This is a genomic window from Kitasatospora purpeofusca (genome assembly GCF_000718025.1).
Lineage (GTDB): Bacteria > Actinomycetota > Actinomycetes > Streptomycetales > Streptomycetaceae > Kitasatospora > Kitasatospora purpeofusca.
On sequence record NZ_JODS01000024.1, the window covers coordinates 1 to 56,493 of the forward strand.

48 protein-coding genes and 1 pseudogene are annotated in these 56,493 nt (G+C 75.0%); 22 read left to right on the forward strand and 27 right to left on the reverse strand.

Translation table 11 applies throughout. The features are described from left to right. Positions 1-187 (reverse strand): annotated as a pseudogene (locus tag IF01_RS51600) (hypothetical protein); the annotation flags it as partial. Between the two features lie 97 nt (positions 188-284). Continuing rightward, positions 285-1,040, reverse strand: coding sequence for a dienelactone hydrolase family protein (locus tag IF01_RS0128585; protein ID WP_030396453.1), 756 nt, complete (start codon positions 1,038-1,040; stop codon positions 285-287). 216 nt (positions 1,041-1,256) lie between these two features. Between IF01_RS0128585 and IF01_RS0128590 the strand changes: the two genes are divergently transcribed. Next, positions 1,257-1,649 carry a hypothetical protein gene (locus IF01_RS0128590; RefSeq protein ID WP_030396454.1) on the forward strand — a complete coding sequence of 131 codons (393 nt, stop codon included), beginning with the start codon at positions 1,257-1,259 and terminating at the stop codon, positions 1,647-1,649. A 47-nt stretch (positions 1,650-1,696) separates the two neighbouring features. Here the strand turns inward: IF01_RS0128590 and IF01_RS0128595 are convergent, their stop codons facing one another. The 4 genes from IF01_RS0128595 to IF01_RS0128610 all read right to left on the reverse strand — a co-directional run bounded on the left by IF01_RS0128595 (position 1,697) and on the right by IF01_RS0128610 (position 9,761). Next, the gene (locus IF01_RS0128595; RefSeq protein WP_030396455.1) at positions 1,697-4,774 is read right to left on the reverse strand and encodes a helix-turn-helix transcriptional regulator; all 3,078 of its coding nucleotides are present in this window, start codon (positions 4,772-4,774) and stop codon (positions 1,697-1,699) included. A gap of 293 nt (positions 4,775-5,067) precedes the next feature. Further along, positions 5,068-5,259 carry a hypothetical protein gene (locus IF01_RS0128600; protein ID WP_030396456.1) on the reverse strand — a complete coding sequence of 64 codons (192 nt, stop codon included), beginning with the start codon at positions 5,257-5,259 and terminating at the stop codon, positions 5,068-5,070. A gap of 112 nt (positions 5,260-5,371) precedes the next feature. Then, positions 5,372-8,524, reverse strand: coding sequence for a type 2 lanthipeptide synthetase LanM family protein (locus IF01_RS0128605; RefSeq protein WP_051756419.1), 3,153 nt, complete (start codon positions 8,522-8,524; stop codon positions 5,372-5,374). A gap of 592 nt (positions 8,525-9,116) precedes the next feature. Then, the gene (locus IF01_RS0128610) at positions 9,117-9,761 is read right to left on the reverse strand and encodes a class I SAM-dependent methyltransferase (protein ID WP_030396458.1); all 645 of its coding nucleotides are present in this window, start codon (positions 9,759-9,761) and stop codon (positions 9,117-9,119) included. Between the two features lie 294 nt (positions 9,762-10,055). Here IF01_RS0128610 and IF01_RS0128615 point away from each other — a divergent pair, with 294 nt between their 5' ends. The 7 genes from IF01_RS0128615 to IF01_RS42400 all read left to right on the forward strand — a co-directional run bounded on the left by IF01_RS0128615 (position 10,056) and on the right by IF01_RS42400 (position 16,221). Beyond that, positions 10,056-10,871: a sigma 54 modulation/S30EA ribosomal C-terminal domain-containing protein gene (locus IF01_RS0128615; protein WP_051756422.1), complete on the forward strand. Its 816-nt coding sequence runs from the start codon at positions 10,056-10,058 to the stop codon at positions 10,869-10,871. Positions 10,872-10,933: 62 nt separating this feature from the next. Beyond that, positions 10,934-11,410 carry a pyridoxamine 5'-phosphate oxidase family protein gene (locus IF01_RS0128620; RefSeq protein ID WP_030396460.1) on the forward strand — a complete coding sequence of 159 codons (477 nt, stop codon included), beginning with the start codon at positions 10,934-10,936 and terminating at the stop codon, positions 11,408-11,410. 271 nt (positions 11,411-11,681) lie between these two features. Then, positions 11,682-13,472, forward strand: a complete 1,791-nt coding sequence (gene ctaD, locus IF01_RS0128625) for an aa3-type cytochrome oxidase subunit I (protein ID WP_375341008.1) — start codon at positions 11,682-11,684, stop codon at positions 13,470-13,472. 116 nt (positions 13,473-13,588) lie between these two features. Then, entirely contained in the window at positions 13,589-14,125 is a 537-nt protein-coding gene (locus IF01_RS44375) for a hypothetical protein (RefSeq protein WP_157855377.1), read from the forward strand. 104 nt (positions 14,126-14,229) lie between these two features. After that, positions 14,230-14,673: a nuclear transport factor 2 family protein gene (locus IF01_RS44380; RefSeq protein WP_051740993.1), complete on the forward strand. Its 444-nt coding sequence runs from the start codon at positions 14,230-14,232 to the stop codon at positions 14,671-14,673. A 211-nt stretch (positions 14,674-14,884) separates the two neighbouring features. Beyond that, entirely contained in the window at positions 14,885-15,631 is a 747-nt protein-coding gene (locus tag IF01_RS0128640; RefSeq protein ID WP_051740995.1) for a response regulator, read from the forward strand. Between the two features lie 128 nt (positions 15,632-15,759). After that, complete coding sequence (locus IF01_RS42400; protein ID WP_078880389.1) at positions 15,760-16,221, forward strand: pyridoxamine 5'-phosphate oxidase family protein; 462 nt, start codon at positions 15,760-15,762, stop codon at positions 16,219-16,221. Positions 16,222-16,317: 96 nt separating this feature from the next. Here IF01_RS42400 and IF01_RS0128650 read toward each other — a convergent pair whose 3' ends face one another. Beyond that, positions 16,318-16,986 carry a hypothetical protein gene (locus IF01_RS0128650; protein ID WP_030396466.1) on the reverse strand — a complete coding sequence of 223 codons (669 nt, stop codon included), beginning with the start codon at positions 16,984-16,986 and terminating at the stop codon, positions 16,318-16,320. A 572-nt stretch (positions 16,987-17,558) separates the two neighbouring features. Beyond that, positions 17,559-17,795 carry a hypothetical protein gene (locus tag IF01_RS48550; protein ID WP_149030372.1) on the reverse strand — a complete coding sequence of 79 codons (237 nt, stop codon included), beginning with the start codon at positions 17,793-17,795 and terminating at the stop codon, positions 17,559-17,561. A 470-nt stretch (positions 17,796-18,265) separates the two neighbouring features. On the opposite strand from IF01_RS48550, the gene IF01_RS0128660 reads away from it, so the two are divergent. After that, on the forward strand, positions 18,266-18,631 hold the full coding sequence (locus tag IF01_RS0128660) for a hypothetical protein (RefSeq protein ID WP_030396468.1): 366 nt from the start codon (positions 18,266-18,268) through the stop codon (positions 18,629-18,631). 21 nt (positions 18,632-18,652) lie between these two features. On the opposite strand, the gene IF01_RS0128665 is transcribed toward IF01_RS0128660, so the two are convergent. After that, positions 18,653-20,350 (reverse strand): sensor histidine kinase, encoded by a 1,698-nt coding sequence (locus tag IF01_RS0128665; protein ID WP_030396469.1) that lies wholly within the window; start codon positions 20,348-20,350, stop codon positions 18,653-18,655. A 661-nt stretch (positions 20,351-21,011) separates the two neighbouring features. Here IF01_RS0128665 and IF01_RS0128670 point away from each other — a divergent pair. Beyond that, positions 21,012-21,902, forward strand: a complete 891-nt coding sequence (locus IF01_RS0128670) for a universal stress protein (protein WP_030396470.1) — start codon at positions 21,012-21,014, stop codon at positions 21,900-21,902. Positions 21,903-21,948: 46 nt separating this feature from the next. On the opposite strand, the gene IF01_RS42405 is transcribed toward IF01_RS0128670, so the two are convergent. Beyond that, entirely contained in the window at positions 21,949-22,626 is a 678-nt protein-coding gene (locus IF01_RS42405) for an SMI1/KNR4 family protein (RefSeq protein ID WP_051756428.1), read from the reverse strand. Positions 22,627-22,811: 185 nt separating this feature from the next. On the opposite strand from IF01_RS42405, the gene IF01_RS0128680 reads away from it, so the two are divergent. Further along, a complete protein-coding gene (locus IF01_RS0128680) occupies positions 22,812-23,861 on the forward strand; it encodes an Acg family FMN-binding oxidoreductase (RefSeq protein WP_030396472.1) in 1,050 nt (349 codons plus the stop codon). Between the two features lie 38 nt (positions 23,862-23,899). On the opposite strand, the gene IF01_RS0128685 is transcribed toward IF01_RS0128680, so the two are convergent. From IF01_RS0128685 to IF01_RS0128710, 6 genes are all read right to left on the reverse strand, one after another. Then, entirely contained in the window at positions 23,900-25,117 is a 1,218-nt protein-coding gene (locus tag IF01_RS0128685) for a hypothetical protein (RefSeq protein ID WP_030396473.1), read from the reverse strand. Positions 25,118-25,402: 285 nt separating this feature from the next. Further along, on the reverse strand, positions 25,403-25,915 hold the full coding sequence (locus IF01_RS0128690; protein ID WP_051741006.1) for a copper chaperone PCu(A)C: 513 nt from the start codon (positions 25,913-25,915) through the stop codon (positions 25,403-25,405). Beyond that, positions 25,912-28,173, reverse strand: coding sequence for a heavy metal translocating P-type ATPase (locus IF01_RS0128695; protein ID WP_051756450.1), 2,262 nt, complete (start codon positions 28,171-28,173; stop codon positions 25,912-25,914). The genes IF01_RS0128690 and IF01_RS0128695 overlap by 4 nt, the downstream gene beginning before the upstream one ends. A 53-nt stretch (positions 28,174-28,226) precedes the next feature. After that, positions 28,227-28,385 (reverse strand): hypothetical protein, encoded by a 159-nt coding sequence (locus IF01_RS48555; protein ID WP_233290148.1) that lies wholly within the window; start codon positions 28,383-28,385, stop codon positions 28,227-28,229. 237 nt (positions 28,386-28,622) lie between these two features. Further along, on the reverse strand, positions 28,623-30,986 hold the full coding sequence (locus tag IF01_RS0128705) for a DUF8508 domain-containing protein (RefSeq protein ID WP_030396476.1): 2,364 nt from the start codon (positions 30,984-30,986) through the stop codon (positions 28,623-28,625). A 222-nt stretch (positions 30,987-31,208) separates the two neighbouring features. After that, positions 31,209-31,634: a PPOX class F420-dependent oxidoreductase gene (locus tag IF01_RS0128710; RefSeq protein ID WP_051756452.1), complete on the reverse strand. Its 426-nt coding sequence runs from the start codon at positions 31,632-31,634 to the stop codon at positions 31,209-31,211. 136 nt (positions 31,635-31,770) lie between these two features. Between IF01_RS0128710 and IF01_RS0128715 the strand changes: the two genes are divergently transcribed. Beyond that, complete coding sequence (locus tag IF01_RS0128715) at positions 31,771-32,568, forward strand: cytochrome c biogenesis CcdA family protein (protein WP_030396478.1); 798 nt, start codon at positions 31,771-31,773, stop codon at positions 32,566-32,568. A gap of 84 nt (positions 32,569-32,652) precedes the next feature. On the opposite strand, the gene IF01_RS42415 is transcribed toward IF01_RS0128715, so the two are convergent. Beyond that, positions 32,653-34,176, reverse strand: a complete 1,524-nt coding sequence (locus IF01_RS42415) for a D-alanyl-D-alanine carboxypeptidase family protein (RefSeq protein ID WP_244215660.1) — start codon at positions 34,174-34,176, stop codon at positions 32,653-32,655. Positions 34,177-34,420: 244 nt separating this feature from the next. Here IF01_RS42415 and IF01_RS0128725 point away from each other — a divergent pair, with 244 nt between their 5' ends. From IF01_RS0128725 to IF01_RS0128735, 3 genes are all read left to right on the forward strand, one after another. Next, complete coding sequence (locus IF01_RS0128725) at positions 34,421-35,731, forward strand: MFS transporter (protein WP_063764322.1); 1,311 nt, start codon at positions 34,421-34,423, stop codon at positions 35,729-35,731. A gap of 10 nt (positions 35,732-35,741) precedes the next feature. Next, positions 35,742-35,981, forward strand: a complete 240-nt coding sequence (locus IF01_RS45070; RefSeq protein ID WP_030396481.1) for a hypothetical protein — start codon at positions 35,742-35,744, stop codon at positions 35,979-35,981. 116 nt (positions 35,982-36,097) lie between these two features. After that, on the forward strand, positions 36,098-37,093 hold the full coding sequence (locus IF01_RS0128735) for an alpha/beta fold hydrolase (protein WP_030396482.1): 996 nt from the start codon (positions 36,098-36,100) through the stop codon (positions 37,091-37,093). A gap of 86 nt (positions 37,094-37,179) precedes the next feature. Here IF01_RS0128735 and IF01_RS0128740 read toward each other — a convergent pair whose 3' ends face one another. The 3 genes from IF01_RS0128740 to IF01_RS0128750 all read right to left on the reverse strand — a co-directional run bounded on the left by IF01_RS0128740 (position 37,180) and on the right by IF01_RS0128750 (position 40,466). Further along, on the reverse strand, positions 37,180-38,697 hold the full coding sequence (locus tag IF01_RS0128740) for a vWA domain-containing protein (protein ID WP_030396483.1): 1,518 nt from the start codon (positions 38,695-38,697) through the stop codon (positions 37,180-37,182). Continuing rightward, positions 38,694-39,566, reverse strand: a complete 873-nt coding sequence (locus IF01_RS0128745; protein WP_030396484.1) for an AAA family ATPase — start codon at positions 39,564-39,566, stop codon at positions 38,694-38,696. The genes IF01_RS0128740 and IF01_RS0128745 overlap by 4 nt, the downstream gene beginning before the upstream one ends. 225 nt (positions 39,567-39,791) lie before the next feature. Beyond that, complete coding sequence (locus IF01_RS0128750) at positions 39,792-40,466, reverse strand: hypothetical protein (protein WP_030396485.1); 675 nt, start codon at positions 40,464-40,466, stop codon at positions 39,792-39,794. Between the two features lie 475 nt (positions 40,467-40,941). Between IF01_RS0128750 and IF01_RS0128755 the strand changes: the two genes are divergently transcribed. The 3 genes from IF01_RS0128755 (at position 40,942) to IF01_RS0128765 (ending at position 43,097) form a co-directional block, all read left to right on the forward strand. Then, positions 40,942-41,721, forward strand: coding sequence for a TetR/AcrR family transcriptional regulator (locus tag IF01_RS0128755; RefSeq protein WP_051756430.1), 780 nt, complete (start codon positions 40,942-40,944; stop codon positions 41,719-41,721). Between the two features lie 138 nt (positions 41,722-41,859). Then, the gene (locus tag IF01_RS0128760) at positions 41,860-42,516 is read left to right on the forward strand and encodes a DUF6230 family protein (protein WP_030396487.1); all 657 of its coding nucleotides are present in this window, start codon (positions 41,860-41,862) and stop codon (positions 42,514-42,516) included. A gap of 47 nt (positions 42,517-42,563) precedes the next feature. Then, positions 42,564-43,097, forward strand: coding sequence for a DUF6114 domain-containing protein (locus IF01_RS0128765; protein WP_279617278.1), 534 nt, complete (start codon positions 42,564-42,566; stop codon positions 43,095-43,097). Positions 43,098-43,276: 179 nt separating this feature from the next. Here the strand turns inward: IF01_RS0128765 and IF01_RS0128770 are convergent, their stop codons facing one another. Continuing rightward, entirely contained in the window at positions 43,277-44,440 is a 1,164-nt protein-coding gene (locus IF01_RS0128770; RefSeq protein WP_078880393.1) for an NAD(P)-dependent alcohol dehydrogenase, read from the reverse strand. Positions 44,441-44,567: 127 nt separating this feature from the next. On the opposite strand from IF01_RS0128770, the gene IF01_RS0128775 reads away from it, so the two are divergent. Further along, positions 44,568-45,512: a helix-turn-helix domain-containing protein gene (locus IF01_RS0128775; RefSeq protein WP_051756432.1), complete on the forward strand. Its 945-nt coding sequence runs from the start codon at positions 44,568-44,570 to the stop codon at positions 45,510-45,512. Positions 45,513-45,722: 210 nt separating this feature from the next. Further along, positions 45,723-46,988 (forward strand): globin domain-containing protein, encoded by a 1,266-nt coding sequence (locus IF01_RS0128780; RefSeq protein WP_037781487.1) that lies wholly within the window; start codon positions 45,723-45,725, stop codon positions 46,986-46,988. A gap of 46 nt (positions 46,989-47,034) precedes the next feature. Here IF01_RS0128780 and IF01_RS0128785 read toward each other — a convergent pair whose 3' ends face one another. Both IF01_RS0128785 and IF01_RS0128790 read right to left on the reverse strand, forming a co-directional pair. After that, positions 47,035-48,468 (reverse strand): selenium-binding protein SBP56-related protein, encoded by a 1,434-nt coding sequence (locus tag IF01_RS0128785; protein WP_051742501.1) that lies wholly within the window; start codon positions 48,466-48,468, stop codon positions 47,035-47,037. Between the two features lie 246 nt (positions 48,469-48,714). Then, a complete protein-coding gene (locus tag IF01_RS0128790; RefSeq protein WP_037781490.1) occupies positions 48,715-49,674 on the reverse strand; it encodes an alpha/beta hydrolase in 960 nt (319 codons plus the stop codon). Between the two features lie 139 nt (positions 49,675-49,813). On the opposite strand from IF01_RS0128790, the gene IF01_RS0128795 reads away from it, so the two are divergent. After that, positions 49,814-50,755 carry a spermidine synthase gene (locus tag IF01_RS0128795; protein ID WP_233290393.1) on the forward strand — a complete coding sequence of 314 codons (942 nt, stop codon included), beginning with the start codon at positions 49,814-49,816 and terminating at the stop codon, positions 50,753-50,755. A gap of 149 nt (positions 50,756-50,904) precedes the next feature. Further along, the gene (locus IF01_RS0128800) at positions 50,905-51,732 is read left to right on the forward strand and encodes a class I SAM-dependent methyltransferase (protein ID WP_030396495.1); all 828 of its coding nucleotides are present in this window, start codon (positions 50,905-50,907) and stop codon (positions 51,730-51,732) included. Positions 51,733-51,845: 113 nt separating this feature from the next. Here IF01_RS0128800 and IF01_RS0128805 read toward each other — a convergent pair whose 3' ends face one another. The 4 genes from IF01_RS0128805 to IF01_RS44385 all read right to left on the reverse strand — a co-directional run bounded on the left by IF01_RS0128805 (position 51,846) and on the right by IF01_RS44385 (position 56,414). Then, on the reverse strand, positions 51,846-52,817 hold the full coding sequence (locus IF01_RS0128805) for an AraC-like ligand-binding domain-containing protein (protein WP_030396496.1): 972 nt from the start codon (positions 52,815-52,817) through the stop codon (positions 51,846-51,848). Positions 52,818-52,935: 118 nt separating this feature from the next. Continuing rightward, entirely contained in the window at positions 52,936-54,732 is a 1,797-nt protein-coding gene (locus tag IF01_RS0128810) for a hypothetical protein (RefSeq protein WP_030396497.1), read from the reverse strand. Then, entirely contained in the window at positions 54,729-55,418 is a 690-nt protein-coding gene (locus IF01_RS0128815) for a hypothetical protein (RefSeq protein ID WP_030396498.1), read from the reverse strand. The genes IF01_RS0128810 and IF01_RS0128815 overlap by 4 nt, the downstream gene beginning before the upstream one ends. Continuing rightward, a complete protein-coding gene (locus tag IF01_RS44385) occupies positions 55,419-56,414 on the reverse strand; it encodes a hypothetical protein (protein WP_030396499.1) in 996 nt (331 codons plus the stop codon). It abuts the gene before it with no gap. Positions 56,415-56,493: the final 79 nt, after the last annotated feature.

Below are 56,493 nucleotides of genomic sequence, written 5' to 3' on the forward strand. Positions count from 1 at the left end.
CGTCGCCACCTACAGGGCGGCCGGGTTCGGGGCGGGGCCGGAGGTTCGCGACCGGATCCGCACGGCCTGAGGCGGGTGCTGCTGCCGGCCGGCACGTGGCCGGTGGCGGCACCCGCACCAGGCCCTCGAACTGCCGCATCCGCAGCCCCGTGAACGTCTCCACCCAGACCGGCTCAGCCCGGAGCACCCCACCCGTACCGGAGAAATGCCCAGTCCCGGACCTTCCGGACCAAGCTTCAGGGCCGCATGCCCGGTCAGCATCGGACACTGGCCGCCCCCTCCCCTCAAGTCCGCACAGCAGAACCCCGTTCGGGCGCCTCCGTCACGGGCAGGCACTCGGCGAGCAGGTCGACGACGTCGCGCCAGGCCCGTTGCGCGTGGCGCGGGTGGTGGCCGACGCCGGGGACGGTGGGGTGGTCGACCGTGGGGTGGTGGAAGGCGTGCAGGGCGCCGCCGTAGACCGTGAGGCGCCAGTCGACGCCCGCGGCCTGCATCTCGGCGGTGAACGCGTCGCGTTGCGCGGGCGGCATGATCGGGTCCTCCGACCCGACGCCGGCCCACACCGGGCAGTGGATGTGCGCCGCCTCGCCCGGCCGGCCGGTGGTCAGTGCGTTGACCGTTCCGATCGCGCGCAGGTCGGCGCCGTCGCGTCCGAGTTCCAGTGCGACGGCGCCCCCGGTGCCGTAGCCGACGGCGGCGATCCGCTCGGGGTCGGTCCGCGGTTCGGCGCGCAGCACCCGGAGCGCCGCGCGGCCGATGTCCCGCATCCGGTCGGGATCGGCGAGCAGCGGCAGGCAGCGGGCCAGCATCTCCTCGGGGTCGCCCAGGTAGCGCCCGCCGTGGAGGTCGAAGGCCAGGGCCACGTATCCCAGTTCGGCGAGGGCGTCGGCCCGGCGGCGCTCGACGTCGCTGAGCCCCATGCCCTCCGGTCCGACCAGCACCGCGGGCCGGCGTCCGGTACCGGCCGGGAGCGCGAGGTGCCCGGTCATCGTCAGACCGTCGGCCGGGTACTCGACCGTATGCGTCGTGATCGTCGTCATGGAAGCGACCCTAGTGATCGTCTGGCCCGATTCGGCCGGCGTTCCGCCGCCGGCGGAATCGCGCGGTGTCCCTCCGGAGCAGCGGGGCCGGGCTCGCCTGTTGTGAAAGTGCTGGTCACGGCCGTTCGCCGATGGCCGTGGCCGGAGCTCCCACACCAGGCCGTCAGGCTCGCAGGGCCAGTGACGGCAACGCTTCGGTGCCAGTAGCCTCCTGACATGACGGGACCCTGGTACGTCGTCCTCGAAGAGGAGACGAAGAACTACGCGAGCATCGACGGGCACGGTTACGACCTGTACCGCTGGCACCTGGCGCGGACCACGGAGGGTGAGGGCACCCGGGAGGCGGCCGAGGCGGCCGCGCGGTCGCTCGCGGACAGCCACGTCCCCGACAGCGTCGGCCGGTTCCTGTACCCCGGGGCCCGGCCGGGTCGCCAGGTCTACCGCATGCCGGACGGCACCCTGCTGGTCCGACTGACGCGCAGGTACGACGAGACCCGCTTCCGGGTGAGCGTCGGCGAGTTGATCGCCGTGCAGGAGGAGGTCGAGGGCGAGCGCCTCCCGGAGGCGCCCTCGGGCCTCAAGCGTCTCTTCGGCCGGGGGCGGCCGTAGAGGTTCCGGTCGGCCTCCGGGCCACCGGTGCCCGGTCCCGGTCCCGGTCAGGGGCCGGTGCGGAGTTCGGTGGCGAGGGTGCAGAGGGCGGCGCGGTCCGGGTGGCCGGTCTTGGCGAGGAGGCTGGCCAGGTGCTTCTCCACCGTGCGCGGTGAGATGGAGAGCTTGCGGGCCAGTTCCTGGTTGCCCGGGCGGTCGGCGAGCAGGACGAGCACCTCGTACTCGCGGACCGTCACCCCGCAGGTGCGCAGTCCGGCCGGGACGGCGTCGCGGCCGCCGCGGTGCTGGGCGACGCTGGCGCCGGCCCGGCGCAGCAGGGTGCGGCAGGCGGCGGCCACCGGCTGGACCTCCAACTGGTGGAAGTACTCCTCGGCGGTGCGCAGCCAGGCCACCGGGTCGCCCCAGCCGTCGGTGAGGGCGGCCTCGGCGGCGAGCCGCAGTGCGAGGTGGTGGGCGAGCGGGAAGGACGCGGCGCCGGGGGCCGTCTCGGCGATCGCGCGGGCGGCCTCGGCGGGGTGGCCCTCGCGGCCCAGCAGCACGGCGTCCGCGAACCGCAGGAACTGGCGGTTCCAGGCGAGTTCGGCGGCGGGTACGGCGGCGGCCCGGTCGAGCGCGGCGCGGTCCCAGCGGCCCTCGACCACCTCCAGCAGCGGGTGCAGGCCGTGTCGGCCCGCCAGGTAGAACACGCTGGGGTGCTCCTCCTCCCAGGCCAGTCCGGCGGCGAGTTCGGCGCGGGCGCCGGGGCGGTCCTCGGCCAGCAGGGCGCCGACCGCCCGGCACAGCCCGTAGCGCAGCGGGGTCAGGAAGGACTCCTCGCCGCCGGCCTGCCGGAACCGGGCGAGTTCGCGCTCCATCTCGCGGGTGCGGCCGAGGTGCGCGGCGAGGGTGGCGGAGGAGAGCAGCAGGTAGCGGTGGGCGGCGAGGTTGTGCAGCCGGGCGGTGGCGTCGAGGCAGCGGTCGACGATGGTGCGGGCGGTGTGCCACTCGCCGCGCATCACCGCGTTCATCGCGAGCAGTCCGTCGAGGGTCTGGGTGAGGACGATCGCGCCGAGTCCGGCGGCGGCCTCCCGGGCGCGTTCGAGCCGGGTGCCGTCGCCGGTGCGCATGAAGGCGTTGGCGCCGAGCCGGAGCATGGCCTCGACCCGCCAGACGGGGAGGGCGTTGGCCTCGGCGACGGCCAGCATGCGTTCCAGGCAGGCGTCGGCGGCGTCGAAGCCCTGTTCGCGGGAGAGCAGGGCGAGCAGCTGCCAGGCCTGGCAGGCGACCACCGGGAGGCCGGCGCGTTCGGCCACTTCGGCGGCGCGGCGGGCGCGTCGTTCGGCCTCGGCGAGGCGGGCCGCGGTCGGCGCGGTGGGGGCGGTGGGGGCGGCGGCCTCGCGGTCGCCGTCGCCAAGGTCGCCGCCGTCGCCGCCGTCGGCCGGGGTCGGGGTGTGGTCCGGCAGCAGGGCGAGGTGGCCCTCGACCACGGCCAGCGCGGCGTCCTGCTCGGGGCGCGGCCGACCCGCGGTGAGCGTCCGTGCGGTGGCCACCTGGGCCACCGCGTCGGGGCCGCGCTCGGCCATCACGGCGGCCCAGGCGAGCCGGGTGTGCAGCTCGATCCGGCGCTCGACGGCAGGGGTGGGGAGCGACCCCCGCCCCTCGCCGGAGCCGGAACCGGAACCGGAGCCGGGCGCGCCGGTTGCGCACTGCGGGACCGGAGGCAGGGTGCGGACCAGCTCGAACGCCCGGTCCAGCTGCCCGGATTCGGCCAGCGCCGGGAGCAGCCGCTCGGTGACGTCGGCCCGTTCGGCGTCGGCGGCGAGTTCGTGCGCGCGTTCCAGCAGGACCACGGCGGAGCCGGCCGCCCCGGCCTCCAGCACCCGTCGGCCGGCTTCCGCGAAGTGCACGGCCGCGCCCGCCCGGTCGCCGCTCAACAGGAGCAGGGAGGCGACCAACTGGCGGCGCTCGTCGGCGAGTTCCGGGTCGGCGCGGACGATGGCGCGGGCCGCCCGGCGGGCCAGCGCGGCCCGTTCGGCGGGGGCGAGGGCCGCCGTCACGGCGTCGGCGGTCAGCGCGTGCCGGAAGGCGTAGCGGTCGGGTGCGGAGCCGTCCGGCACGATCACATTGGCCTCGGAGGCCGAGCGGAGGTGGCTGAACAGGGTCCGGTCGTCGTAGCCGGTGATCAGCTGGACGGTGGTCACCGAGAACCGGCTGCCGAGGGTGGCCGCCGTCAGCAGCAGTTCCCGCACCTGGGGGTCGAGTTGGTCGATCCGGTGGCCCCAGCTGCGGACGATGGTGCTCGGCACGCCGGGCCGGGAGCCGTCGGCCAGCTGCCAGCGGCCGTCCTCGGCGCGCCGCAGCGCGCCCCGGTCCAGCAGGTCGGAGAGGAGTTCCTCGACCAGGTACGGGCAGCCGTCGCCGCGTTCGACGAGGTGCTCGACCAGCGGCGGCGGGAGTTCGCCGGTCGCGTCCTCCAGGATGGCGGCGGCCAGCGCGGCCACCTCGGCGGGCGGCAGCGGAGGGAGTTCGGCGACGGTCGCGGCGCGGCGGCGCTCGGCGGCCCGTACCAGTTCCAGCGCCGGGCCCGGTTCGGCCCGCAGGGTCGCGAGCAGCAGGACCGGCAGGCCCGCCAGGTTGTCGACCAGGTACTCCAGGACGGCGACGGTCTCGGCGTCGGTGTCGTGGAGGTCCTCCAGCAGCAGGACGCAGCCCTGGTCGCGGCCGAGCACCGCGAGCAGCCGGAGCAGCGCCTCGGCGAGTTCGACCACCGTCTCGGGGTAGGCACCCGCGCCGGCCGCCGGTGCGGCGTCCCGCCACTCGGGGACGAGCCGGGCGAGCGCGGGGCGGTAGGGGGCGAGTTCGGGGTCGGCGGGGGGACCGGCGGCCCGGAACCGTGAGGACAGCGCCTCGATCAACGGGCGGAACGGCGTCACCGTGCCAGTCGAACTGCCCCGCCCGCGCAGCACCGGCAGGCCCAGTCCGTACGCGTGGTAGGCGCATTCCCCGGCCAGCCGGGACTTGCCGATGCCGGCCTCGCCGAGCAGGAAGACCGCTCCGCCGGCCCGTTGCCGGGCAGCGGCCAGCGCGCCGCCGAGCATCGCGAGCTCCGCGGCGCGGCCGACGGTGATCGACGACGTGGTGCGCACCATGGGCGCAGGCTACTTGACCGGGATTCCGTTCTGAAGTGCGTTGAATCGATCACGAAGCAGACACCGTGTCAGCACCGGGTGGTTGCCGTACGACCACAATCGGTGAACAGGGTCCGCGGATCGCCGGCGGGCCGGGGTGCGCGCGGGGTGGGGCGGGGTCCGCCGCCGAGGGGCTGCCCGGTCCTCGGCGGCGGACGGTCCGGCCGGTTGCGGCCGGGGGTGGTGCTCAGGGTCGGGCTGTTCCCGAACGGATCAGAAGAGCCGGCGGGGGATCAGAAGGGGACGGGGCATCAGAAAGGGGTGGTCATGGTCGGGAACTCGATGATCGGTGGGATCGCCCCGCCCGTTCCGGCGAGCAGGTGGGAACGCAGGCCCAGGCCGCCGCCCGAGCGCAGGCGGATCTCGCCGGCCGGGTGGTCGGCCGTCTCGCCGGGGCGGACGGCGGTTTGCGGCAGGGTGAGCCGCTCGTCGTGGCTGTGCATGGTGGGGAGCTCCGTTCGTGGTGGTGATGGATGGTGCGGGAAGGAGGACGTCGTGCGGGCGGCGCCGGTTCGGTCGGGGGTGGCCGGGCGGCCCGGGGGCCCGCCGGTGCGGTCAGCGGAGCGCGACCGGGCTGCGCGGTTCGCCGACGACGCGGAGGGAAGCGGCGGTGGCCGGGACGGCCGGGGGGTCGGGGAGGGCGGTGTCGAAGGGCCGCGCCGTCCGGTGGGTCGCCGGGGCGGGACCGGTCGCGGGGCCCGGTCCGCCTGCCGCCGGGGCGCGGGGGCGCAGCAGCAGGGCCGACGGTACCTGGTCGGGGAAGCCGAGGCGGAGCAGTCCGTGGCCGATCCCGGCCAGACCGGTGAGCAGTCCGGGGTGCGGGACGTGGTCGGGCGTGCCGGACCGCGCGCCGTCCTGGTCGACGGCGGCCAGCAGGGCGCCGGCCCGCCGGACCCACGGGGTGCGGCCGGCCGCGGGCCCGTACCGGCCGAGCAGTTCCAGGACGCCCAGCTCGCCGTGGCACAGGCTGTGGTCGCCGAGCGGGGTGGCACGGGCGGTGTTCCGGACGGCCCGCTGGGCCCAGTCGGCGAGTTCCCGGTCGGCGAGCGCGAGCGGGCTGTCGAGGACGGCGAGCGCGATCCCGGGACGGCCCCGGCACCAGGAGCCCTCGCGGGAGCGGACGGCGGTGGCCGTGCGCAGGGCGGCCAGGCCGGCTCGGTGGTGCGGGCCCTCGGGGGGCTCGGCGGTGGCCTCGGCGTAGCGCAGCAGCGCCCAGCCGACGCCGGCCGACCCGTGGGCGAAGCCGGCGGTGGCGGGGAGGGGGTGGGCGGCGAGCCGCTCGGCGCAGCGGGCGGTGGCGGCCCGCGCGTCGGCGGCGGCCCGGACCTCGGCGCGGGTGGCCTCGGCGGCCTCGGCTCCGTCGGCACCCTCGGCCCCGGTACGGACCGCCCCGGCGTGGACGGCCCCGCCGTGCACCGCGAGCAGGGCCGCGAGCCCGCCGGCGGTGCCGCTGTGCACGCCCGGGTCGGCCTCGTCCTCGGCCGCGGCCACCGTGAGCGCCACCGCCGCGCCGGCCCACCCGGCGAGCGCCGGGTCGTCCAGGAGCCGGGCGAGTTCGGCGAGTGCGTAGCTGATGCCTCCCAGGCCGGCGAAGGCGCCGGAGCCGACGGCGGCCGGGTGGCCGGGGTGGGAGCCGAGGGCGTCGAGCAGTCCGGGGACGGGCGCGAGGGCCCGGCGGGCGACCTCGGCGTAGCGGTCGGTCCCGGTGAGCGCGGCGAGCTGGGCGAGGAACAGCGCGGTGCCGGTGTACCCGCCGGCGAGGTCCGCGCCGAGCGGCCGGACCCGCCAGTGGCGGTCGGCGAGCAGTTCCAGCCCGAGCCAGTTGGTGCGGGAACGCCCCTGGTAGGCGGCGGCGACGAGCTGGTCGCCGAGCCCCCGGGCGGCGGCCAGCAGCCGTTCGGGCTCGGGCGCGGTGGCCCAGACGTTCTCCGGCACCGGACGCCCGGGCCGGTGCGCGGGGGTGTCGGCGGCGCCGGCCATCGCGGCGCGCACGATCCACTCCTGGTCCTTGCGGTCGACCGCGCCGAGCGCGGCGAGCTTGGCCTCGACCCGGGCCAGCCCCGGTTCGGCCAGCTCCCCGGGCAGCCGCCGGCCGCCGGAGGTCCACAGGTCGCGGGTGCCGGGCCGGGTGGTGAACAGCGGCACGTCGCCGGTCCACAGGTCGGCGATCTCGTGCTCGGCCAGCCCGGGACGGCCGGGGTCGTCGACCGCGTCGGTGCGCAGCAGGTCGAGCACGGCCTGCCGGGCGCCCGCCTCGCGCAGCACGTCGGGGTGGGTGGACTCGTCCAGCAGCCGGGCGTAGACCCGGGTGGCCCGGGGGACCACCCGGACCTCGGCGTCCGCGAAGGTGCGCAGCAGTCCGCGCGGGCCGGTGAGGTCGTCGCGGCCGGCGGCGAGCGCCGCGTACCCGGCGCGGAAGCCGGCCACCAGCGCCTCGGTGTGCTCGGCGGGCTCGACCTGGGCGCCGCCGAGCCGCGGCCGGTTGTGCGCGGCGCCGAACGGGCGCGGGCGCCGCACCAGCCGCATCTCGTCGGTGCCGGCGCCGGCCCAGTCCACGCCGTCGACCGGGGAGAGCCGCCGTCCGGTGCCGCCGCCGCCGATGCCGGAGACGTCCGCGGCGCCGTCGTCGCCGATCAGCAACTGGGGCAGCAGGCCGACGCGGTGGACGGACTCGGCGAGCGCGCGGGCCGCCGGGTCCTCCTCGGGCATGCCGGAGCCGGAGCCGGAGCCGGTGCCAGCTCCAGCACCGGTGCCGGAGCCAGCACCGGTGCCGGAGCCAGCACCGGTGTCGGCGTCGGGGGCGGGGCGGGGCTCGCCCGCCGGCGGATGGAACAGCGTCTCGACGTCCACCAGGACCGGGTGGTCCCCGCAGGCGACCAGGTTCTCGAAGTGGGTGTCGGTGCCGTCCAGGACGTGCAGCAGCGCGAGCAGCGCGCCCTGCCGCCGGTAGAACCGCTCGACGTCGTAGCGGGTCAGGCAGGGGCGGGCCTCGGCGAACTCGGTCCAGCCGTGGCTGCCCCGGTCGAGCAGGCCGAGCGCGCGCAGCCGGGGCACTCCCGGCTGCGCGCCGTACCAGCCGAGCAGGGTGTTGAAGTGCCGGTGCGCGGCGGGCGGCCGGGGGCGGTGGACGACGGCGGTGCCGTTGGCGAAGTGCAGCACGGCGACGGCCCGCCCGCGCCGGTGGCGGTCGCCGGCGTCGGCGGTGACGGCCAGCAGGGTGCCCGGGTCGCGGCCGCGCAGCAGCCCGGCGACCAGCAGTGCCCGGTCGGCGGCGAAGCGGTCCAGCAGTTCGGCGTGGGCGTCGGCGGCGTCCAGGCAGGCGCGGGCGAGCAGCCGGGCCAGGACGGGGTAGTCGCGCAGCAGCGCGGCCAGGCCCTCGCGGCGGGCGGTGAGCGCGAGGAAGGAGCGGAACCGCTCCTGCGGGGTGCCCCCGGCCAGCCGCCCGGCCGTCCGGGCCGTGCTGAGCTCCAGGACGAGGGTGCGGGCGGCGATCCGGGCCAGCCGTTCGGTGAGCCGCGCCGTGAACTCGGCGCGCAGCGCGGTGAGGTCGATCCGGCCCTGCTGGTCGGCCGCCCGCACGGCGGGGGTGAGCGCGGTCAGCAGCCGGACCTGCGCCCGGTCGGCGAAGGGCTGGAGGACGAGCGCGAAGCCGCTCAGGCCCGGGTAGGCGGCGCGCGGCACCACCGGGCGGACGGGCGCGGCGGCCACCGCGGCCTCGGTGAACGCGGCCCAGTCCGGACGGGTGGCGGGCGCGGGCCGACCCGGGGTCAGTCCCCGTTCCCACCACGGCGGGCCGCCGGCACGGGGGGACCGGAGACGAGCGTGGTGGGAACGGGGAGTCTGGGAGGGGTGGGGCTGGTTCGGGTCGGGACGGTTCGGGCGGTGCTGGTTCGGGTCGGACCGGTTCGGGTCGGGCGCCGCCGTCTCCGCCGTCGGGGCGGATGCGGCGGAAACGGCGGGTGGTGCCGGTGGTGCGGGGAAGTCGCCGGGCATCGGAGTGTGCGGGAACGGTATGGCCGAGGGAACCGCCGGTGCGACCGGGCCCTGAACCGGTCCGGCGCCCCCGTCGGGGCGCGTGCTGCGCACGGCGTTCACCTCAGCCACCACCGCACCTCCGATGCCGGGAGAGAGCCGCGCTGCCGTCGAAGGCGCTGCCCTCGTTGCTGATCCTGTCGTTGGGGCGGTTGCCGGGGCATGGGGGACGTGCCCCCATCTTTCTGCCGCTCGGCCCGCACGATCCGCCGGACCCCCGCCGATGGACGGGGGCGTTCCGGATGGCCGGGTCGCGGGCCGGCGTCCACTAGCGGCGGGCCAGGAGGAGCTGGGTGGCCGTGGCGGGGCGGCCGTTCATGGTGTGTACCGGGAGTTCCCGCGCGTCCACCGGGTCGAACCCGGTGAACAGCCCGTCCAGCCAGTCCCGGGTGTGGTGGCGGCAGACCGCCCCGTCGCCGGTCTCGAACACACCGAACCGGCCGTAGCGCGCCTCGAAGCGCCGGTAGCGCTCCTGGTTCCGCTCGTCCGGCTGGAGCAGGTAGTCGCTGATGTGCAGCAGGCCGCCCGGCCGCAGGACCCGGTGCAGCTCGGCGATGAGGGCGCGCTGGGCGTCGTCGTCGGGCACGCAGGTGAGCACGGCGAACAGGAACGCCGCGTCGTAGCCGCCGTCCGGCCGGTCGAGCCGGGGCGGGTCGGTCAGCACGGTGAAGCGGGCGGCGGGCTGTTCGGCGCGGGCCCGGGCGATCAGCTCGGGGGAGACGTCCACACCCTCGATGTCACGGAAACCCAGGCCGAGCAGGTCGCCCGCGAGCCGGCCGTAACCGCAGCCGTAGTCGAGCAGGGCGGCGTCCGGGTCGAGCCGGGCCGCCCAGCCGGGGTCGAGCGGGTGGCCGAAGGTCTTGGTGGTCCCGATGGAGTTCCAGTACGCGGACTGGTCGTCAGGTGCCGACATGGCCCGATGATGGCACGCGCCGGGTGACGGTGGTGCGCCGGGGGTGTGTGGGGCAGGTGTTCGGCGCGGTACGAGGCGCGGCTCCGGGCGCGGTGCGCGGCACGGCGGGCCGGGCGGCGGGCGGGACTCCCGGCCGGGCGGCGGGGCCGGTGGGCGCGGGCCGATGGGGCCGTTCGGCCCTTCCCGCTCCTCCGGCGGCCAGGGATCGTGAGCGCCGCGCCGGTGTGCGGGGCCCGCCGGGGGCGGGTCGGCGCGGGCAGGACGACAGCGCGGCGGAACGGGAAGAGGCCTGAGGTGGGCGAGTTGGTCACGGTGCGGGTGTGCGAGGGGATTTCGCGGGGCTTCGCCGCCGACGCGAGAACCCGGATCGCCGCCGTGGTGAGCGGGGCGGACGCCCTGGTGGAGGCGTTGCGGATCCGGATCGGGACACTCGGCGCGGCGGGCTCCCCGGGCGGCGTGCCCGGGGTCCCGGGCCCGCCGGGGGTGCTGGCCCAGGTGAACGCTGAGGTGGACGGTCGGCGGATCCGCGTCCAGGAGGCCGCGGCCGACCTGGGCGAGGCGCTGGACCGGCTCGCGGACGGGCTGCGCAGCCGGATGACCGCCGTCACCGCCGGGTGGACACCCCGGCCGTGGCCGCGCCGGACGCGCGCCCGGGGGCTGTCGGCGGCCGCCGAACCCTTGGTGCCCGTCAGGTCCGTCGCGCGCCTCGAAGTCCCCTGCCCGCCCGGGCCCCGGCGCATCGTCCGACGCAAGCGGCCGCAACTGGTCTGGTGCTCCCCGGACGCGGCGGCCCGCACCATGGACGCGATGGACTACGACATCCACCTGTTCACCGATCCGGCCACCGAGACCGACGCGGTCGTCTACCGGGTCGGCCCGACCGGCTACCGGCTGGCCCGTACCGTGGCCGCCGGTCCGCCCACCCGGACGGCCGTTCCGCTGACCCTCAGCCCCTGCGGTGCACCGGAGTTGAGCGAGGAACAGGCCGTCGAACGGCTCACCGCCGCCGAACTGCCCCATCTGTTCTTCGCCCAGCCCGGTTCGGGGCGCGGCCGGGTGCTCTACCGGCGCTTCGACGGCGGCCTCGGCCTGATCGCGGCCGCCTCGTGAGCGACGAGTCCGTCCGCCGCCGGCTGCGGGCGCTGCGCCGCTCGGCGGGCCCGCCGCCGTCCCTGCACCGGCCGGGCCCGGCGCCGCGACCCCGGCCGCCGGTCGAGGCGCCGCCGCGCGAACTGGTGCCGCTGGACCGGGCCGAGGCGCTGCGGCTGCTGGGCGGCGCGCCGTTCGGCCGGATCGTCTTCACCGTGCGGGCGCTGCCCGCGATCCGTCCGGTCAACCACCTCCTGGTCGACGACACCGTGGTGATCCGCACCCACGAGGGTGCCGCGCTCACCGCGGCCGCCCTGGGGGACGAGGACATCGGTGTGGTGGTCGCCTACGAGGCGGACGCGATCGACCCGGTGACCAGGCTGGGCTGGAGCGTGGTGGTCACCGGCTTCGCCCGGCCGGTCACCGATCCCGCCCGACTCGCGCGCTACCGGGCGCTGTTGAGTCCCTGGGTGAACGGTTCGATGGACCACATGGTGGCCATCCAGCCCGACCTGGTGGCCGGCTACCGGCTCGCCGCGGGGACCGCCGCGGCGTCCTGAGCCGGTTCCGGTGCGGCGAGTGCGGCCAGTGCGGCGGGTGCGGCCGGTGCGGTCGGGAGAGTGAACTCTCCCGACCGCACCGGCCGTTCGGCGTTCCCGTCCTCCCCGGCGCCGGGGAAGCGGTCCGGCCCGGACGGTGGTCCCGCCCGGCGGCCCGGATCCGAGGCCCACCGGCCCCCGTCCACTGGGTCCAACGGCCCTGGGGCGCAAGGGTGGTGCGTTCCGATCATGGATCGCCACCCATCCGCAGAAGTTTCGAAGGAGTGCGTCCTTGAGCGCCATCGAGGCACAGGGCGACAGCGCGCCGCCGCCGTCGTCCGCCGCCCGACCGGGAGAGGTCCGGGCCGCTCGGCCCGGCTCGGCCCTGGTCCGGCTGCTGACGACCACCGACCACAAGACGATCGGCACCATGTACCTGGTGTCCTCGTTCGGGTTCTTCCTGATCGGCGGCGTCCTCGCCCTGGTCATGCGCGCCGAGCTCGCCCGGCCGGGGACGCAGATCCTCTCCAACGAGCAGTTCAACCAGGCGTTCACCATGCACGGTTCGGTGATGCTGCTGCTCTTCGCGATGCCGCTGTTCACCGGCTTCGCCAACTGGATCATGCCGTTGCAGATCGGCGCCCCCGACGTCGCCTTCCCCCGGTTGAACATGCTGGCCTTCTGGCTGTTCATGTTCGGCTCGCTGATCGCGGCCGCCGGCTTCGCCACCCCGCAGGGCGCCGCCGACTTCGGCTGGTTCCTCTACGCGCCGCTGTCCGACGCGGTCCATTCGCCCAGCATCGGCGCCGATATGTGGATCATGGGCGTGACGCTCTCCGGCTTCGGCTCGATCCTCGGCGCCGTCAACTTCATCACCACGATCATCTGCATGCGGGCCCCCGGCCTGACCATGTTCCGGATGTCCATCTTCTGCTGGAACGTGCTGCTCACCTCGCTCCTGGTGCTGCTGGTCTTCCCGGTGCTGGCCGCCGCGCTGCTGGCGCTGGAGTGCGACCGCAAGTTCGGCTCGCACGTCTTCGACCCGGCCTCGGGCGGTGCGATGCTCTGGCAGCACCTGTTCTGGTTCTTCGGCCATCCCGAGGTCTACATCCTGGCGCTGCCGTTCTTCGGCATCGTCTCGGAGGTGATCCCGGTGTTCAGCCGCAAGCCGATGTTCGGCTACTCCGGCCTCATCGCGGCCACCATCGCGATCGCCGGTCTGTCGGTGACGGTCTGGGCGCACCACATGTACGTCACCGGGCAAGTACTGCTGCCGTTCTTCGCGTTCATGACCTTCCTGATCGCCGTGCCGACCGGGGTGAAGTTCTTCAACTGGGTCGGCACCATGTGGAAGGGCTCGCTGAGCTTCGAGACCCCGATGCTGTGGACGGTCGGCTTCCTGGTCACCTTCCTCTTCGGCGGCCTCACCGGCGTGCTGCTCGCTGCCCCGCCGCTCGACTTCCACGTCTCCGACTCGTACTTCGTGGTCGCGCACTTCCACTACACGCTGTTCGGTACCGTCGTCTTCGCGATGTTCGCCGGCTTCCACTTCTGGTGGCCGAAGATGACCGGCAAGATGCTCGACGAGCGCCTCGGCAAGGTCACCTTCTGGACCCTCACCGTCGGCTTCCACAGCACCTTCCTGGTGCAGCACTGGCTCGGCGCCGAAGGCATGCCCCGCCGCTACGCCGACTACCTCGCCTCGGACGGCTTCACCGCGCTGAACACGGTGTCCACCATCGGCTCGTTCCTGCTCGGCCTGTCGATCCTGCCGTTCCTCTACAACGTGTGGAAGACCGCGAAGTACGGCGAGAAGGTGACCGTCGACGACCCGTGGGGCTGGGGCCGTTCGCTGGAGTGGGCGACCTCCTGCCCGCCGCCGCGGCACAACTTCGCCTCCCTGCCCCGGATCCGCTCCGAATCCCCGGCCTTCGACCTGCACCACCCGGAGATCGCCGCCCGCGACTTCCTGGAGTACCACGGCGAGCCCGCCACGCACCTGGCCGGCGTCGCCCCGGCCGCGTACGACGCCCCGCTGCCGCGCCGCGAGCGCTCCGGCGACCGGGCCGACCGGGCCGACTGACAGCCCCGCCGGTTCCGAACGCCGGCCCCCGAACGCCGCTCCCGCCCGCTTGTCGCCACCCCCGGGCGGGTGGGAGCGGCTCCCTCCCACCGACGCTCAGAGGAGTGGACGGCACCATGTCGCACATCGTCCTGGCCATCGGCACCGCCGCACTCACCGCGTCCGGCTGCGTCTGGTACCTGCCCGCGATCGCCGACCTCCAGGCCGGCGAGGACCGCCCCCGCTCGGCCCGCACCGCCGCGGCCGCCTGCGTGACCTGGTGGGCCTGCCTGGCCCTGGCGGGCGGCCTGCTGCTGGCCGTCCCCGCCTGGCAGCCCGCCGCGCAGATCGCCCTCGCCGGACTGGTGGCCGGCGTCCTGCTCCGGATCCGCTCCCAGCTCCAGCACCACGCCGAACAGCGGGAGGAGGCCGAGCGCTGGGCCCTGCTCGAACCGCTCCCCGCGCCCCGGACGCCCCGCCCGCAGGCCGCGCGGGCCCTGCTCGGCTGGCTGCTCGTCGGCCTGGCGGTCGCCTCGCTCGGCGCCGCCTCGATCCTGCTCGCCGGCGGCGGACCGCTCGCCCCGCGCCTGGCCGCCGCCGCGGGCAGCGCGGTCGCCGTCTGCACCGCCTTCCTGCTCCTCGGCCTCGGCAACGCCCACCGGTACCGACCCTGACGAACCGTCACCGATCCGTCGCCGTAGGCTTGCCGAGGAACTCCGGGCCCGGATGTCCATCAGCCCACCGGGGGCGCCCCCGGCCCTGTCGAGAGGAACGTCCGATGACCGCCACCGCCTCGCCGAGCGAAGTCCTGAACCAGTTCGTCCAGTTGATGGGCAAGGGCCCCGACCTGGCGGTGGTCGACCTGGTCACCACCGACGCCGTCTTCGAACTGCCCTACCTGACACCCGGCGTGCCGCCGCAGCAGCCCGGCCGGGAGGCCTTCCTCACCCACCTCCAGCGGGGCGCCGCGATACAGCGCTTCGACGCCGTCGACCACGTCGAGGTGTACGGCACCTCCGACCCCGAACTCGCCGTCGCCGAGTACCGGCTGCACGGCGAGGTGCTGGCCACGGGCAAGCGCTACACCCTCGACTCGGTGATGTTCGCCCGGGTCCGGGGCGGCCTGATCACCTGGTCCCGCGTCTACACCAACCCCCTGGACGGCGCGGTAGCCTTCGGCGCCGTCGACCGGCTGCTCGGCGCCCTCCGCCCGGCGGAGTAGCACACACCTCTCGGCGGCGGAGCAGCGCGTACCCCTCGGCGGGGGAGCAGCGCGTACCCCTCGGCGGCGGGGCGGTCCGCCGCCGAGCGGGCCCGGCCGCGCGTCTGTCGCACATGGGGTCGTTCGACCCTGGGACCGGCGCGCGCCGCAGGGGATGATGCGGTTGACCCGGCGTGCGGTGTGCCGGACAGAGAGAGGGTGGAGTCGCGACATGGCGAGCGAGACGACCGGTACCGCCGCGGCGGCGCCGGTCAGGGTGTTCCTGCTGGACGACCACGAGGTGGTACGCCGAGGGGTGCACGACCTGCTGGACTGCGAACCGGACCTGGAGGTGGTCGGCGAGGCCGCCACCGCCGAGCAGGCCCTGGTCCGGGTCCCGGCGCTGCGCCCCGACGTCGCTGTGCTGGACGTGCGCCTAGGCGACGGCGACGGTGTCGCGGTCTGCCGCGAACTGCGCTCGAGGATGCCCGATCTGGCCTGTCTGATGCTGACCTCCTTCGACGACGAGGAGGCACTGCTCGACGCCGTGATGGCGGGCGCGGCCGGCTATGTGCTGAAGCAGATCAGCGGCACCGACCTGGTCACCGCCGTCCGCACCGTCGCCTCCGGCCGCTCGATGCTCGACCCGGGCGCCGCGACCCGGCTGCTCAACCGCCTGCGCAGCGAGGCCGAGCCGGAGCGGCCGGCCACGGGCGGACCGGAGCTGACCGCCCGCGAGCAGGAGGTGCTCGCGCTGATCGGCGAGGGGTTGACGAACCGTCAGATCGGCGAGCGGCTCTACCTGGCCGAGAAGACGGTGAAGAACCATGTGTCCCGGCTGCTCGCCAAGCTGGGTGTGGAGCGGCGCGTCCAGGCCGCGCTGATCGCGACCGAGCTGCGCCAGTCGGCCGCCGCCGAGCGGGTCCCGGAGCGGTCGGCCCACCATGCGCGCATCCTCGGCCACGGCGCGCGCGGCTGACGGCTGCCTGTTGCCCGCCGACGGCTGCCCTCCGACTGTGCCGCCCGGGGCGGCGGACGGGGAGAAGGGACTCCCGGCGGGACCATCGGCCCTCGCCCCGCCCCGCCCGAGGGGTGACGATCGCAGGTATGAACGCCGATCGTGAAGCCGCGTCCGTGCAGGTCGAGCCGCCCGTCCGGCGGCCGCCGGGAGGTGTCGCGCCGGGGAGTGTCGCGCCGGGAGGCGCCGCACAGGGGCCCGGCCTCGACGAGGCCCGCGCGCTGGAACTGCTGCGTCGCGCCGGAGTGGGCCGGGTGGTCTACACGGTCGGCGCCCTGCCGGCCGTGCTCCCGGTCCGCTTCCGGCTGGACCCGCTCGGCGGCGTGCTGCTCTCGACGGAGCCCGGCTCCGAACTGGCCCGCGCCGTCGACGGCGCCGTGATCGCCTTCGAGGCCGACGAGGTGGACGGCGCCGACGGCACCGGCTGGTGCGTCACCGTCCTCGGCCGCGCGGAGGTCCGCCGCCCGTCCCCGGCGCCCGGAGCCCGCGCGGAGATCCGCATCGCCCCCGAGTTGGTCGTCGGCCGCCACCTCCTCCCCGGCGCGGCCTGACGGGGCGTTTGTCGTCCAGCCCCGCCGCTGGGCCGCCGAACGGAGCCTCGGCCGACTGCTGAACCACCGGCGGCCGGCCGCGCATCGGGCGGCGGGTCATGTCCCCCAATTCGCGATGGACACCGCCAGGTCGTTCCAGCGGAAGCGGCCGAGATCGGGGGTATTGCATCCCTTGGGTTGGAAGAACTCGTCCCCGTGCCATTCGAGGAGGTCGAAGAGTGATACATCGAATCGGCACCTGCTCAAGGAGGAGATGACAAAAATCCAATCCCCTGTGCCCAGAAAACCTCGGTGCACCTTGCTCAGGTCCGGATATCCCAGCCCCGCGTCCACACACTTCACGTCGCCTTGCTCATCGATGTCCTCGAAGAAGCACACCCGTGTGGGCAAGGCGTCCGGTGGCTGCGTACAGGTCGCCTCGAGGGCCGCCTCCAGCGCCCCTTCCTCGGCGTCTGTGTGCATACGGAGCGCCTCCGACAGCATCGCTTCGCGGTCGGTGAAGGCCCCCAGAGCCAGGGACGAGTTGTGGATCAGACGCGTCATGAACAAGGGCCGCGTCACTTCCGCGTTCATGCGTTCAAGGTCCTCGACCACTTCTCCGTCGAGAACAAGCGGAACGTCCGGGTAGAGCTCGCGCCTGCGGCCGGTATGTTCAGGGCGAGCGGACAACTCACCGGCCAGTCCGTCGGCTATGCGAACGGGGTCCGCGTCCCTCACGTCACGCTCGGCGGACCCCTCGTCCGCACCTGGGAACCGGTGCGACATTCCCACCATCTCCTTGTGGTTGTGCCGGGGCGTGCCACGGCGACGCCTCTCCGATGCACGGATCAGCAGTTGCCGCAGGCAGAGAAATTTCAGGTACTTACGTTCGTCGTTTCCACGCTAGCCCTGACGTTCCCAGGTCGCCCGACGAGGATTTTCGCCGGAAGGATGCCCGTCAGCGGCCGTGGGAAGGTTGGCGCCGCCGGTGCGGTCGAGCACGATGCCGGTGACGAAGGTGGTGGCGGCCAGTACGTGAACGGCCCGGGCCTGAACGGCCCGGGCCACATCCTCGGGGCGGCCGCAGTGAGGCCGCCCACCGCGCCATCCTGGCCCCGGAGTCCGATCCCGGACACCGGGGAACACCTCGCCGACCTGGCCGCCCACGGGCCCGGCGTCGACTCCGGCGCCACCGGACCCCCGGACGTTCGGCGAACCCGCTGGAGCCCCGGACTCGAATTCCCCCGGCACCGGTGCACGCGAGAGTCGAGCCCCCTTCCTCCGACCCCCACTTTCCGGCCCGTCGGCGGGGCGACAACGACATGCACGACCGACAGGCCCGCAGCGCGCCGTCCGGGTCAGTGCCCCTCGCGGACCTCGAAGACGCCGCTGACCCAGTACACGGACGGCTTCTCGGCGTCGCTCGGCCAGTCGCTCTGCAGGTGGCGGCGGCCGTGTCCCAGGGCTCCTGCCCGGTGCGGGCTCAACCGTCCCGCCACCAGGTCGTCCGCCTCGGCGTCCGTGATCGGCAGCACGGTGCGGTACTGCGCGTCCTGCGAGGCGACCCAGTCGATGTACTCGGTGAACACGCTCACGAAGGCCTGCGAGCACAGGCCGCACCGCTGAACGGAGACGATGAAATGCGAGTCGTCCCGAATCGTCCTCTCGAGCCGAACCCCGTCGCGGCTGCGGTGGTGCGCCTGCGCCACCGCAGCGTCCTCGCTGCAGCACGCCACGCATCCGAAACCCGCACGGTCACTACCGTCCTGCGGACCCATGGATCCCCCTCGTCCCAGCCGTTCCTGACCGTCCCCCACCCTAACGACCCGACAGTGAGGCCCGGCCGCTGAACCGACCGGTATGCGCCGCCCGACCTGCGGGCAGGCAAGCCGTCCGGCGAGGCCGGACAAGCTGAGGGCGGCGGGCTCCCGGAAGACGTCTCCGGGCGGTGCCCGGGTGGGGGTGAGAGCGTCGCCGATGTGTACAACCGCGCGTTCGGAGCAGTGGGTCCTGTGGTCCGCTCGCGCGCGGACGGGCCGCGGTGGACGATCGCCGCATGACAGCCATGCGTACACGAAGTGCCTGCCTTGCGGCCGCGTCCGCGCTCTCCGTCCTGGCCCTGGCCCCGGCGGCCTCGGCGGCCGTCCCCGCCGCCGCCTCCGCCGCCGCGCCCGCGTCCCGGTTGGCCGCCTGCAACGAGGTCGGGAGCCGGCAGTCCGGCGACTTCCTGATCCAGACGCGCCTCGAGGCCTCCGGCGGCTTCGTCGGGAGCTACCCCGGATACACGATCACCAAGGTCGAGGGCGCCACCCTCCTCGGCACCCCGCTGTGCATCACCGTCACCGACGGGGGGCCCGGCACGGACCACGTGTCCGTGACCATGGCCGCCGTCGGCCGGATCACGGTCTTCGCCAAGCGCGCGGCCGCCTGAGTCCGGTCCGGGCCGCGCCCGCTACACGCCCAGCGGGGCCTCCCACACCAGGCGGGTGCCCCCGTCCTCGGCGGGACGGAGGTCGAAGGTGCCGCCCGCGCGTTCGGCGCGTTCCGCGAGGTTGCGGAGCCCGCTGCGGCGTCCGGACGGCGGGACGCCGACGCCGTCGTCCGTCACCGTGAGCGTCACCGTGCCGCCGGCCGCGCGCAGGGCCACCTCGACCCGGCTCGCGCGGGCGTGCCGGGCGGCGTTGCTGAGGGCCTCGCCGAGGACGGCCATGACGTGCTCGGCCAGCTCCTGAGGCACATCGGTGTCGAGCAGCCCCTCCATGCTGAGCCGCGGCGCGAAGCCCAGGGTGGCCTGGGCCTCGCCGACCGCGCGGGTGGCGCGGGCGCGCAGGCCCCGGTCGGGCTCGCTGTGGGCGCGCAGGCCGAAGATGGTCGAACGGATGATCTTGATCGTCTCGTCCAGGTCCGCGACCGCCCGGCTCACCCGGTCGGCCGCGCTCTGGCTCTCGATCAGCCGCCCCGCGCTCTGCAGCGTCATGCCGGTCGCGAACAGCCGCTGGATGGCCAGGTCGTGGAGGTCCCTGGCGATCCGGTCGCGGTCCTCCAGGAGGGTCAACTGCTCGGCGTCCCGACGCCGTTCGGCCAGCTCCAGGGCCAGCGCGGCCTGGTCGGCGAACCCCAGCAGCGGGCCGGTCTCCTCGGCCGTGAACGGCGGCTGCCCGTGCGCCCGGGCCAGCAGCAGCACACCGCGCCCGAACCCCCCGCCGGTGCCCAGCGGCACCGCGACGGCCGGACCCAGCCCGGTGAACCGCCCCCGGGGCCCCGCCGGGAACCGCTCGTCGTGCTCCAGTTCGTCGCTGGTCGCCGGGGAGCCCGAGGCGTAGGCGGCGCCGGACAGCGTGCCGTCCACCGGCACCGTCACCCCGAGCCGGGCCTCCGGCCGCCCGCCCAGCGCGACCTCCACCGTCAGTTCCTCCGCCCGCTCGCCCGGATCGGCCAACGCCACCGACACATCGGCCAGTTCGGCGCCCGCGATCTCCCGGGCCCGGCGCGCGATCAGCTCCACGACCTCCAGCCGGGGCGCGCCGGAGAGCAGGCTGCGGGTGATCTCGGCGCTCGCCCGCAGCCACCGCTGCTGGCGCTGCGCCTCCTCGTACAGCCGGGCGTTGTCGATGGCGACCCCCGCCGCGACGGCCAGGGTCGAGATGACCGCCTCGTCGTCGGCGTCGAAGTCCAGTCCGCCCCGCTTGTCGGTCAGGTACAGATTGCCGAACACCTCCCCGCGCACCCGGACCGGTACCCCGAGGAAGGTGTGCATCGGCGGATGGTTCGGCGGGAAGCCCACCGAGGCCGGGTGCTCGGAGAGCGTGGGGCAGCGCAGCGGCTGCGGGTCGCGGATGAGCTCGCCGAGGATGCCCCGGCCGGTCGGCTGCGGGCCGATCTCCTCGATCTCCCGGGGGCTCAGGCCGACCGTCAGGAACTGCGAGAGCGAGTGCCCGTCCGCACTGATCACCCCGAGCGCGGCGTAGCGGGCGTCGACCAGGTCGGCGGCGGCCTCGACGATCCGGTGCAGCGCCTGGGCGAGGTCCAGTTCGCGGCCGACCGCGAGGACCGCCTCCAGCAGGCTGTGCACCCGGTCCCGGGTGCCGCGCGCCGCGTCGATCCGCCACTGGAGCTCCTCCAGCAGCTCGTCCAGGCGCAGCTGCGGGATCCGCGGGCCGGCGCCGGACGACGTGCTGGGCTGCGGTGCCTCTCCCGCGTGAGCTGCCTCTCCCGCCTGCGCTGCCTCTCCCGACGGTGGGGACGGCTGGGGCAGGCCGGACTGCTGCGGCGGCCCCGGGTGGGCGGGGCAGCCGGGCGGCGGGGTGCCGTCCGCCCGTCCGAGCCGGTCTCCGCCGGTGCCCGTCCGCGTGTCCTCCGCGCCGCCCACCGGCGTCCTCCTCGTGTGTTCGTGCTGCTCCGGTCGGACCCGCCCGAGGCAGTCCGACAGCCTGACAGACGTATCGTCCGATCAGGTGGTTTGTCGGATTCACGTTAGTGCCGCAGGCACGTGCGGGGGACGCCGGGGTCGGTCACGAGCAGGCAGGGAAAGGTGCGTACGGCCGTCCGCGCGCCGGTCGGCAACCACCCCCCGCGCCCCCCTGGCCATGATCCAGGCCCTAAGGCCCGTCGGACAGGGCCTTGTGGCCCCTGGCTGCGGCACCGGTCCGCAGACCAGGGTGGGGGAGGGTGCCGACGGTGCGTCAGCGCACGTCGCGGGTGCCGGTCCGACCGGCACCCGCCACCCGGCACCTGCCACCCGGCAGTGCCACCCAGCAGTGCCACCCGACGGTGCGCCCCCGCACCGCGGACCCGCAGCGGAAGGAACGCCCATGACGCCCGCAGTCCTCGCCGGAGTCGACGGCTCGCCCGAGAGCAGCGTCGCCGCCCACTGGGCGGCCGGGGAGGCGCTGCGACGGGGCGCCCCGCTGCGGCTGCTGCACGCCTGGCCGTGGCTCACCGACGGGCGCGCCTCGTTCGCCGACCCGGAGGACCTGCCGGTGGCCGCCCAGCGGATGCTGGCCGCCGTGGCGGAGGAGGTCGGCGCCCGGCACCCGGGCCTCACCGTGCAGACCGATGTGGTGCTCGACGCCGCCGTGGACGGCCTGGTTGCGGCCACCGAGGTCGCCGGCGACGCGGATCTGCTCGTCCTCGGCTCACGCGGGCTGGGCGGCTTCAAGGGGTTGCTGGTCGGCTCGGTGAGCATGGCGGTCGCGGGCCGCGCGGCCGTCCCGGTGGTGGTGGTCCGGCAGCCGGGGCCGGAGACCGGCACGGAGAGCGCCGGGGGGACCGGGGCCGTGCCCGAGGTGGTGGTCGGGGTCGACGCGGCCGCGCCGAGCGACACGGTGCTCGACTTCGCCTTCCGCGAGGCCGAACTGCGAGGCGCCCGGCTGCGCGCCGTGCACGGCTGGAACCTCCCGGCGTCCTTCGCGGTGGTCGGCTTCCTGCCGTCCGGTACAGAGACGGCCCAGCTCCAGGCCGCCGAGGAGAAGGCCCTGGCCGCCGCCCTGGCCGGCCACCGCGCCCGGTACCCGCACATCGAGGTGGTCGAACAGGCCCGCCTGGGAGCGGCCCGCACCCTCGTCGAGGACACCGAGGACGCCGCCCTGCTGGTGGTCGGCCGCCGACGCCGCCCCCACGACCTCGCCCCCCGCCTCGGCCGCACCGCCCACGCCGTCCTCCATCACGCCCACCCCCCGGTCGCCGTCGTCCCCCACGCCTGACGCCGACGCCGGACCTGGACGAAGGTCCGGGTGAGGCCGTCCTCGGTCATCGGGCCGCGCGCTCGCGTCGCTCCAGCCACTCCAGGTACCACGTCCCGAAGGTGTGCCGGTTCCCCCGCGCGTCGACGGACGGTTCGAAGGGCGGGTCGAGCGCGCAGTCCCGGTGGCGGAGCTCGCCCCGGTGGGGGCCGACCATGACGAGCCAGGTGGTCATGCCGCACCCGTCGTCGCTGATGTGGATCGCCCCGCGCCCGCGCTCCAGGTACAAGAGCTCGTCGCCGGCGTCGCCGAAGGCCTCGCGGTAGTCGTCGAGGTAGTGGTCCTCCTCGCCCCGGTCGGTGGGCTCGTGCCCGGCGGCGCGGAGGGTCGCCACCTGCTGGGCGGCCCAGCCCTCGGTCTCGACGAACGGCCCGCCGGGGTCGAGCAGCCAGGGATGGGCCTCGTCGTCGTCCCAGACCCACCCCCAGCTCCCGCCGATGCGGCGCAACGAGGTGAGCTCGAACTCCGGGCCGGGGCCGCCGGCGCCGACCTCGGCCAGGAACGCGCGGTACTCGTCGGGGAGCCCGACGCCGTACTGGGCCTCCACCTCGGCGATCTCGTCGGGAGTGAGGACAGGTTCGAAGACGGGGTACGGGGACGGCCCCCGGTCGTTCACCCCGCGCTTGGCCCCTTCGAGGGCGACGACCCGTTCCCGGACGGCCGACCAGTCGATTCGCGGGTTCATGCTCCTCCTGTCCGACGGTGAGTACGGACAGTAGCGCCCGCCACCGACAGTGCCAGGGCACCGGCGGCGAAGCGGGCCGTTGGACCCTTTGCGACGGGTGCGGGGGCGGGGCACGCTCGGGGGTATCGGGGTGTGCGGCCGGTGCGGCCGGGGCCCCGGGGTGTCGAGGCCAGGAGACGATCACCATGACCCAGTCAGCTCTCACTCCGGCCGACCTGCGGCTGCTCGCCGCCGCGGGTGGCGCGGCGCCTTCGCTGCACAACAGCCAGCCGTGGCGTTTCCGGCCGACCCCGGACGGGCGGGGTGTCGAGGTGTACGCCGATCAGGGCCGGGCCGTCCCGCTCGCCGATGCCAGCGGTGCGGCCCTGCACATCGCGGCGGGCGCGGCGCTGTTCAATCTGCGGGTCGCGGGCGTCCGGCTCGGCCGGGAGGCCGCCGTCCGGCTGCTGCCCGATCCGGCGGACCCGCAGCTGCTCGCCGTCCTGGATCTGTCCGGGCCCGCCGAGACCGCCGGAGCGGGCGGCGCCGGGCCGTTCGGCCGGGACCTCTACCCCGCGGTCGCCGAGCGCCGCTCCAGCCGTCGGCCGTTCACCGAGCAGGGCGTTCCGGAGGCGGTCGCCGCCGAGCTGGTCGCCGCCGCCGGGGAGGAGGGCGTGTCGCTCGCCGTCCTGGGGGAGGCCGGGGTGCGGCGGGTGCTGGCGGTCACCACGGAGGCCGAGGACCGGATCGCCCACGACCCCGCGCGGCAGGCCGAGACCCGCTCCTGGCTCCGGCCGGACGCCGGGGCCGACCCGTCCGCACCCGCCGCCGTCGACGGCCTGCCGTACGCGGTGCTCGGCCCGCAGGACCACGACGCCCGGGTGCCGACGCGCGAGTACGCGGGCCGGCCGCCGCACCACGAGGGGCCGGCGCAGCCGTCCGAACGCTTCGAGGCGCTGCCCCGGCTCTGCACGCTGAGCACCTCGGGGGACGGCCCGGCGGACTGGCTGCGGGCGGGGCAGGCGCTGGAACGCGTCTGGCTGCTGGCGACCGTGCACGGACTGCGGCTGACGGTGTGGCACCAGCCGGTGGAGTGGCCCGACCTGCGCTGGCGCCTGCGCGACCCGGCCGACGGGCCGCGCCACGTCCAGCTGGTGCTGCGGACGGGCTACGGCCCGGCCGGTGCGGCCACCCCGCGCCGCCCGGTCGAGGACGTGCTGGACCTGTCGGCACGGCCCGGGCCGTCACCGGCGTAGCCGGGGCGTGCCGACAGGAGGGTCAGGACCTCAGGACCTCAGGACCTCAGGTCGGCGAGGTCCTTGATGTCCTGGTAGCCCAGGCCCAACGAGTTGTACAGCCGCACCTGCTCCTCGTTCATGGCGCCGTCCCGGGTCAGCTCCTTGATCTGGGCGTCGGTGAGCGGAGCGGCCGCGCCGCCCGCTCCACCCGCACCGCCGCCGGCGGCGGCGAGCTGGCCGAAGAGGCCGCCGATGTCCTCGCTGGAGAGTTCGGTGGCACCGGCGGGCGCCTGGACGGCCGGGGTGTCGTGGCCGAACGCGATCCGGAGCGGCAGCGGCGTGCCACTGGCCTTCTCCTCCAGCTGGGCCAGGTCGAAGGTCACGGCGGACAGCGCGCCGCCGTCGAGGTAGAGGTCCAGCGCCAGCGGGCGGTCCGGCACCTTGGCCGGGGCGGACTTCGGCAGCTTGGCCAGGTTCGGGATGTCCTTGGCGAGCGGCTCGACGGCCTTCAGCAGGTCGTCCGTCAGCTTGTGGGCCGGGGCGGTGACGGTGATCCGGTCCTTGCCGTCCTGCTTGCCCTTCTCCTCGAAGGACAGGTCGCGGGTGAGGATGTCCTTGAGCGACGCGTTGAGGTTCTCGGCGGCCTTCGGGTCCAGGGTCGGCTTGGGGGTCGCGGCCGCCCCGCCGGTGCCGCCCGCGCCTTCGGGGGCCTTCGCGTCGAAGCTGACCCACTGGCCCTTGAGCGCGTTCCCCAGGGGGGCGGGCAGGCCCTCGGCCAGTCCCTCGACCTCGGCGGCGTTCTGGCCGACGAGCTTCGCGAAGCCCGCGAGGTCCCCGCGCGCGTAGGCCTTGCCGCCGACCTGGCGGAGCTCCGCCAGCGGTGCGCCGCCCTTGCCGGTGAGCGTGTAGGAGGCCGAGACCGACGGGTCGGCGGGCGTCGCGGCGCCGTTGCCGGAGCCCTTGGTCGGCTGGATGTCCTTGAGCGGCTTGTCCGCGCTGAAGGCGATCGACAGGCTCACGGCGGCCAGCGCGGCCGCGCTGTCCTTGTCGATCTCCTCACCGGTGGCCGCGCCGAAGGCCTCGATCTGCGCGGCGGTGGCGTCGACCGACAGCTTGGCGCTGAAGGACTTGCCGCTGCCGAAGGCCTCGAAGGCCTTCGACACCTTGTCGGCCGCGTTGAGCTGCTGGACGGTCCCGCACGCGGCGAGGCCGCCGGCGAGGACGGCGCCGCAGGCGGCGGTGGCCAGGGCGGTGCGGGCGGACCGGCGTATCACGGTACTGATGGGAGAACTCCTCGGTGCGGGGCAGGACTGCCGGGCGCGCGACCGCCACCACGCTCCGCGAACGACGCGGTGGCGTGACGGCGCGGCGGCGTGACGCGGTGACGCGGTGACGCGGTGACGCGGTGACACAGGAAAGCACGGAAGACCTGGTCGGAGCATCCGAATTCCCGCAGTCCCCGGAAGGACAGTCCACAAACTACCGGGCCCGACCGACAGTGCGTCGGCCGGGCCTCCCGGGGCCTCCCGGGCTTCCTCGGGGTTCAGCCGCTCAGTTGCTCAGCCCCGGCGGCCGCCGGGTGGGCGGACCTCCGCCTTGACCCGCAGCTCGGGGCTGTTGCGGAAGGTCAGGGTGAACTCCACCCACTGGCCGACCTTCAGCGCGGGCGGATTTATGATCATCAGATCGGCGTCCTCCGGGGACATGGCCAGCTCCCCCCGCTCGGGGACCTCCAGGGCCGTGACCGGCGCCCAACTGCCCGCCGCGCCCTGGTGCAGATGCCGCTTCAGGGTCACCTTCCCGCCGAACTCCCAGCTGGCCCCGGTGAGTTCGTCCGGTATATCGCCGGGGTTGCGAACCGTGAAGAAGGCCGCGGTGGCCGGGACCCCGCCCGCCGACGGCAGGAGCAGCCAGCCCGGCCCGACCTCGACCGGGCGCGCGGTGCCCGCACCGCCGAGCGCCGTCCAGCCGGACAGCAGCGCCAGCGCCACCAGAGCGGCCCCGACCGGCGGCCCGACCACCTTCAGCCGTTCGACCGCCTTCAGCCGCTCGGCCGTCCGGCCCCGGCTCACCACGCCGCACCCGCCGAGCGCCGCGCCCGGGCCGGCCGCGGGGAGCGCGCGCCCCCGCGTTCGTCCGCCGTGCCCCTCCCCGGACGCCAGGTCCGCAGCCGCAGGCTGTTGCCCACCACCAGCAGCGAACTCAGCGACATCGCCACCGCCGCCAGCATCGGGTTCAGCAGCCCCACCGCCGCCAGCGGGATCAGCACCACGTTGTAGCCGAACGCCCACATCAGATTGCTCCGGATCGTCGCCAGCGTGCGCCGGGCCAGCCGGACGGCGTCCACCACCGCCTCGATGTCCCCGCGCACCAGGGTCAGTCCGGCCGCGCCGATCGCCGCGTCACTGCCCGAGGCGAGCGCCACCCCCAGGTCCGCCGAGGCCAGCGCCACCGCGTCGTTGACGCCGTCGCCGACCACCGCGACGGTCCGCCCGGCGGCCCTCAGCTCGGCCACCACCTCCGCCTTGCGCTCCGGCGAGGCCGAGACGTGCACCCGTTCGATGCCCAGTTCCTCGGCGACCGCGCGCGCCGCCCCCGGGCCGTCGCCGGTCAGCAGCACCGGCTCCAGGCCCATGCCGCGCAGCCGGTGCAGGGCCCGCCAGCTGCCCGAGCGCAGGGTGTCGCCGACCGCCAGCACGGCCACCGGGAGGCCGTCCAGTTCCACCACCACCGGCGTGCGGCCCGCCGCCGAGGCGTCCGCGAGCGCCGCCGTCAGCTCGGCCGGCAGCGGTCCCGCCGCCTCGTCCGGGCGGACCACCCGCACCGCGGTCCCCTCGACCTCGCCGGACACCCCGACCCCGGTGGTGGCCGCGAACCCGGCCACCACCGGAAGGGGTTCGGAGCCGCACCGGGCTCGGGCCGCCCCCACGACAGCCCGCCCGACAGGGTGCTCCGAACGGTGCTCGACGGCTCCCGCGAGCCGCAGCACCCGCTCCTCGTCGACACCCGCGCCGGCGGCCACGGCCACCGCCGCGAGCTCCATCCGGCCGGTGGTCAGGGTGCCGGTCTTGTCCAGCACCACGGTGTCGACCCGGCGCAGGCTCTCCAGGACCTCCGGGCCGCGGACCAGGACGCCCAGCTCGGCGCCCCGCCCGGTCGCCGCCAGCAGCGCGGTCGGCGTGGCCAGGCCCAGCGCGCACGGGCAGGCCACCACCAGCACGGCGACCGCCGCCGTCACCGCCGCCTGCGGGTCGGCGCCCGCGCCCAGCCAGAAGCCGAGCACACAGACCGCCACCGTCAGCACACAGGGCACGAACACCCCGGCGACGGTGTCCGCCAGCCGCTGCGCCCGCGCCTTGCCGGCCTGGGCGTCCGCCACCAGCGCGGTGATCCGGGCCAGTTGGGTGTCCGCGCCGACCGCCGTCGCCCGCACCACCAGCGCCCCGCCGACGTTCACCGTGGCGCCCGCCACCCGGTCGCCCGGCCCGACCTCCACCGGCACCGACTCGCCGGTCAGCAGGCTCAGGTCGAGCGCCGAACCGCCCTCGACCACCAGGCCGTCGGTGGCCACCCGCTCACCCGGACGGACCACGAACTCCTGCCCCGGCAACAGCTGTTCGATCGGCAGCAGCCGCTCCTCGCCGGTCCTCGGATCGCGGACGCACACCTGCTTGGCGCCCAGCTCGGCCAGCGCCCGCAGCGCGGAACCGCTGCGCCGCCGCACCCTGCCCTCCAGCAGACGCCCGGCCAGCACGAACAGCGGCACCCCGACGGCCGCCTCCAGATAGACGTGCGCGGTGCCGCCGCCGTCCGCGGTCAGCGAGAACGGCATCCGCATGCCGATCTCGCCCGCCCCGCCGAACAGCAGCGCGTACGCGGACCAGGCGAAGGAGGCGACCACACCGAGGCTCACCAGGGTGTCCATGGTCGCCGCCGCGTGCCGCAGCCCCTGCAGCGCCCGCCGGTGGAAGCCCGCCGAACCCCAGCTCACCACCGGCAGCGCCAGCCCGAAGCAGACCCACTGCCAGCCCGCGAACTGCGCGGACGGCACCATCGACAGCACCAGCACCGGCAGCGCCAGCAGCGCCGTCACCAGCAGCCGCCACCGCTCCCCGGCCTCCTCCGCCGCCGGCCCGGCGGACGGCACCCCGTCCGGCGCCAACTCGGCGGTGTAACCCGCCCGTTCGACCGCCGCGACGAGGTCCTCCAGACCCACCCCGGCCGGGTGCAGCACCCGGGCCCGCCCGGTGGCGAGGTTCACCCCGGCACTCACGCCCTCGATCCGGGCCAGCCGCTTCTCCACCCGGCTCACACAGGCCGCGCAGGTCATCCCGCCGACCGCCAGGTCGGTGGACACCAGCGCCTCGGACTCCGCGGCCGCCCTCACCGGGCCGCCCCCATGTTGTGCCCCGTCCCGGGCTTCCCGCCGCCTCCGCCACCGGGCGTCAGCCCGGGCGTCACCGGCCCCGCGCCGCGCCCCACCGCGAACGCCAGGACGAACACCACTACCAGCAGCAGGGCGAACCCCGCGAGCACACTCAACGGCCGGGCACCCGGCGACATCCCACTCACGCCCCACCAGTCGTGCCCCCACCCCGCCGGGTTCCCGCCCACCCCCAATGACCCGGATCACACACCCGTCCGGCCCAGCGCGGACCGGACGGGCATGTGCGGGCTGGGGGCGGACGGGCGTTCGAGTACGGACCCCTCGGACAGGGCGCTGCCCCGGCATCGGGGAGGTGACGTCGGGGCAGCGGGGGGTGTGGGTGCGGGCGTGCGTTACGGCAGGGGGATCCGGACCACCTGGGGGTCGTGGTCGCTCAGCTGGGTGGCGAACTCGCTGTTGAGGTGGACGATGTCGTAGCTGTAGGCGCGGGCCGCGAGGGCGGGGGAGATCAGGATGTGGTCGAGGACCTGGGAGTTGCCCTCGTAGACGTAGGTGTAGCGCTCGGCGAGGGGGAGGGTGCGGGGGAGGTCGACCAGGGAGCCGCCGGCGGTGAGGAGGTCGGCGGTCTGGGAGAACTCGAAGTCGTTGAGGTCGCCGAGGACGATCACCGCGGCGTTCGGGTCGATGGCGAGGATCTGGTCGGTGAAGGTCTTGACCGCCGTGGCCTGCGCGTGGCGCTGGGTCTCGGAGGGGCGGGCGGGCTGCTGGTAGCGGCCGAAGAGGGGCTGGTCGCCGCCCTTGGAGTTGAAGTGGTTGGCGATCACGAACACCGGGCGGCCGTTCCAGCGGAACTCGCCCGCGAGCGGCTTGCGGCTGGCGTTGAAGGCGGTGTTGGTCGGGTCTATCCGGCCGGGGGAGTAGGTGAGGGCGGGGACGCCGGCGTTGTTGACCACGGAGTCGGCGGTGGTGGAGCCGGCGCCCGGGCGGTCGGTGAAGCTCAGGCCCCGGTCGGTGCGGTAGAGGAACACCTGGCGGATGTTGCCGCCGGGCTGGCCGCCGTCCTGGTCGTTGACCGGGTTGAGCTGGCGGTAGGAGTAGGCCGGGCCGCCGGCCGCGGTGATCGCGGCGGTGAGCTTGGCCAGGGTCTGGTCGGCGGCGACCACGCCGTTGTCGGTGGCGCCGGAGTTGTCCTGGATCTCCTCCAGGGCGACCAGGTCGGGCGAGCGCAGGTTGGTGACGACGGCGGCGGCGAGGCCGTCGAACTTGGCCTGCGGGTCGCTCGGTGCGAGGTTCTCGACGTTGAAGGTCGCCGTGGACAGCTCGCCGGCGGCCGGTGCGGCGGTGGTCTCCGGGGCGAGGCCGCCGGGGAGGACGGTCGGGGTGGCGGTGACCAGCAGCTTGAAGTTGCCGAAGGAGTAGTCCAGGACGCCGACGGTGGCGCCGGAGAGGGTGTCACCGACGTTGGCGGCCGGGGTCGGCGCGAGCACGTCGTCCAGCAGGACCCGCTCGGGGTTGCCGTCCGCGGCCTGGAGCAGGATGCCGCCGCGGGTGGTCCTGGTGGTGGAGCCCTGCGGGACGACCGGGATCTCGCCGACGGAACTCCTCGGCCCGACCACCGCGGCGTTGTTCAGCTGGACCCGCATGCCCTCCAGCGACTCCCAGAAGTCCAGGCCGTCGGTGGCCGGCTGGAAGCCGCCGGCGGTCTCGACGTCGCCCGTGGTGACGCTGGAGATCACCGCGGCGGGCGGGACCCGGCCGCCGGCGCCGACCACGGTGGCGGCGGGCAGCGCCGCGTTGTGGGCGAGCACGGCGGTGGTGGGCGAGGTGAGCTCGGTGACGGTGAGGTTGGTGGTGCCGCCGGTGCCGCCGGGGCGGTACTCGCTGACGGTGCCGCCGACCTGGACCGAGTCGCCGACGGCCACCCCGGGGGCGCTCGCCGTGTAGACGTACAGCGCCTCGCTGGTCGCCGGGTCGGCGTCGGGCTGCGGGTCCTGGAACCAGTAGCCGCTCGGGCCGACCGCGGTGACGACGCCGGGGACGCCGGTGACCGGCTGGCCCGCCAGCGGGGAGGTCCGGGCGGCGCCCTGGAGGTCGTGGATCCGGGTACCGCCTGTCCCGCCGCCGGAGGTGGAGTTGCGCGGGGTGGGGGCGGTGACGGCGAAGTCGGCCGCGTTGTTGTCGGTGTCGGTGGCGCCACCGCCGGCCCGCACCGCCGCGGTGGTGTTGGCGAGGTTCCCGGTGGGCGAGCCCTCGGCGGAGGAGGCGGTCGTGCCGTAGCCGACGAAGTCCTTGACCCCGGGCTGGCCGGCGCAGCCGGTGGCGCAGGTCAGCGCGGTGGAGTTGGTGACCAGCGCGATCTTCCCGGCGTTGGCGCCCATCGCGATCGTGCCGGTGGCGTCCGGCGTCGGCAGGGCGGCGCCGGAACCGGCCCCGGCGGCCTCCTGCACCAGGTAGTACTTGCCGGGGGCGACGGTGCCCGACAGGGTGGTCTTCGACCAGGAGGACCCGGCCGCCGAGGCGTACTGGACGGTCCAGCCGGTGACGCTGACCGGGGTGGTGCCCCGGTTGTACAGCTCGACGAAGTCATTGAGGTACGGCGCGCCGGAGTTCCCGCCACCGCCGTACACCTGGCTGATGACGAGGTCCGGGGACACGGCCTGCGCGGTGCCGGCGGGCAGCGCGGTGAGCGCCGCGACGACGGTGGCGGCCGATGCCACCGCCAGTGCGCGGAGCCGGACTCGATCGGTTCGCCGCATGGGCGTCCTCCTGACGGGCGTGCAGCAGTGGATGGGCGGGCGCTGTGTGTTGTAGCAGCGCCACCCATGCCGTACCGCGCGCTCCGGCGAACGACCAGGCGTCCAACGGAAGAACGTTTTCCCTGGCATGAACCGGACGAGGATCCGGACGTGTCCTGGGGGACGTGGGGCGGGAGGGGCGTCGGGCTCCGGTCGTCGGAGGGCCTCAGCCGTCGGTGAGGATCAGCTCTCGGTGAGGGTGAGCCGGATCCCGATCGTGCCGCGCTCGCCGCGCCGCAGCCGGCTGCCGAGCACCGTGACGACGCCGACCAACCCGTACTTCTGCCGCAGCAGCGTCCGGTAGGCGGCGGTGCGCTCGGGGCCGAGGATCTCGGCGGTCGCCGGGACGGACGCACCGGTCGGATTGCCCCGCACGTCGCAGGGGCCGACCAGGACGTCCGGTCGGTTGCGGATCCGCTTCACCTTCCACGAGTCGGCGACGGTCCAGACACCGAGCGCCTCCCCGTCGCGCACCACCCACACCGGCGTCGGCACGGCGGTGCCGTCCTTCTTGAAGGTGGTGACCAGCAGGTAGCTGCCGGAGGAGAGGCTGACCAGGCGTTCGAGCCGTTCCTGCCGGTGCGGGTCGGGGTGGGGAGTGGCGCTCATGCCGGGCATTCTAGGGTGCCGGGACGGGGGCGGCCGGTTCGGCTCGGGGAGCCTCTGCGAGGCTGGCCGCGGCATGTCCGTCGCTGACGGACGCTCAGGTCGGGTCGGGTTCGTCCGGGAAGGTGTCACCGTAACTGTGGAACCGGTTCTCACGGCCGTCGACGGGTCCCAGGCCGTATTCACGGGTGCCCTGGTCCTGGCGATTCCGGTCGCACTGCTGGCGGGGCTGCTCTCGTTCCTCTCGCCGTGCATTCTCCCGCTGGTGCCGGGATACCTCTCCTATGTGACCGGATTCTCGGCGGCCGACCTCGCGGACGCCGGGGGGAGGAAACGCGGACAGGTGGTCCTGGGGACGCTTCTGTTCATCCTCGGTTTCACCGTCGTATTCGTTTCCGCGGGTGCGTTGTTCGGCTATTTCGGCAATACCCTGGCGGAGCACCGGCGTACGGTCGAGGTCTTTTCCGGAGTGATGACGATCCTGATGGGAGTCGTGTTCTCCGGGCTGTTCTCCGGCTTGTTCTCCGGGCTGTCGCAGAAGGAGTTCCGCAGTCGGTACCGGCCGGCGGTCGGCCTGGCGGGGGCTCCGGTGCTGGGAATCGTCTTCGGCGTGGGGTGGACGCCGTGCATCGGACCGACCGCCTCCGCCGTCCAGACCCTGGCCCTCAGCGAGAGCGATCCGGTCCGAGGGGCCCTACTGGGATTCTTCTACTGCGCGGGGCTCGGGATCCCGTTCGTCGTCTGCTCCCTGGTATTCCGGCGGGCGATGGGATCCCTAGGGTGGGTCAAGCGCCATTATCGAGGGGTCATGCGGTTCGGCGGAGGAATGCTGGTGCTCGTCGGCGTCATGCTGCTGACCGGGGTCTGGGCGGAGCTGGTGGACTTCCTGCGGGTCTGGGCGGCCGGTCATCTGCCGGACAGCCTCGTGTCCGTCTGACCGGTTGTTCTGCACGGTTGCAGGACTTCATGGTTGCAAGACTTCACGGTTTCAGGACTTCATGGTTCCAGGGCTTCACGGCCTTCAGGGGCGCCGGCCCCGGCGGGTGGCGGTGGTCGCGGCGAACCGGGCGCGGGTGGTGCGGGCCAGGGAGCGGGCTTGGCGGGTGAGGCGGCGGCGGGTGCTGCCGCCCACCGCTGTGGCGCCGCCGACGGCGGTGGCGCCGCGTGGGGCGGTTCCGGCTGCCGTCCGGGCCGGAACGGAGTACGCGATGTGCGGGGCGTAGTCCGGGCGCGGGGGGACCGGGACGCCGCCGGGGAGTACGGGCAGTACGGGGAGCGCGGGCGTCGCGGGGTGCGGACGGCGCCGGGTGCGCAGCCGGCCGGCCGTCCAGAGGGCCAGCGCGGTGCCGAAGGCGAGTGCCGTCCAGCCGGTCGGGCCGAGGGCGTGGTCGGCCTGCTGGATGGCGTGCGGCAGGACGCCGGAGGCCGGGGCCTCGGCGGCCGGGGCGGCGGACGCGTCGGGCCCGGTCTCCTCCTCGACCAGCCGGCCGACCGGTTCGACCTTGCCGGCCGCCGCGAAGCCCCAGTCCAGCAGCGCGGCCGCCTCGTCGTAGACCTTGGACTGCTGCTCCGGGTGCATCACCGTCACCAGCAGGGTCCGGCCGTCGCGTTCGGCCGCGCCGGTGAAGGTGGCGCCCGCGTTGGTGGTGTAGCCGTTCTTCACCCCGATCAGGCCCGGGTACTTGCCCAGCAGGCGGTCCGTGTTGGCGATGTCGAACGCGGACCGCTGCCCCGTCGTCTTGTCCAGCGCCCCGGGGAAGCGGGCGGTTCGGGTCGCGCAGTAGCTGCGGAAGTCGGGGTTGCGCAGCCCGGCGCGGGCGAACAGCGTGAGGTCGTAGGCCGAGGAGACCTGGCCGTCCTGGTCGTAGCCCTCCGGGGAGACCACCCGGGTGTCGCGCGCCTGGAGGGCGGTCGCCCGCTCCTGCATCTGGGCGACGGTGCGGGCCAGGCCGCCGTTCATGTGGGACAGCACGTGCACGGCGTCGTTGCCGGAGGCGACGAAGACGCCCCGCCAGAGGTCCTCGACCCGGTACGGCAGGTTCTCCTTGATCCCGACCAGGCTGCTGCCCGCGCCCAGCGCGGCGAGTTCGGCGGGGGCGACCCGGTGCTCCAGGGTGCGGTCGAACTTCGGCAGCACGGTGTCGGCGAACAGCATCTTGAGGGTGCTGGCGGGCGGCAGCGGGAGGTGGGCGTTGCGCGCGGCGAGCACCTCGCCGGTCGCGGCGTCGGCGATCAGCCAGGACCGCCCGGTGAGGACGGCCGGCAGCTCGGGTGCCCCGGTGCGGGGCGCGACCTGGACGGCGGGCCGCCCCAGCCGCTCGCCGCCGACCACGGCGGCCGCGTCCTGGGCGGCACCGGCACCGGCACCGGCACCGGGCGCCGCAGGGGCGGAGGACGGAGAAGGGGAGGACGGCGAGGGGGAAGGCGAAGGGGCCGAGAACGCGGCGGGCGCGCCGGCCGCGAGGACCAGGACGGCGACGGCACCGGCCGCCGCCGGTCTCCCGGCCCGGGCGCGCCTGCTGACGTGGGGTGACCTCTGCTGCACACCGCGAACGTACCCGGACGGCCGCCGCGCCGCCCTGCCCGCTGCTCCGTCCGGGCCCTCCCGCACCGCGCGGCGGACTGGTACGGTACGGCCCATGTCCTTCCTCTGTGCGTAGCAGGCCCGAAGCGACCGCGCCCCGACCGATCGGGAACCGCGCGGCCCTCCGGTGTCCCCGTACGCACCTCCGGTACCGCCCGCCGTGACCTCCCGGCCCGCGGACCGGACCTCCTTGAGGACGTCCACCGTGCCTTCCACCGTTTCCGCGCCTCCGCGCGGCCCGTCCGCACGCCCCGGCTACCGCGCCGTGCTCGGCGCCCCGCACGCCGCCCGCACCTTCGGCGCCGCGCTGCTCGGCCGCCTCTCCTACGGGGTGGTTCCGCTCGCCCTGCTGCTCACCGTCCGCGAGGCCACCGGCTCCTACTCCGCGGCCGGCGCGGCGATGGCCCTGTTCGCGCTCGCCAGCGTCCTCCTCTCCCCGGTCCGGGCCGGGCTGGTCGACCGCCACGGTCCCCGGCGGGTGCTGCCGCCGATGGCCGTGCTGTACGGCGCGCTGCTGCTCGCCGTGGTCGCGGCCACGGCCCGGCCGGGCACCGCTCCGGCGGCGGTCGGCGCGCTCGTCGTCGCGGCGGGCGCCTGCACACCGCCGCTGGGGCCGGTGATGCGGACGTTCTGGCGGCGGCTGCTTCCCGACCCGGTGCTGCTGCGCCGCGCGTTCAGCCTGGACGGCGTCGCGGAGGAACTGCTGTTCGTCACCGGGCCGTTGCTGGTCGGACTGCTGCTCCCGCCGGTCGGCCCGGGTGGGGCGGTGGCCGTGGGCGCGGGGCTGCTGCTCGCCGGGGCCCTGCTGCTGGTCGCCTCACCGGTGGCGGCGGGCGGACCGGACGCACCGGGTGAGACGGACGGGGCGGACGACCCCGACGGTGCGGTGCCCCCGGCCGGGCGCCGTCGCCGGTCACCGCTCGGCGGCGGACGGGCGCTGCGCGCCGCCGTGCTCGCGTCCGCGGTGACCGGGCTGGCGCTGGGCGCGCTGGACCTCATGGTGCTCGCCTTCGCCGAGGACCGCGGGCGACCGGAGGCGGTGGGCTGGATCCTGGCCGCGCTGTCCGCCGGCAGCGCCGTCGGCGGCCTCGGGCTGGGCGCGCTCGACCGGCCGGTGTCCAACGTCGTCCGGCTGCCCCTGTTCACCGCCGGTCTGGGCCTGGCCCTGGCGGGGGCCGGGCTCGCACCCGGCCCGGTCCTGCTCGGCGTGGCGGTCGGCGTCGCCGGGTTCTTCGTCTCGCCCGCCCTCACCACCTCCTACCTGGTCGCGGACGAGGCGGTCGCCCCGGAGGCCAGGACCAGGGCCGGCGCCTGGGTGAACACCGCCTTCAACGCCGGTTCGGCCGTCGGCGGCGCGGGTGTGGGCCTGCTGGTCGGACACCTGCCGCTGCCCCTCTGCTTCGCCCTGGCCGCCGCCCCGGCGCTCGCCGCCGTGCCCGTGCTGCTGCGGATGCGCGACTTTGGTGAGACCCGGTCGCGCCGAAAGTCGGATCCGGTCGGCGGCCAGGCTGCCTAACGTCGGGATCATGAAGAACCTGCTGGGATTCGTGAGCTTCGTCCTGATCGTCGGCGGCATCAACGGCCTCCTCGTCGACCACCTGTGGGGCCTGCACATCTTCGGCTTCGTGCGCTATCTCGTCCCCGCCGACCACCGGACCGTCGGCTACTTCGTCCTGATCGCGGTGGGCGCCCTGCTGGCCGCCGCGACGGCGCTGCTCGACCGGCGGGAGGGCGGCGGCCGGACCCGGCGCGACAGCGGGGACTGACCCGGGCGGGGCACGGACAGGGCAGCGGCGGACGTACCGGACGGGCGGCGGCGGGGAACGAACGGTCGGCCGCCGCCCGTTCTGCCGGGTGACGCGTCGTCGACGAGGAGGGCCGCATGACCAAGCAGGCGTACGGACGTATCGCGCACCGTCAGGTCGAGGTGAACGGAGTCCGGCTGCACGTCGCCGAACAGGGGGAGGGGCCACTGGTCCTGCTGCTGCACGGCTTCCCGGAGAGCTGGTACTCCTGGCGGCACCAGTTCGCCCCGCTCGCCGAGGCCGGCTACCGCGTGGTCGCCGTCGACCAGCGCGGCTACGCCCGCAGCGAGCAGCCCGAGTCGGTCGACGCGTACACCCTGCTGCACCTGGTCGGTGACGTCACCGCGCTGATCGGCGCCCTCGGCGAGGAGAGCGCCGTCCTGGTCGGCCACGACTGGGGCGCCCCGGTCGCCTGGAGCACGGCGGCGCTGCGCCCGGACCTGGTGCGCGGTGTGGCGGGGCTGAGCGTCCCGCCGCTGCCCACCCTCGGCCTGCCGCCGCTGGCCCAGGCCCGGGAGCGGTTCGGCGAGGGCTTCTACCAGATCTACTTCCAGCGCCCCGGGGTCGCGGACGCCGAGCTGGGCCGGGACCTGCACTCGACGTTCCGCCGGATGCTGGCCGGCGGCGCCGGCGCCCGGGCGGGCGGCGGGGGACCGCAGGCGTGGGTGATCCGCGAGGGTCAGACCCTGCTGGACAGCGTCCCCGAGCCCGAGAAGCTGCCGGACTGGCTCTCCGAGGCGGACATCGAGGCCTTCGTCGCCGACTACGCCGAGCACGGCGAGCGGGCGTTCACCGGCGGTCTCAACTGGTACCGCAACATCGACCGCAACAACGAGCTGCTCGCCGGTCTCGCCGGCCGGCCGGTGGAGGTGCCGGCCCTCTACGTGGCGGGGGACCAGGACATGGTGATGGCCCTGATCCCGGAGGAGGCGATGCGCGGGCTGCTGGAGCGGCTGGCGCCGAAGCTCTACCGGCGCGTCACGCTGCCGGGCGTCGGGCACTGGACCCAGCAGGAGAGCCCGGCGGAGGTCAACGCGGCCCTGTTCGACTTCCTCGGCCAACTGGACGGCTGAGGTGATGGACGGCTGAGGCGCCGGGTGGCGAACGGGGGCGGTGCCTCGGCGCCGCCCTTGCCCGCCGCGGCCCCGTCCGCCGCGCCTCAGACCGGCAGCAGACGGGCGACGAACTCGCCCAGCCGGCGGGCGTTGCGGCAGCAGTGCATCGGCACCACCCGGGCGTAGTCGGGGGCGGCGGAGTCGCCGGTGCCCCAGAGGGAGGGCTGCTCCGGGTTGAGCCAGTGGACCTGGCGGGCGCGGGCCGCGATCAGCCGCAGGGCGGGCAGGTGCGGGTCCCGGTAGTTGTTGCGGGCGTCGCCGAGGATCAGCACGGCGGTCCGCGGACCCACCGCGTCCAGGTGGCGTTCGGCGAACTCGCCGAGGGCCGAGCCGTAGTCGCTGTTGCCGTGGTGGCCCATCACCTTGGCCTCGGTGAGGATCCGCCGGGCCAGCGTGGCCGGGTCGCCGCCGCCCCGGGTGAGCAGGTCCGTCACCTCGGCGGTGCGGTTGACGAACGCGAACACCCGGACCTTGCTGAACTGGTCGCGCATCGCCTGGACCAGCAGCAGGGTGAAGTCGGAGAAGCCCGCCACCGAGCCGGACACGTCGCAGAGCAGCACGAGTTCGGGCCGGGCGGGGCGGCGCAGCCGGTGGGCGGGGCGCAGCGGGACGCCGCCGGTGGAGAGCGAGCGGCGCAGGGTGCGGCGCAGGTCGATCCGCCCGCGGGCGGCCCGGCGTCGGCGGGCGGCCAGCCGGGTGGCCAGCTTCCGGGCCAACGGGTGGACGGTGCGGCGGAGTTCGGCGAGCTGGTCGCGGCCGGCGGTGAGGAAGTCGATCCGGTCGGTGCTCGGAGCGACGGCCCGTTCGGCGAGGCGTTCGGTGCCGCGGAGTTCGGCCGCCCGTCGGCGGGCCTCGGTGGCGACCATGGCGCGGAAGCCCTGGATGCGGCGGCGGATCTCGTCGGGCAGGACGTGGTCGGCGAGGTCGGGGGCACTGGGGTCCGATCCAGTGCCGGCGGCCCCGGCGCGCAGGGCCGCGAGCACCCGGGCGAGCAGGGTCTCCGGCGCGAGCCGGCCGAGGGTCTGGTAGGCCGACCAGCCGTCGCTGCCGGGCCGGCCGGCGGCGCCGGCGCCGCCGTAGCGGCCGAACGCCGCCACCGCCTCGCCGGCGAGCCCGGCCAGGGCGGCCCGGTCGTCGGCGGCCAGTGCCGCCACCAGCCGCGCCCGGAGGTCCTCGCGCCGCGCGGCCGGGTCCGCGTTCGGGTCCATGAGGTCGGCGGGACCCGGCGCGCCGGGGTCGGCGGGATCGGCCGCCTCCGGGGTCTGCTGTGCCGAGGCCCGGCGCACCGCCTCCGGGTCGCCGACGCCGAGCGGGAAGAACAGGTCGAAGGCGGCGTCGAAGACCCCGCGCTGCCCGTCGGTGCGCAGCAGCGCGGCGGCGAGTCCGGCCCGGACCTGCTCGCGCTCGGCGAGGCCGAGGACGGCCAGTACGGCCGCGGCGTCGACCGTCTCGGCGGGCCCGATCCGCAGCCCGTGGGTGCGCAGCGCGCGCACGAAGGCGGTCAGCCGGGCGGCGAGGTCCGCGGGGGCGGAGGGGACACCGGACGGGGGCGGGACGGTCACGCGAGGGTGAGCTTCTGGGCGGCCTTCAGCACGTCGTCCTGGTGCTTGAGGACGACCCCGAGGGTGGCCCGGACGACCGTCTCGTCCAGGGTGTCGGCGCCGAGCGCCAGCAGGGTGCGGGCCCAGTCGACCGTCTCGGCGACCGAGGGGGCCTTGCGCAGCTCCAGTGCTCGCAGTGCGCCGACCACCCGGACCAGCGACTCGGCCAGCGCCGCGTCCAGCCCGGGGACGCGCAGCCGGACGATCCGGCGTTCGAGCTCGGCCTCCGGGTAGTCGAGGTGGAGGAAGAGGCAGCGGCGGCGCAGCGCCTCGGAGAGTTCCCGGGTGGCGTTGGAGGTGAGCAGGACGAAGGGGCGGCGGGTCGCCGTGATGGTGCCCAGTTCGGGCACGGTGACCTGGTAGTCGCTGAGCACCTCCAGCAGCAGCGCCTCTACCTCGACGTCGGCCTTGTCCATCTCGTCGATGAGCAGCACGGTCGGTTCGTCGCCGCGGATGGCGGTGAGCAGCGGCCGGGTGAGCAGGAACTCCTCGCCGAAGATGTCGGTGCGGGCCGCGTCCCAGCCCTCGTCCCGTCCGGCGGTGATCCGCAGCAACTGCTTGGCGTGGTTCCACTCGTAGAGGGCGCGGGACTCGTCGATGCCCTCGTAGCACTGGAGCCGGACCAGCCGTGCCCGGCCGAGCGCGGCGACGGCCTTGGCGAGTTCGGTCTTGCCGACGCCGGCCGGGCCTTCGACCAGGAGCGGCTTGCCGAGCCGGTCGGCGAGGAAGACGGTGGTGGCGACCTCGGTGGAGGCCAGGTAGCCGACCTCGGCCAGCCGTGCGGCCGTGTCGGCCACCGACTCGAAGAACTGCGTGCCCTCGCCGACCATGCCTGCCCCGCATCCCCGTGGTCCGGTGTCCGTCGCCAGCACCCTACCGGTGGGTCACTTCGCTGTCCCGGCCTCTCTGTCTACCGGACGTGGCGGCACCCGGCAGGCGGGGGAGCCGGGCGAGGGGCGAGCCGGTGGGGCGGGGTGCGGCGGCGGCCGCACCCCGCCCGGTGTCGTACCGGCCCCGGCGGGAGGAGCAGTCCGGGAGGGGCGGTCCGGGAGGGGTCAGTTGATGTAGACGTGCGGGCTGCCGGCGACCGAGCTGTCCTTCACCGGCCCGTAGGTGGCGCTGAAGTACCCGGTCGCGAAACAGGTGCTCGGGCCGGAGACCTTGGGCAGGGCCTGGGCGTTGAAGCCGATGGTCTGGCCGACGTTGCTGGTGGTGCCGCTGATGCCGGCGGGCGCGCGGTAGACGCAGGTGATGGTGCCGAGGATGGTCTTCAGCACCACCGTGGTCTGGAGCGGGCCGACGGCGGTGGGGTCGAGCGAGACCGGGTTGCCGGGGGCGTCGCTGACCGAGTTGGTGTAGGGCAGGTTGTTGACGGTGATGCTCTGCACGGAGGTGACGCCGATGACGTTGGCGGTGCAGGAGCCGAAGGTCTGGGTGTTGAGCTGCTCGGTGGCGACCCCGGGCGCGGCCGGGTTGCTGGTGACGGTCGCCGAGAAGGAGGAGGCGGCGCACTTGATGCCGCTCGTGCCGGTGGCGCTGGAGTAGAAGGTGGCGAAGCTGCCGGACACCAGGTCGGCGGTGAGCACGTCGCCGACGGCGATGTTCGGCCCGCCCACCGAGGTGTGGGTGAGCACGGCGGAGCCGGCGGCCTGGGCGGGGGTCATGGTGCCGGCGGCCAGCACCGCGGCGGCGGCGAGGGCGGTGGCTCCGAGGGTACGGCGGATGCGCATGAGGGTGTGCCTCTCCGGGCGAGTCGGGTGGGGGAGCCCGTGCGGTCGGTGTGGGGGTGCGCGCGGCATCGTCGGCCGCGGCCCGGCCGGGACGGGTGAGGGTGTGCTGCGAGGTGGGGCGCCGCGAACGGCGACTCGGCGGGCCCGGCGCCACGGGCCCGCCCGTACGGCGCGGTACCGGCGGCACGACGTTGTGCGGCGGGTACGACACGGCCTGGGCCGGCCGGAAGGAACCGGCCGGGTACGGCTGAGTACGGCGGGGTACGGCGGGGTGGAACGGTCCAGCGCAAGTGCGGGAGTGCAGGGTGCACGTCGACGGCTGCCACCGCCGGGCATGCGTTCGCCATACTGAGCAGTCGGAACGCGTGCGGGCTTCCGGCGGCCTCGGCCGCGGATTGGAAACCCGCCAGTGTTGTAAACCTGATGTCGCGCCAATGTCAAGGCAATGCACAGGAGTTGGGGACGGAGGATGGCAATGGACCCGGATCTCCGCGGTAGTGCCGACGTGGTCCTGATCCCCGGTGCGCGCACCGGGCGCGACCCGGCCCGCTCGATCAAACGCGGCCCGAGCCGGCTGCCGCCCGGGGTGGTCGCGGCGACCCAGCGGGAGCGCCTGCTCGACGGCCTGGTCCACACGGTGGCGCAACACGGCTACCAGCGCGCCACGGTGAGCGACATCTGTCGCGCCGCGGGGGTGACCAGGCCGGTCTTCTACGAGCTGTTCAGCGGCAAGGAGGACGCCTTCCTCGCCGCCCACCGGCACGGCACCGGGGTGGTGATCCGGCGGATGGCGCGGGCGTTCGCGGCCTCGCCGGACTGGTGCAGCGGGATCCGCGAGGCGCTCCGGGCGATGCTCGGACTGCTGGCCGGGGTGCCGGCCTTCGCGACCATGGCGGTGATCGAACTGGACGCGGTCGGCCCGGCCGGGCGCCGTGAGCGGGAGCAACTCCTGCTCAAGTTCCGCGCGTTCTTCGCCGAGATCCCCGAACTCCCGGACGGCATCGGGGCAGAGGCGATGGTCGACGCGGTGGTCGGCGGCGTCTACTCCACCCTCCAGCGCTGCATCGACACCGACCGCACCGCCGAACTCCCGGAACTGCTGCCGACCTTGAGCCTGTTCTGCCTGGCGCCCTTCCTCGGTCCGGCCGAGGCCGCACGCCGTCTGGCCTCGGCCGGGGCGGTGCCGGATCAGCGCCGAGGAGCGGACGATGATCCTTCGTGCACCCGTATTGACCCGGTCAATACCGGGCAGTAGCTTCCCAGTTACCCACTGCGGCCCGACCGGTCCGCCCCGCTGCCGAGGGGTGGTCCTCCGCTGCCGTGCCGCAGAACGCTGTCCGCGCCAGGGCAACGTGCCAGTGCCTGCCCGTCCCCACCACCCGAGGGAGCACACATGGCCACGTCCGAGGACGCCGCCCACCCGATCGAGAACACCCCGGCACCCGCGTCACCCGGCCAGGACAGAGGCCGGGTTCGGCTGAGGCGCACCGCGCTGATGGCCGTCCCCGCCGTCGCCGCCGGCGCGGTGCTGATGGCCCTGACCGCGCAGGGCGTGCTCGCCGCCCAGTTCGACATATCCGGCATGCCGTTCGTCGTCACCGCCGACAGCCTGGACGGCGTCGGCTTCGAGCAGTTCGGCAGCCTGGACCACATGATCAAGGACAGTCCCAACGCCGGCGACACCGGGGGCCAGGTACTGGTCGCGGTCTCGGCGATCAAGGAGGCCTCGCTCACCAAGCTGTGCCAGAGCGTCGAGCTCGGCGGTATCAACCTGCTGATCAGGGCCGGTGACGCCGGGACGCCCGTCACCGCCACCGACCTCACCACCGACTCCGACCTGCTGTCCGGCGACGCGGAGTTCAAGAACATCGAGATCGGCGGCGACGCCAGCACCTACACCAAGGCCGGCGTCCAGGGCCTGCCCGGGGTCTTCGGCCAGCAGGCCGACACCGTCAAGATCCGCAACCTCCGGCAGCACAACTACGCCACCACCGCGGGCGCGTTCAAGCTGCCCAACCTCCGGCTGAGCTTCAGCTCCGAGGGCTGCTGACGGTGGCGGGACCCGAGCCGGAGATGCCGGCGGAGACGGAGGCCCAGGTGTTGTCCGCGGTACAGGTCGAGCCGGAGGCACCGGCGGGACCCGAGGTGCAGGCGGGATCCGAGGTACAGGCAGGATCCGAGGTACAGGCGGGGCCGAAGGCCCGGGCGGGTGCGGTCGCCCGGGCCCGGCGGTCCTGGCGCGGCTGGCGCGGCCGCCGGCCGTTCTGGGGCGGTGTGCTGGTCCTGTTCGGCGGCGCCGAGATCCTCTTCACGCTGCGCGCCCCGCTGCCCATCGTCCTGCACATCGGGATCCAGGGGCTGGCCGGCTACCTCGTCCCGGCGGTGATGGTGCTCTGCGGCCTGCTGATCCTCTTCAACCCGGCCCAGCGGCTGTTCTACTCGATCCTCGCCGTGCTCGCCTCGCTGGGCAGTTGGCTCACCTCCAACCTCGGCGGCTTCCTGCTCGGGATGCTGTTCGGCGTGATCGGCAGCTGCCTCGCCTTCGGGTGGCTGCCCGACCAGCCCCCGCGCCGCCGCTGGCTGCGCCGGGACCGGACCGGACGCAAGGCCGCCGACCCGGCCGGCGTCTGAGGAGGCCGTGGCGGACGCCGGTCGCGGCCGGTGACCGGCGCCCGCCACGGCCGACAGGACCGGCGCCCCGCCCTCGGCGAAGGGAGAGCGCCGGGGACGGGGCGTCGTTCGTTGCCTGTTCCGTCGGGCAAGCCGGTGTGCCGGGAGACCGGCGGGACCGGGCGACCCGTCGGCGGGCGTCAGATGGTGGCCGTGTCGATGACGAAGCGGTAGTGCACATCGCTCGCCAGGACCCGCCGGTACGCCTCGTTGATGCCCTCCGCCGGGATCAGCTCGATCTCCGCGCCTATCCCGTGCTCGGCGCAGAAGTCCAGCATCTCCTGGGTCTCCGCCAGGCTGCCGATCATCGAGCCCGAGAGCGACCGCCGCCCCATGAGCAGCGAGTGCGCGCCCACGCTGACCGGCTTCGCCGGCGCGCCCAGCTGGACCAGCGTGCCGTTGGTGCGCAGCAGCCCGAGGTAGGCGCTCAGGTCGAGGTCGGCCGAGACGGTGTTGAGGATCAGGTCGAACCGTCCGGCCAGCTCGGTGAACGTCGCCGGGTCGGAGGTGGCGCGGTAGTCGTGGGCGCCGAGCCGGAGCCCGTCCTCCCGCTTGCGCAGCGACTGGCTGAGCACGGTGACCTCCGCGCCCTTGGCCCGGGCGAGCCGCACCCCCAGGTGGCCGAGCCCGCCGAGCCCGACCACGGCGACCTTCCGCCCCGGCCCGGCGCCCCAGTGGCTGAGCGGCGAGTAGACCGTGATGCCCGCGCAGAGCAGCGGCGCGGCCACGTCCAGCGGCAGCGCGTCGGGGATGCGCAGCGCGTACCCCTCGTCCACCACCAACTGCTTCGCGTACCCGCCGTAGGTCGGCGAGCCGTCCCGGCCGCGGCCGTTGTAGGTGAGGACGATGCCGTTCCCGCCCGTGCAGTACTGCTCGAGCCCGGCGCGGCAGTTGTCGCACTCCCGGCAGGAGTCCACGAAGCAGCCGACGCCGACCCGGTCGCCGACCCTCCAGCGCGAGACGGCGGAGCCGGTCGCCGCGACCACCCCGGCGATCTCGTGGCCCGGGACCATCGGGAAGATGCCGGGGCCCCAGTCCTCGTCGACCTGGTGGATGTCCGAGTGGCAGATCCCGGCGTAGCGGACGTCGATCAGGATGTCGTGCGGGCCGAGCGCCCGGCGCGGCACGGTGGTGCGCTCCAGCGGGGCCTTCGGGGTCGGGGCGGCCCAGACCGCGATCCGGCCGGGCCGGTCGGGGGTCCCGGGGGTCTCCGCCGCGGCGGTGCTGTCGGTGTCGGTGGTGCCTGCGCTGTCGGTGGCGTCCGCGCTGTCGATGGTGTGTGCGGTGACCGTCGTGTTCGTCATGCCCCAAGCCTCGGCGCGCCGTTCGGGGCGGGCCAGGTCAGTGGTCGTCGTACGACCGCCGGTCCTACCACTGGCAGTATCACCCACGGCGCCCGTCCACCGGGGCGGGCGGGCCCATACTGCTGGCATGGACCAGCGCACCGAGCTCAGCGAATTCCTGCGGTCCCGGCGGGCCCGGCTGCGGCCGGCCGATGTCGGGCTGCCCGACTACGGCGGCCGCCGCCGCGTCCCGGGGCTGCGCCGCGAGGAGCTGGCCCAGCTGGCCGGGGTGAGCACCGCCTACTACGTCCGGCTGGAGCAGGGGAACGGCGAGAACGTCTCCACGGCCGTCCTGGAGGCGATAGCCCGCGCGCTGCGGCTCGAACCGGCCGAGCGCGAGCACCTGCTGCGGATCACCCGGCCGGTGCGCCGCCGCTCCGGCCGAGGCCGCCCGATGCGCACGCAGCAGGTCCGGCCCGAGCTGACGCAGCTGCTGGACGCGATGGACGGTGTCCCGGCCTACGTCCTGGGGCGGCGGCTCGACGTGCTCGCCTGGAACCGCCTCGGCAACGCCGTGATCGGGGACGTCGCGGCGCTGCCGCCGGAGCGGCGCAACCTGGCCTGGCACGTCTTCCTCGAACCGGGCAACCGGGACCTCTACCTGGACTGGGAGAGCAAGGCGGCGGACCTGGTGGGAATGCTCCGGCTCGACGCGGGCCGCGACCCGGACGACCCCCGGCTGACCTCGCTGATCGGCGAACTCTCGGTCAAGAGCGAGGACTTCCGGCGGCTCTGGGCGGCGCACAACGTCCTGGACAAGGGGCACGGGGTCAAGGAGCTGCGCCATCCGGTGGTCGGCCCGTTGACGCTGCGCTACGAGACCTTCCGGCCGGCCGGGGACCCGGACCAGGTGCTGGTCGCGTACCACGCGGAGCCGGGCTCGCCCTCGGCCGAGTCACTGCGGCTGCTGGCGAGCTGGATCGCCACCGGGCAGTCGCACTCGGGCTCCGGTTCCGGGTCGGGCTCCGGCTCGGCTTCGGCTTCGGCTTCGGCTTCGGCCTCGGGTTCGGAAGCTTCGTCGACGGGTCGGTAGTCCTCTTCCCGGAGCCCGCGGCGGGCCGGTGGTCCCGTCCGGCCAGGGACCACCGGCCCTGTCCCGACCCCCGGGCGGAGCCGTTTACTGGTTCCGCGCCGGTTCCGGGCCGCCGCCTGCCCGGAACCGGCCGACCGCCCTTCGGAACGGTGAACAGCGCTGGTCCAGCAGGTGGCTGACGGACCGTCAGTGCTCGCTAGGCTGCCCGGCATGGACACCACCAGCACCACCGCCGAGTACGACCGGCTGATCGCGCGACACCATGCCATGCGGTTGCGCCGACAGATCCTCGCACCGGCGCCGTCCTTCCCCACCGCGCCCGAGGACGTGCCCTCGCCTCTGAGTGGTGCAGACGGCTACGACGGGGCGGCCGACCGGCGGCTGATCCTCCGGGACCTGGCCCTGGTCACCCCGTTCGACGAGCTCATCGACCACCTCTACGCCTGCATGTTCCGCCGCCGCCCGTTCCTGCGCGCGCTGTTCCCGGAGTCCATGGAGTTCCAGCAGGCCCACCTGGAGCGGATGTTCGAGTACCTGATCGAGCGGCTGGACCGGCCGGACGAACTCGCCGACACCCTCACCCGGCTCGGCCGCGACCACCGGAAGCTCGGTGTCCGGCCGGTCCACTACGAGGCCTTCGAGGAGGCGCTCCGCGAGGCGATCCGGCACCGGGCCGACGCCCGGTGGCACGCCGGGCTGGAAGCGGCCTGGGTGCGGATGCTGCGCTTCGCCGTCCGCTCGATGGTGGCGGGCGCGGAGGCGGCGCTCACCGAACCCCCGTACTGGCACGCCACGGTGGTCGGCCACGAGCGCCGCCGGCACGACCTCGCCGTGCTCCGGGTGCGGACCGGCGAGCCCTACCCGTACCGGGCCGGACAGTACGGGACGGTCGAGCACCCGGCCCTGCCGCACACCTGGCGGCAGTACTCGATGGGCTGCGCGCCGCGTGCCGACAACGAGTTGGAGTTCCACGTCCGCCGCACCGGGCCGGGCGGGGTGAGCGCGGCCCTGGTCGGGAGCACCGCCGTCGGCGACCGCCTCCGGCTGGGGCCGCCGCGCGGCACGCTGATGCCGGAGGACGACACCAGGGACCTCCTGCTGGTGGCGGGCGGCACCGGGCTCGCCCCGATGAAGGCGATCGTGGAGCGGCTGGTGGAGCACCGCCCGCGCGGACAGCGGGTCCACCTCTTCGTCGGTGCGCGGAACCGGGACGAGCTCTACGACTGGCCGGCGCTGGCCGAACTCGGCCTCCGCAAGCCCTGGTTGGAACTCGTCCCGGTCACCGAGGGCGGTGGCGACCCGATCGCCCCCGGCGGGCGGCTGGCCGAGGCGGTCGGCCGGGCCGCCGACTGGTCCGAGCACCGGGCCTGTGTCAGCGGACCGGCGGGCCTGGTCGACGAGGTGCGTACCCGCCTGGCCGCCGCCGGGCTGCCCGCCGCCCGGATCCACCACGACCCGGTGCTCGGCCGGTTCTGAGCGTCCGAGAACGGGCTGCCCGGTCGCCGCCGCTAACGGGCCGCCGCTACCGGTAGCAGTAGGAGTCCGAGGAGGCGTCGCCGCCCGCCAGGTGCGTCTGGTGCACCCGCAGCCCCCGGAACTCCGCGCCGTGCGGGAAGAACCGGTGGTCCACGGTCATCCCGCCCGCCTCCGGGTCGGCGTCCAGCTTGACGATCCACGGCTCGATGCCGTCCGGGTAGAACTGGTCGTCCCACGCACCGTAGAGCGAGTTGGTGAGATAGACCCGCCGCCCGTCCCGGCTGATCTCGACCATCTGCGGTGCTCCGCTCAGCGGGCGGCCCGGCTCGGCCGGGTGCGGGGTCCTGGCCGTCACCCCGCCCAGCCGCACCGAGGCGGTGAGCAGCGGGTGGAACGGGTCCGACACGTCGTACTGGAGCAACTCCCCCGTGCCCCAGGCCGAGACGTACAGCCAGCGGTCGTCCACCGACAGGTTGATGTCGGTGATCAGCGGCGGCACGGCGCCGAAGGGCTGGAGCACGGGCGGCAGATCCTCGGCCTTCGCCGGTTCGGCGGGTATCTCGATCACCTTGCGCGCCGTGAACGCCTCGCCCTGCCGGTACCAGAGCCAGACCGAGGCCGAGAGGTCCTCCACATTGGTGACCACCCCGGCGAAGCCCCACTCGGCCTGCGGGTCGTGGGCCGGGCGCAGCTCCAGCACCATCTGGTACTGGTCGCCGAGGTCGATCCGCTGCAGGTGCCGCCCGGTGTCCAGCTCCCAGAAGTGCAGCGCGTGCCCGTACTTGCGGCCGAGCAGCAGCTCCGGCACCACGCCGTCCTCGACCATCCACGGGGTGCCCCACTCGCTGGTGACGCCCACGTTGCTGCCCAGGTGCCACCACACGTCGTAGGAGAAGTTCTGCGAGCCGCGCTCCGTCTCCCAGGGGCGCAGCACGTCGAAGGTGGTGTGGTCGAGCAGGGCGACCCCGCCGGGTCCGTCGCCGCCCGCGGCCGCGCCGAGGCAGGACAGGAAGACGCCGTCGGGCCCGCAGTGCAGGGTGTGCGGCCGGGAGTACCCGGCTCTCGCGGCCAGTTCCTCCGCCGCCACCGTCTTCACCAGTCTGGGCCGGACCGGGTCCGGCCGGGTGTCGAGCACGTGCAGCCGGGACGACCGCAGCCCCGGCAGCAGCAGGTAGCGCCGCTCCGGGTTGTCGTGGCAGGCGTGCGCGAGGGCGCTGGAGCAGGCGTTCCAGCCGAAGTGGTGCAGTTCGTCGCCCACATCGGGCATGTCGGTGAAGTTGAGCACGCGCCCGTAGCTCGGCGACGCCGGGTCGGTGTCGACGGTGATCAGCGCGTCCGGCCGCTGCGCCGACCGGTCGAACCCGGCGACGTAGGCGAGTTTCTCGGGTGGAGCGGCGATCGCCTCGGTGGGCGTGCGGTACAGGGAGGGATCGCTGTGTCCGGACGGGCGGTCTTCCTGCGGGCCGTGTTCATGCGGCATGCTGGCTCCTCAACTCGCCTGTTGGGCAAGGTAAGTGACAATGGCCCGGTCAGCCTTGCACGAACTCGCGGGCGCACAGCAGGCGCACGGGGAGTGATCGGGGGGCCGGGGGCGGCGCGCCCCCGACCCCCCCGAACGGATCTTCGGTTCTTCCCGAACGAAGCTTCGACCCGGTGCACCGTGGCGGTGCAGCGGTGCAGCGGTGCAGCGGTGCAGCGGTGCAGTGCGCCGCGTCAGTGCATCGCGTCAGTGCACCGCGAGCGGGAAGTAGGCGCCCAGCCAGCGGTCGAGCTCGGCGAACACCTGGGTGCGGGCGGTCTCGCCGGACAGCACCAGGTCGTGCATCCCGCCCTTGATCCGGACGATCGTCACATGGCGGCCCAGGTGCGGACCGGCGGCCGCGATGTCGTCGGCGCGCAGGACGGCGTCCGCGTGGTGCAGCGCGGCGTGCCAGCGGGTGGTGGCGATCGAGGCGGTGGAGGCCATCAGCAGCACCGGCACGTCGATGCCGAGCCCGCGCCGCACCTCGCGGTGGCCGCGCTGGATCGCGGCCAGCCAGCCGGCGAACAGCGGCACCCCCTCGGCCGGCTTGAGCTTCAGGTCGAAGTCCCACTCGCCGCGGAAGTCCCGGTGCAGGCTGTGCACGTAGTGCGGGTTGAGCGCGGACGGCAGGACCCGGGTCGGCGCGATGCGGGCGATCGCCTCCAGCGCCGGGGCGCCGAGGGTGCGCACGGCGGGGGAGGCCGGCATGGTCAGGAACGGGCTGTTGAGGAACAGCCCGTCGACCAGGCCCCGACCGGCCCGGCGGCCGGCCCACAGGGCGGCGATCAGCCCACCGGTGGAGTGCCCGTTGATCAGCAGCCGGCGATGGCCGTCCTGCTCGCGGATGATCCGCACCGCCTGGTCCAGTTCCTCGTCGTAGGCGGCGAGGTCGCGGACGAAGTTCGGCGAGTGGTGCGCGCGCAGCGAGCGGCCGTACTTGCGCAGGTCGATCGCGTAGAAGGAGAAGCCGGCGGCCACGTAGTGGTCGGCGAGGTGGGTCTGGAACCAGTAGTCGTTGTAACCGTGGATGTAGAGGACGGCCTGCTCCGAACCGGGGACCAGCCGGCGCACCAGCGTCGCCGTGACCTCGCCCTCCTCGTCCGGGCGCAGCGGCAGCTCCGCCGCCTCGTAGGGGGCACCCAGGACGTCTTCGCGGAACTCCATGGCCACTCGCACCCAATCTCTGGTCGGACTCCGGTCGGAATCGCGGGACGCCGGAACCCCGGCACCCGGACCCCCTGACGATACCGGCCGGTAGCCTCGGGCGTGACGGCGACTCGGACCCGGCGCCTATGCTGCGGACATGCCCGAGATGCCCGACCCGACCGCCGCACCGTCCGCCGCACCGTCCCAGGACTCCCCGGTCGACGAACGACTGCCCGTGCTGCGCGAGACCGACCTCGGGCGGGCGAAGCTGCTCCCCGACGTCGACCACGACGGCGGCTGGCTGCTGACCCTGGACGACACCCCGCAGTCCTACGTCGACCTCGGCGACCCGACGCACCTGGAGTTCGAGTACACCCGGCGCCTCGGCCACCTCGTCGACGCGCTCGACGGGCCGGAGGGGCTCGAGGGCGGGCCGGAGGGTGGCCCGGTGGACGTGCTCCACCTCGGCGGCGGCGCCCTGACCCTGCCCCGCTACCTCGCCGCCACCCGCCCCGGCTCCCGCCAGCGCGTGGTCGAGGTGGACGGCCCGCTGCTCGACCTGGTCGAACAGCAGCTCCCCTGGCGGGGGCCCGGCGTCGACATCACCGCCGAGGTCGGCGACGCCCGCGAAGCCCTCGCCACCCTGGCCCGGACCGCGCCCGGCAGCCTGGACCTCGTCGTCGCGGACGTGTTCCACGGCTCGCGCACCCCCGCTCACCTCACCTCGGTGGAGTTCCTGCGCCTGGCCGCCGCCGTGCTGCGGCCCGGCGGCCTCTACGCGGCCAACCTCGCCGACGGCGCCCCGCTCGCCTTCGCCCGCGCCCAGACGGCGACGCTGCGCGCGGTCTTCCCGCAGACCTGCCTGATCGCCGAGCCGCCCGTGCTGCGCGGGCGCCGGTACGGCAACATCCTGCTGGTCGGCTCCGCCGGACCGCTGCCGGTCGCGGACCTCGTCCGGCGGCTGGCCGGTGACATCTTCCCGGCCCGGCTGACCGACGGCGCGGACCTTGCGGCCTTCGCCGGCCGCACCGCCCCGGTCACCGACGCCACCGCCACCGACTCCCCGCCCCCGCCGGACGGCGCGTTCAGCGTCGGCTGAGCGGCGCGCGGGAGCGCGGCCCGGCGCGCCGGGCCGCCGCACCCCGGGTTCACGCCCCCGGCGGTGTCAGAATCGGCGGGTCGTAGCGGACCCGGTCGCAGCCGACCAGGTCCCGGGGGACACCCACCACCCGAGGGAGCGAGCGAGAGATGAGCGGCCCGGAGCGTCCGGAACTGGCGGCGGTGCCCGAGACGGCACTGTGGACCCTCTGGCAGCGGGCCGTCGAGGCCCGCCGGCCGGACGCGCTGCTGCACGACCCCAAGGCCGTCGAACTCGTCGACCGGATCGACTTCCCGTTCGCGGAGCGCTTCGGCACCAGCCGCCTGCAGTCCCGCCTCCAGGCGCTGCGGGTGGGCTGCTTCGACCGCGAGGTGGCCGACTTCCTGGCCCGCGAGCCGCGCGGCACGGTCGTCTGCCTGGGGGAGGGCCTGGAGACCCAGTACTGGCGGGTCGACAACGGCCGCGCGCAGTGGCTCTCCGTCGACCTCCCCGAAGCGACGGAACTGCGCGAACGGCTCCTGCCGCCCGGCCCGCGCCAGCGCTACCTGGCCGCCGACGCCACCGACCTCACCTGGGCCGAGGCGGTGGACCGCGACCGCGCCGTCCTGATCACCGCCCAGGGCCTGCTGATGTACCTCCCCCCGCCCCGCGTCCGCGAACTCGTCGCCGCCTGCGCCGAGCGCTTCCCCGGCGGCTCCCTCGTCCTGGACGCCGTCCCGCGCTGGTTCGCCCGCCTCACCCGGTCGGGAAAGATGCGCACCCCCGGCTACCAGGCACCCCCGATGCCGTGGGCCATGGACGCCCGCGAACGCGACAAGCTCCGCACCGCGAGCCCGGCCATTACCGCCGTCCGCGACGTCCGCCCCACCGCCGACCACGGCCCCCTGGCCTCCCTGCTCCCCCTGACCCTCGCCGTCCCCCCGCTGTCCACCCACCGCCCCACCGTCACCGTCCTGGACTTCGCCGCCCGGACCTGACCGGCGGCCGCGGTGGGGCGTCCGCGACGGCGTCGGCGTCCGCGACCGTCCACGACGGCGTCGGCGCCCGCGGCTCGGACCTCTGCGCGTTCGGTCCTGCCCGACGACGCGCCCTACGGCACCGACAGGGCGCTCGCCCGGTGTTCGGTGGGGGTGCTGCCGTAGGCGTCGCGGAACGCCCGGCTGAATGCGGTGGCGCTGGTGAAGCCCCAGCGGGCGGCGATCGCCTGGATCGGCAGACCGCGCAGCTCCGGGCGGGCGAGGTCGCCGCGGGCCCGTTCGAGCCGGGCCCGGCGGATGTGTGCCGCCACGCTCAGCGGCTGGTCGCGGTACAGGAGGTGGAGTGAACGCAGGGAGATGTGGTGGCGGTCGGCGAGCTGTTGCGGGGTCAGGTCCGGATCACCCAGGTTGTCCTCGATGAAGCGGTGGACCCGTTGCCGCATCAGCTGGGTTCGGGCCTCGGCCGGTGCCTCACCCGGGGTCCCCAACTGCTGGGCGATGCAGGCCCTGGCCAGGTCGAGGGTGATGTGTCCCATCCGGGGGAGTTCCCCGGGGCCGCAGTGGGAGCGCTGGTCCAACAGCGAGACCAGGAAACCGGCCAGGATCGCTCCGGTGCCCGCCCGGGCGGGGATCGGCCTGGCGAGCAGACCGTCCACCTTGTCGGGGCGGAACGGCAGGTCGGAGTGGGGGATGCGCAGCATCACCACGTCGACCCCGGCGCCGTCGCCGCCGGATTCGTTCTCCATCGGGCGCGAGGTGTCCGTCAGTACCAGGTCACCCGAGACCAGGGACTCGTTGCCGAGCTGAGAGGTGCGGATGGCGCCGTGGGTGATCAGCGCGAGTTGGTACTGCTCGGGATCCCCCTTCCGGACGTGGGCGGCGCTGCGACGGGCCACCACGGGGGAGTAGGAGAACGTCGACAGCTGGACCGGGCCGAGCCGGAGGTCGGTGATCTCCGCCCGGAAGCCGGACGGACGCTCCGTGCGGATCGAGAGGGGCATCACGTCGGTCGACACCGCTTCGCGGAACCACTCGAACCGGTCCGCCCGCACCACGGCCGACGCCGACGCGCTCAGCTCTCCCACAAGCACCTCCACTGCTCACCCCACGGCGGCCGGCCGGTTCGCACGGGGCGCGGCCGGTCATGACTTCCACCCATGATCGGCCACGTCCCGTCCCGGCCGTCGGGCCAGGGTGTCGGGCTCAGGGCGTCGGGCTCAGGTCCAGGACGAGGACGGCGGCGGTGGTCGTGGTGGCGTCGAAGGCCCGGCAGGCGATCACCGCGTGGTTGACGCCGACGGCGGCCCGGACCAGGACCAGCCGCAGGTCCGGGCCGTCGGGGGTCGGGCGGAGGTCGGCGTCGGTCCAGATGGTTGTCGCGCTCACCTCGGTGGTGGTGTGCTTCTCGCCCTGCAGCGCGCCGGTGCGGCGGTGCAGGGGCGGCTCGCCGGTGTCCTCGGTGAGGGTGCCGTCGGTGGTCAGGGTCCAGCGGGCGGCGGCGAGCCGGTCGGCGATGTCGTCGACGAGCGCCCGGGGTGTGCCGAGCAGGGGTTCGGCGGACACCACGCGGGCGGTGCGGTAGGCGCCGGGCGGGACGGCGGCCGGGGCGGTGGAGGGCAGGCCGCTCACGGCGGTGGGCTCGGGCAGACCGGAGGGCCTGCTCGGGGGCGCGGGCGGGGAAGGCGTCGGGCAGGCGGTGGACGTCGGGTCGAGGGGGAGGACCGGCGGCACCGGGGAGGCGGTGGACGTCGGCGAGGTCGTCTTCGCGACCGGGTCGGCCGTGGTGCCCCACGGTGCCAGGCCGACGGCCAGGACCAGCGCCGGTACCAGGGCGGCCGTCGCGTAGGGCCCGGGCGACAGGGTGCCGCCGGGGTGGCCGTGCGGTGCCCAGAACCGGGGCCGGAGCGGTGCCAGCAGCGGCCACACCGCGAGCACGGCCAGCACGGCCCACCACTCGGGGCCGCCGGTGACCTGGTGGTCCGCGAGCGACAGTGCCCGTCCGGCGGCCCGCCCCCAGGGCACGTCCAGCAGCCGGTAGGCGACGGTCGCGCCCGCGGTCGTCAGCAGCAGGTCGGCGAGGAGTGCCAAGGGCAGCAGCGACACGAGCATCAGCTGCGCCGACGGGCTCCCGGACCGGTGCGCGAACCAGCGCCGGAGCCGCGCGGGCGGGTGGTGCAGCGCGGCCAGCCGGCCGGTGTCGGCCTCGTCCGTGGCGTCCAGCACGCGAAGCACCTCCGCGCCGCCCCGTGCGGCCGCGGCGTGCCGGTCGGCCGCGAGTTCGGCGCTCCACAGCGCGCCGACCGGCAGCAGCAGTACTTCGGGGACCCGCAGCACCACCAGCACGACCTGGGCGAACATCAGGTGCGCCGACGGTTCGCCCGACACCAGCAGCAGGACCGCCGGCAGCAGCCCGCACAGCGCGAAGACGTAGGGCCAGCTCCGCAGCAGGGCCACGAACGGGCTGCCGAGCCCGGCGACGTGCTGCTCCCCGTTGCGGTGGTGGCCGAGTTCGTGGAGCAGCAGGGTCTCGGCGGCCGCCCGGTCGCGGCGCCAGAGCACGGTGAGCGGGACGAAGGCGGCGATCCGGGTCGCGCGCGGTCCGGCGGGGTACACGCGGGCGGTCAGCTCGGAGCGGGTCGGGCTGACGCGCAGCTCGACGCCGGGCGCCCGCTCGGCAAGGAACCGCTGGATCTCGGCGAAGGGCTCCCCGGGGAGGGGCCGCCGCAGGCCGTGGCGCCACTCGGTGAACCGGCACCGCAGCCGCGGCAGCGGCAGGGCGAGGATCCCGGCGAGCAGGAACGCGGTGGGGGCGAGCTGGGCGACGGACAGCGCCAGCAGCGCGCGGAAGCCGCCGGTGCCGGCGACCTGCTCGGGGTAGGCGCCCAGGCCGAGGAGGTCCTTGACCTGGGCGGTCCACCAGGTGACGGTTCCCGGCAGCTGGGACAGGTAGAGGCCGACCAGCAGCCACAGCCAGGGCGGTGGCCCGGGCGGACGTCTCACGGGGTGTCCCCGGGGCCGTCGGGGCCGTCGGGGTCGGTGCCGTCCGTGGCCGGTCCCGGGGCGGCTGGCGGGTCGGCGGCCCGGACCTGGACCCGGACGCGGCGTCGGCGGCCGAACAGCCGACCGCCGGTCCGGACCGTGGGCTCCGGGGGCTCGGCGGCGACCAGCCGGTCGAGAAAGGCCGCGGCCCCGCTCCTTTCCGGGCTGTTGAGGAGTCCGGCCAGCAGCTCGCAGGCCAGCCGGTCGGCGTCCGGCGGCGGCACCCCCCGGGACCGGAGCCGGTCGGCGAGCTGCTCGGCGGCGTGCACGGCCGCAACGGTCGGCTCCCCCGGCCCGGTACCGGAGCCGGGAGAGGTGCCGGGGTCGCGCGGGGCATCGGGGTCGGACCGCCGCCGCAGGCTGATCAGCAGGGCCGTGGCCGACACCAGGTTCCCGAGCTGCGCGCTGCCCAGCGCGTCCCCGACCTCGCGGGCCGCGTAGGCCAGCGCGTCCAGCAACTGCGGCAGGACGGTGACCAGCCCGCCGCCGATGCCGCCCGGGGTGTGGCCGGCCCGGCGGTAGAGGTCCCGGCGGGCCCGGCCCCCGGCCGCGTAGGCGAGGGTGATCGCCGGGGCGAGGTCCCGCTCGTCCGGGGCGGCGATCGCCGCGACGCGCGTCCCCCAGGCGGCCAGCGCGGTCCCGTCCACTCAGCGGCTCCCGCTGAACTCGAACGCGAACTCGACCAGGCCGTCGTCGGAGGCGCCCTTGGCGGTCAGCGAGGTGCCGGCGGCGGTGAGCTGCCCGGAGAGGCCGGCGCCGACGGCGACCGAGTGCGGCATGCCGCCCGGGAGGGTGCCCAGCTCGGGGCGGCACGGTACGAGCAGGGTGGCCCAGTTGACCAGGTTGAGCGCGGCGGCCTCGCGCGCGTGGGTGTCGGTGAGCTGCCCGCGCAGGGTGCCGTCGTCCCAGGACAGCTGCCAGTAGGTCAGCAGGAGCTGTCCCGCGCCGGCCGCGACGGCGGCGGACGTGCCCAGCGTGAACGCCCCCGTCTGCGTCGGCTGCCCGACGGACAGGAGCAGGGCGAAGGGGTTGTTCTCGCGCAGGCCGCCGGCCTCCCTGGGGCGCGCGACGGTCAGCGTGGTGGGCATCGAGTAGGTCTGCGAGCCGGCCGGCCGCCGGGCGCCGTTGAGCGAGCAGTAGTCGTACAGCTGGACTGTGACCTGGGCGGTGCCCCGGTACAGGCCGCCCCACAGCGAGGCCGCGCCGCCCGCCGGAGGTGCGGTGGTGAGGGCCCTGGTGGGGACGGGGGTGCTCGGCCGGGGGGTGGAGGTGGGGGTGGCGACGGGCGGGGCGGTGCTCGGCCGGGACGGTGGTCTGCTGGTCGTGCGGACGGGGCTCGGAGCGGCCGTCGCGGTGGCGGTCGGGGTGGGGTCGGCCGACCTGGTCGGGGCCGCCGGGGGAGGGGTCGGGACCGAGGTGGCGACCGAGGGCGGGGGCGTCGGGTCGGTCGTCGGAACGCTCGGTGGGGTGTCGGCCACCGACGGTCCGGCCGAGGTGGTGGCGAGGGTGTCGGCGACCGGGCTCCCCTTGCCGTCACCGCAGCCGGAGACAAGGGCCAGGGCCAGTCCGGTGGACGTGGCGGCGAGGGCGGCGCGCTCGCGGATGTTGCGGGCACGGATCATCACGGCGACCCCCAGTGGCATCAACTGCCTTGACAGCAAGGGAGGTTAGACCTGCTCGGCGCCTCCGGAAGCCCGTTCGGGCGGCGTTCGGCGAACCGTG

Bases quoted from the DNA above. Each gene is read 5' to 3' on its own strand.
- IF01_RS44385 (WP_030396499.1), bottom strand. From the start codon at position 56,414: ATGCCACTGGGGGTCGCCGTGATGATCCGTGCCCGCAACATCCGCGAG.
- IF01_RS0128590 (WP_030396454.1), top strand. From the start codon at position 1,257: ATGACGGGACCCTGGTACGTCGTCCTCGAAGAGGAGACGAAGAACTAC.
- IF01_RS0128585 (WP_030396453.1), bottom strand. From the start codon at position 1,040: ATGACGACGATCACGACGCATACGGTCGAGTACCCGGCCGACGGTCTG.
- IF01_RS42405 (WP_051756428.1), bottom strand. From the start codon at position 22,626: ATGAACCCGCGAATCGACTGGTCGGCCGTCCGGGAACGGGTCGTCGCC.
- IF01_RS0128735 (WP_030396482.1), top strand. From the start codon at position 36,098: ATGACCAAGCAGGCGTACGGACGTATCGCGCACCGTCAGGTCGAGGTG.
- IF01_RS0128710 (WP_051756452.1), bottom strand. From the start codon at position 31,634: ATGAGCGCCACTCCCCACCCCGACCCGCACCGGCAGGAACGGCTCGAA.
- IF01_RS0128750 (WP_030396485.1), bottom strand. From the start codon at position 40,466: ATGCGCATCCGCCGTACCCTCGGAGCCACCGCCCTCGCCGCCGCCGCG.
- IF01_RS0128650 (WP_030396466.1), bottom strand. From the start codon at position 16,986: ATGTCGCACCGGTTCCCAGGTGCGGACGAGGGGTCCGCCGAGCGTGAC.
- IF01_RS0128695 (WP_051756450.1), bottom strand. From the start codon at position 28,173: ATGACCTGCGCGGCCTGTGTGAGCCGGGTGGAGAAGCGGCTGGCCCGG.
- IF01_RS0128610 (WP_030396458.1), bottom strand. From the start codon at position 9,761: ATGTCGGCACCTGACGACCAGTCCGCGTACTGGAACTCCATCGGGACC.
- IF01_RS44380 (WP_051740993.1), top strand. From the start codon at position 14,230: ATGACCGCCACCGCCTCGCCGAGCGAAGTCCTGAACCAGTTCGTCCAG.
- IF01_RS45070 (WP_030396481.1), top strand. From the start codon at position 35,742: ATGAAGAACCTGCTGGGATTCGTGAGCTTCGTCCTGATCGTCGGCGGC.
- IF01_RS0128785 (WP_051742501.1), bottom strand. From the start codon at position 48,468: ATGCCGCATGAACACGGCCCGCAGGAAGACCGCCCGTCCGGACACAGC.
- IF01_RS44375 (WP_157855377.1), top strand. From the start codon at position 13,589: ATGTCGCACATCGTCCTGGCCATCGGCACCGCCGCACTCACCGCGTCC.
- IF01_RS0128680 (WP_030396472.1), top strand. From the start codon at position 22,812: ATGACCCAGTCAGCTCTCACTCCGGCCGACCTGCGGCTGCTCGCCGCC.
- IF01_RS0128755 (WP_051756430.1), top strand. From the start codon at position 40,942: ATGGACCCGGATCTCCGCGGTAGTGCCGACGTGGTCCTGATCCCCGGT.
- IF01_RS0128745 (WP_030396484.1), bottom strand. From the start codon at position 39,566: ATGGTCGGCGAGGGCACGCAGTTCTTCGAGTCGGTGGCCGACACGGCC.
- IF01_RS0128760 (WP_030396487.1), top strand. From the start codon at position 41,860: ATGGCCACGTCCGAGGACGCCGCCCACCCGATCGAGAACACCCCGGCA.
- IF01_RS0128780 (WP_037781487.1), top strand. From the start codon at position 45,723: ATGGACACCACCAGCACCACCGCCGAGTACGACCGGCTGATCGCGCGA.
- IF01_RS0128775 (WP_051756432.1), top strand. From the start codon at position 44,568: ATGGACCAGCGCACCGAGCTCAGCGAATTCCTGCGGTCCCGGCGGGCC.
- IF01_RS0128795 (WP_233290393.1), top strand. From the start codon at position 49,814: ATGCCCGAGATGCCCGACCCGACCGCCGCACCGTCCGCCGCACCGTCC.
- IF01_RS0128640 (WP_051740995.1), top strand. From the start codon at position 14,885: ATGGCGAGCGAGACGACCGGTACCGCCGCGGCGGCGCCGGTCAGGGTG.
- IF01_RS0128705 (WP_030396476.1), bottom strand. From the start codon at position 30,986: ATGCGGCGAACCGATCGAGTCCGGCTCCGCGCACTGGCGGTGGCATCG.
- IF01_RS0128600 (WP_030396456.1), bottom strand. From the start codon at position 5,259: ATGCACAGCCACGACGAGCGGCTCACCCTGCCGCAAACCGCCGTCCGC.
- IF01_RS0128660 (WP_030396468.1), top strand. From the start codon at position 18,266: ATGCGTACACGAAGTGCCTGCCTTGCGGCCGCGTCCGCGCTCTCCGTC.
- IF01_RS0128670 (WP_030396470.1), top strand. From the start codon at position 21,012: ATGACGCCCGCAGTCCTCGCCGGAGTCGACGGCTCGCCCGAGAGCAGC.
- IF01_RS0128790 (WP_037781490.1), bottom strand. From the start codon at position 49,674: ATGGAGTTCCGCGAAGACGTCCTGGGTGCCCCCTACGAGGCGGCGGAG.
- IF01_RS42400 (WP_078880389.1), top strand. From the start codon at position 15,760: ATGAACGCCGATCGTGAAGCCGCGTCCGTGCAGGTCGAGCCGCCCGTC.
- IF01_RS0128770 (WP_078880393.1), bottom strand. From the start codon at position 44,440: ATGACGAACACGACGGTCACCGCACACACCATCGACAGCGCGGACGCC.
- IF01_RS0128800 (WP_030396495.1), top strand. From the start codon at position 50,905: ATGAGCGGCCCGGAGCGTCCGGAACTGGCGGCGGTGCCCGAGACGGCA.